Origin of the sequence: Flavobacterium sp. (genome assembly GCF_024642105.1) — a bacterium.
Taxonomy (GTDB): Bacteria; Bacteroidota; Bacteroidia; order Flavobacteriales; family Flavobacteriaceae; genus Flavobacterium.
On sequence record NZ_JAHEBT010000053.1, the window covers coordinates 115,344 to 173,014 of the forward strand.

55 protein-coding genes and 1 pseudogene (2 of these 56 cut by a window edge) are annotated in these 57,671 nt (G+C 34.7%); 31 read left to right on the forward strand and 25 right to left on the reverse strand.

Features of this window, described 5'->3' with window-relative positions; translation table 11 throughout:
• The 6 genes from Q0L65_RS08810 to guaB all read right to left on the reverse strand — a co-directional run.
• Positions 1–465: the 5' portion of a hypothetical protein gene (locus tag Q0L65_RS08810; protein WP_296685407.1), read on the reverse strand. 27 nt of this gene lie to the left of the window's left edge; 465 of the gene's 492 nt are visible here — the first part of the coding sequence; the start codon lies at positions 463–465; its stop codon lies off the left edge, out of view.
• Positions 462–1,163: a DUF3800 domain-containing protein gene (locus Q0L65_RS08815; RefSeq protein ID WP_296685409.1), complete on the reverse strand. Its 702-nt coding sequence runs from the start codon at positions 1,161–1,163 to the stop codon at positions 462–464. The genes Q0L65_RS08810 and Q0L65_RS08815 overlap by 4 nt, the downstream gene beginning before the upstream one ends.
• 17 nt (positions 1,164–1,180) lie before the next feature.
• A complete protein-coding gene (locus Q0L65_RS08820; protein ID WP_296685411.1) occupies positions 1,181–2,194 on the reverse strand; it encodes a PIN domain-containing protein in 1,014 nt (337 codons plus the stop codon).
• Positions 2,195–2,197: 3 nt separating this feature from the next.
• Complete coding sequence (locus Q0L65_RS08825) at positions 2,198–3,457, reverse strand: restriction endonuclease subunit S (RefSeq protein WP_296685414.1); 1,260 nt, start codon at positions 3,455–3,457, stop codon at positions 2,198–2,200.
• A complete protein-coding gene (locus Q0L65_RS08830; RefSeq protein ID WP_296685416.1) occupies positions 3,454–4,962 on the reverse strand; it encodes a class I SAM-dependent DNA methyltransferase in 1,509 nt (502 codons plus the stop codon). Before Q0L65_RS08830 ends, Q0L65_RS08825 begins: the two co-directional genes overlap by 4 nt.
• Positions 4,963–5,216: 254 nt before the next feature.
• Positions 5,217–6,689 carry an IMP dehydrogenase gene (gene guaB / locus Q0L65_RS08835; RefSeq protein ID WP_296685419.1) on the reverse strand — a complete coding sequence of 491 codons (1,473 nt, stop codon included), beginning with the start codon at positions 6,687–6,689 and terminating at the stop codon, positions 5,217–5,219.
• Positions 6,690–6,849: 160 nt separating this feature from the next.
• Here guaB and Q0L65_RS08840 point away from each other — a divergent pair, with 160 nt between their 5' ends.
• Positions 6,850–9,342 (forward strand): cation-translocating P-type ATPase, encoded by a 2,493-nt coding sequence (locus Q0L65_RS08840; protein WP_296685423.1) that lies wholly within the window; start codon positions 6,850–6,852, stop codon positions 9,340–9,342.
• 2 nt (positions 9,343–9,344) lie between these two features.
• On the opposite strand, the gene Q0L65_RS08845 is transcribed toward Q0L65_RS08840, so the two are convergent.
• From Q0L65_RS08845 to Q0L65_RS08860, 4 genes are read right to left on the reverse strand one after another with little or no spacing between them, the layout of a single operon-like run.
• Positions 9,345–10,736 carry a DUF5723 family protein gene (locus Q0L65_RS08845; protein ID WP_296685425.1) on the reverse strand — a complete coding sequence of 464 codons (1,392 nt, stop codon included), beginning with the start codon at positions 10,734–10,736 and terminating at the stop codon, positions 9,345–9,347.
• A complete protein-coding gene (locus tag Q0L65_RS08850) occupies positions 10,733–11,284 on the reverse strand; it encodes a hypothetical protein (RefSeq protein WP_296685428.1) in 552 nt (183 codons plus the stop codon). Before Q0L65_RS08850 ends, Q0L65_RS08845 begins: the two co-directional genes overlap by 4 nt.
• Before the next feature lie 56 nt (positions 11,285–11,340).
• Positions 11,341–12,204, reverse strand: coding sequence for a hydroxymethylglutaryl-CoA lyase (locus Q0L65_RS08855; RefSeq protein ID WP_296685430.1), 864 nt, complete (start codon positions 12,202–12,204; stop codon positions 11,341–11,343).
• A 48-nt stretch (positions 12,205–12,252) separates the two neighbouring features.
• Positions 12,253–13,272: a quinone-dependent dihydroorotate dehydrogenase gene (locus tag Q0L65_RS08860; RefSeq protein ID WP_296685433.1), complete on the reverse strand. Its 1,020-nt coding sequence runs from the start codon at positions 13,270–13,272 to the stop codon at positions 12,253–12,255.
• Between the two features lie 191 nt (positions 13,273–13,463).
• Between Q0L65_RS08860 and thrS the strand changes: the two genes are divergently transcribed.
• The 5 genes from thrS (at position 13,464) to Q0L65_RS08885 (ending at position 17,923) form a co-directional block, all read left to right on the forward strand.
• A complete protein-coding gene (thrS, locus tag Q0L65_RS08865; RefSeq protein WP_296685434.1) occupies positions 13,464–15,410 on the forward strand; it encodes a threonine--tRNA ligase in 1,947 nt (648 codons plus the stop codon).
• Positions 15,411–15,432: 22 nt separating this feature from the next.
• Positions 15,433–15,981 carry a translation initiation factor IF-3 gene (infC, locus tag Q0L65_RS08870; protein WP_255657594.1) on the forward strand — a complete coding sequence of 183 codons (549 nt, stop codon included), beginning with the start codon at positions 15,433–15,435 and terminating at the stop codon, positions 15,979–15,981.
• Between the two features lie 108 nt (positions 15,982–16,089).
• Positions 16,090–16,287, forward strand: coding sequence for a 50S ribosomal protein L35 (rpmI, locus tag Q0L65_RS08875; RefSeq protein ID WP_136151968.1), 198 nt, complete (start codon positions 16,090–16,092; stop codon positions 16,285–16,287).
• A gap of 171 nt (positions 16,288–16,458) precedes the next feature.
• On the forward strand, positions 16,459–16,803 hold the full coding sequence (rplT, locus tag Q0L65_RS08880) for a 50S ribosomal protein L20 (RefSeq protein ID WP_024982755.1): 345 nt from the start codon (positions 16,459–16,461) through the stop codon (positions 16,801–16,803).
• Positions 16,804–17,119: 316 nt separating this feature from the next.
• A complete protein-coding gene (locus tag Q0L65_RS08885; RefSeq protein ID WP_296685446.1) occupies positions 17,120–17,923 on the forward strand; it encodes an endonuclease/exonuclease/phosphatase family protein in 804 nt (267 codons plus the stop codon).
• Here Q0L65_RS08885 and Q0L65_RS08890 read toward each other — a convergent pair whose 3' ends face one another.
• The 6 genes from Q0L65_RS08890 to tgt form a co-directional block, all read right to left on the reverse strand.
• The gene (locus tag Q0L65_RS08890; RefSeq protein WP_296685449.1) at positions 17,924–19,186 is read right to left on the reverse strand and encodes an asparagine synthetase B; all 1,263 of its coding nucleotides are present in this window, start codon (positions 19,184–19,186) and stop codon (positions 17,924–17,926) included.
• 69 nt (positions 19,187–19,255) lie between these two features.
• On the reverse strand, positions 19,256–20,800 hold the full coding sequence (dnaB, locus tag Q0L65_RS08895; RefSeq protein ID WP_296685451.1) for a replicative DNA helicase: 1,545 nt from the start codon (positions 20,798–20,800) through the stop codon (positions 19,256–19,258).
• Between the two features lie 141 nt (positions 20,801–20,941).
• Positions 20,942–21,895, reverse strand: coding sequence for an acetyl-CoA carboxylase carboxyltransferase subunit alpha (locus tag Q0L65_RS08900; RefSeq protein ID WP_296685454.1), 954 nt, complete (start codon positions 21,893–21,895; stop codon positions 20,942–20,944).
• Positions 21,896–22,003: 108 nt separating this feature from the next.
• Complete coding sequence (locus Q0L65_RS08905) at positions 22,004–22,888, reverse strand: DMT family transporter (protein ID WP_296685456.1); 885 nt, start codon at positions 22,886–22,888, stop codon at positions 22,004–22,006.
• Positions 22,875–23,969, reverse strand: coding sequence for an LptF/LptG family permease (locus Q0L65_RS08910; RefSeq protein WP_296685458.1), 1,095 nt, complete (start codon positions 23,967–23,969; stop codon positions 22,875–22,877). The genes Q0L65_RS08905 and Q0L65_RS08910 overlap by 14 nt, the downstream gene beginning before the upstream one ends.
• 9 nt (positions 23,970–23,978) lie before the next feature.
• Positions 23,979–25,109, reverse strand: coding sequence for a tRNA guanosine(34) transglycosylase Tgt (tgt, locus tag Q0L65_RS08915; RefSeq protein WP_296685460.1), 1,131 nt, complete (start codon positions 25,107–25,109; stop codon positions 23,979–23,981).
• Between the two features lie 102 nt (positions 25,110–25,211).
• Here tgt and rlmD point away from each other — a divergent pair, with 102 nt between their 5' ends.
• The 3 genes from rlmD to Q0L65_RS08930 are packed head-to-tail and all read left to right on the forward strand — an operon-like array spanning position 25,212 to position 27,898.
• Positions 25,212–26,624, forward strand: a complete 1,413-nt coding sequence (gene rlmD, locus Q0L65_RS08920) for a 23S rRNA (uracil(1939)-C(5))-methyltransferase RlmD (protein WP_296685463.1) — start codon at positions 25,212–25,214, stop codon at positions 26,622–26,624.
• A gap of 4 nt (positions 26,625–26,628) precedes the next feature.
• Entirely contained in the window at positions 26,629–27,171 is a 543-nt protein-coding gene (locus Q0L65_RS08925; RefSeq protein WP_296685464.1) for a DUF6452 family protein, read from the forward strand.
• The gene (locus tag Q0L65_RS08930) at positions 27,143–27,898 is read left to right on the forward strand and encodes a DUF6048 family protein (protein ID WP_296685467.1); all 756 of its coding nucleotides are present in this window, start codon (positions 27,143–27,145) and stop codon (positions 27,896–27,898) included. Before Q0L65_RS08925 ends, Q0L65_RS08930 begins: the two co-directional genes overlap by 29 nt.
• Positions 27,899–28,137: 239 nt before the next feature.
• Here Q0L65_RS08930 and Q0L65_RS08935 read toward each other — a convergent pair whose 3' ends face one another.
• Entirely contained in the window at positions 28,138–28,371 is a 234-nt protein-coding gene (locus Q0L65_RS08935; protein ID WP_296685469.1) for a hypothetical protein, read from the reverse strand.
• Between the two features lie 4 nt (positions 28,372–28,375).
• On the reverse strand, positions 28,376–29,545 hold the full coding sequence (locus tag Q0L65_RS08940; protein WP_296685470.1) for a THUMP domain-containing protein: 1,170 nt from the start codon (positions 29,543–29,545) through the stop codon (positions 28,376–28,378).
• A 149-nt stretch (positions 29,546–29,694) separates the two neighbouring features.
• Here Q0L65_RS08940 and Q0L65_RS08945 point away from each other — a divergent pair, with 149 nt between their 5' ends.
• The 7 genes from Q0L65_RS08945 to Q0L65_RS08975 are packed head-to-tail and all read left to right on the forward strand — an operon-like array spanning position 29,695 to position 33,968.
• Positions 29,695–30,459, forward strand: coding sequence for a class I SAM-dependent methyltransferase (locus tag Q0L65_RS08945; RefSeq protein WP_296685472.1), 765 nt, complete (start codon positions 29,695–29,697; stop codon positions 30,457–30,459).
• Positions 30,459–31,127 (forward strand): ZIP family metal transporter, encoded by a 669-nt coding sequence (locus tag Q0L65_RS08950; RefSeq protein ID WP_296685473.1) that lies wholly within the window; start codon positions 30,459–30,461, stop codon positions 31,125–31,127. Before Q0L65_RS08945 ends, Q0L65_RS08950 begins: the two co-directional genes overlap by 1 nt.
• A 44-nt stretch (positions 31,128–31,171) precedes the next feature.
• Positions 31,172–31,993, forward strand: coding sequence for an N-acetylmuramic acid 6-phosphate etherase (murQ, locus tag Q0L65_RS08955; RefSeq protein ID WP_296685476.1), 822 nt, complete (start codon positions 31,172–31,174; stop codon positions 31,991–31,993).
• A 3-nt stretch (positions 31,994–31,996) separates the two neighbouring features.
• A complete protein-coding gene (locus Q0L65_RS08960) occupies positions 31,997–32,218 on the forward strand; it encodes a DUF6095 family protein (protein ID WP_296685478.1) in 222 nt (73 codons plus the stop codon).
• Positions 32,218–32,790, forward strand: coding sequence for a pentapeptide repeat-containing protein (locus Q0L65_RS08965; protein WP_296685479.1), 573 nt, complete (start codon positions 32,218–32,220; stop codon positions 32,788–32,790). Before Q0L65_RS08960 ends, Q0L65_RS08965 begins: the two co-directional genes overlap by 1 nt.
• Positions 32,791–33,177, forward strand: coding sequence for a DNA topoisomerase IV (locus Q0L65_RS08970; RefSeq protein WP_296685480.1), 387 nt, complete (start codon positions 32,791–32,793; stop codon positions 33,175–33,177).
• Between the two features lie 23 nt (positions 33,178–33,200).
• Positions 33,201–33,968 (forward strand): TerC family protein, encoded by a 768-nt coding sequence (locus tag Q0L65_RS08975; protein ID WP_296685482.1) that lies wholly within the window; start codon positions 33,201–33,203, stop codon positions 33,966–33,968.
• A gap of 89 nt (positions 33,969–34,057) precedes the next feature.
• On the opposite strand, the gene Q0L65_RS08980 is transcribed toward Q0L65_RS08975, so the two are convergent.
• The 4 genes from Q0L65_RS08980 to Q0L65_RS08995 are packed head-to-tail and all read right to left on the reverse strand — an operon-like array spanning position 34,058 to position 39,353.
• Positions 34,058–36,763 (reverse strand): DNA gyrase/topoisomerase IV subunit A, encoded by a 2,706-nt coding sequence (locus Q0L65_RS08980; RefSeq protein WP_296685484.1) that lies wholly within the window; start codon positions 36,761–36,763, stop codon positions 34,058–34,060.
• Between the two features lie 10 nt (positions 36,764–36,773).
• Positions 36,774–37,079, reverse strand: coding sequence for a nucleotidyltransferase domain-containing protein (locus tag Q0L65_RS08985; RefSeq protein ID WP_296685486.1), 306 nt, complete (start codon positions 37,077–37,079; stop codon positions 36,774–36,776).
• Positions 37,079–37,489 (reverse strand): HI0074 family nucleotidyltransferase substrate-binding subunit, encoded by a 411-nt coding sequence (locus Q0L65_RS08990; protein ID WP_296685487.1) that lies wholly within the window; start codon positions 37,487–37,489, stop codon positions 37,079–37,081. Before Q0L65_RS08990 ends, Q0L65_RS08985 begins: the two co-directional genes overlap by 1 nt.
• 10 nt (positions 37,490–37,499) lie before the next feature.
• Positions 37,500–39,353: a DNA topoisomerase IV subunit B gene (locus Q0L65_RS08995; protein ID WP_296685488.1), complete on the reverse strand. Its 1,854-nt coding sequence runs from the start codon at positions 39,351–39,353 to the stop codon at positions 37,500–37,502.
• Positions 39,354–39,677: 324 nt separating this feature from the next.
• Here Q0L65_RS08995 and Q0L65_RS09000 point away from each other — a divergent pair, with 324 nt between their 5' ends.
• On the forward strand, positions 39,678–40,337 hold the full coding sequence (locus Q0L65_RS09000) for a hypothetical protein (protein WP_296685491.1): 660 nt from the start codon (positions 39,678–39,680) through the stop codon (positions 40,335–40,337).
• A 120-nt stretch (positions 40,338–40,457) separates the two neighbouring features.
• On the opposite strand, the gene ychF is transcribed toward Q0L65_RS09000, so the two are convergent.
• Complete coding sequence (gene ychF / locus Q0L65_RS09005) at positions 40,458–41,552, reverse strand: redox-regulated ATPase YchF (protein ID WP_296685492.1); 1,095 nt, start codon at positions 41,550–41,552, stop codon at positions 40,458–40,460.
• A 222-nt stretch (positions 41,553–41,774) separates the two neighbouring features.
• Between ychF and Q0L65_RS09010 the strand changes: the two genes are divergently transcribed.
• Entirely contained in the window at positions 41,775–44,246 is a 2,472-nt protein-coding gene (locus tag Q0L65_RS09010; protein ID WP_296685493.1) for a TonB-dependent receptor, read from the forward strand.
• A 73-nt stretch (positions 44,247–44,319) separates the two neighbouring features.
• On the opposite strand, the gene Q0L65_RS09015 is transcribed toward Q0L65_RS09010, so the two are convergent.
• Positions 44,320–44,670 (reverse strand): 4Fe-4S dicluster domain-containing protein, encoded by a 351-nt coding sequence (locus Q0L65_RS09015; protein ID WP_296685496.1) that lies wholly within the window; start codon positions 44,668–44,670, stop codon positions 44,320–44,322.
• Positions 44,671–44,786: 116 nt separating this feature from the next.
• Between Q0L65_RS09015 and Q0L65_RS09020 the strand changes: the two genes are divergently transcribed.
• The 11 genes and pseudogenes from Q0L65_RS09020 (at position 44,787) to Q0L65_RS09070 (ending at position 54,233) form a co-directional block, all read left to right on the forward strand.
• Positions 44,787–45,848: an acyl-CoA reductase gene (locus Q0L65_RS09020; RefSeq protein WP_296685498.1), complete on the forward strand. Its 1,062-nt coding sequence runs from the start codon at positions 44,787–44,789 to the stop codon at positions 45,846–45,848.
• Positions 45,849–45,939: 91 nt separating this feature from the next.
• A complete protein-coding gene (gene serC / locus Q0L65_RS09025) occupies positions 45,940–47,010 on the forward strand; it encodes a 3-phosphoserine/phosphohydroxythreonine transaminase (protein ID WP_296685501.1) in 1,071 nt (356 codons plus the stop codon).
• A gap of 60 nt (positions 47,011–47,070) precedes the next feature.
• Complete coding sequence (locus Q0L65_RS09030; protein ID WP_296685502.1) at positions 47,071–48,021, forward strand: D-2-hydroxyacid dehydrogenase; 951 nt, start codon at positions 47,071–47,073, stop codon at positions 48,019–48,021.
• Positions 48,022–48,124: 103 nt separating this feature from the next.
• On the forward strand, positions 48,125–48,430 hold the full coding sequence (locus tag Q0L65_RS09035) for a DUF6787 family protein (protein ID WP_296685504.1): 306 nt from the start codon (positions 48,125–48,127) through the stop codon (positions 48,428–48,430).
• A gap of 78 nt (positions 48,431–48,508) precedes the next feature.
• Positions 48,509–49,174, forward strand: coding sequence for an ABC transporter ATP-binding protein (locus Q0L65_RS09040; RefSeq protein WP_296685505.1), 666 nt, complete (start codon positions 48,509–48,511; stop codon positions 49,172–49,174).
• 30 nt (positions 49,175–49,204) lie between these two features.
• A complete protein-coding gene (locus Q0L65_RS09045) occupies positions 49,205–49,996 on the forward strand; it encodes a TIGR02757 family protein (protein ID WP_296685507.1) in 792 nt (263 codons plus the stop codon).
• An 89-nt stretch (positions 49,997–50,085) separates the two neighbouring features.
• On the forward strand, positions 50,086–50,991 hold the full coding sequence (locus Q0L65_RS09050; protein ID WP_296685508.1) for a DNA adenine methylase: 906 nt from the start codon (positions 50,086–50,088) through the stop codon (positions 50,989–50,991).
• Position 50,992: 1 nt separating this feature from the next.
• Positions 50,993–51,772 (forward strand): DpnI domain-containing protein, encoded by a 780-nt coding sequence (locus tag Q0L65_RS09055; protein ID WP_296685511.1) that lies wholly within the window; start codon positions 50,993–50,995, stop codon positions 51,770–51,772.
• Positions 51,759–52,073, forward strand: a complete 315-nt coding sequence (locus Q0L65_RS09060) for a DpnD/PcfM family protein (protein ID WP_296685512.1) — start codon at positions 51,759–51,761, stop codon at positions 52,071–52,073. The genes Q0L65_RS09055 and Q0L65_RS09060 overlap by 14 nt, the downstream gene beginning before the upstream one ends.
• Positions 52,074–52,793: pseudogene (locus Q0L65_RS09065) on the forward strand (site-specific DNA-methyltransferase); the annotation flags it as partial.
• A gap of 93 nt (positions 52,794–52,886) precedes the next feature.
• Positions 52,887–54,233, forward strand: a complete 1,347-nt coding sequence (locus Q0L65_RS09070) for a DEAD/DEAH box helicase (protein ID WP_296685514.1) — start codon at positions 52,887–52,889, stop codon at positions 54,231–54,233.
• Positions 54,234–54,272: 39 nt separating this feature from the next.
• On the opposite strand, the gene Q0L65_RS09075 is transcribed toward Q0L65_RS09070, so the two are convergent.
• The gene (locus Q0L65_RS09075; protein ID WP_296685515.1) at positions 54,273–55,376 is read right to left on the reverse strand and encodes a lactonase family protein; all 1,104 of its coding nucleotides are present in this window, start codon (positions 55,374–55,376) and stop codon (positions 54,273–54,275) included.
• A 129-nt stretch (positions 55,377–55,505) separates the two neighbouring features.
• Here Q0L65_RS09075 and Q0L65_RS09080 point away from each other — a divergent pair, with 129 nt between their 5' ends.
• Positions 55,506–57,434 carry a BatA and WFA domain-containing protein gene (locus Q0L65_RS09080; protein ID WP_296685516.1) on the forward strand — a complete coding sequence of 643 codons (1,929 nt, stop codon included), beginning with the start codon at positions 55,506–55,508 and terminating at the stop codon, positions 57,432–57,434.
• A 142-nt stretch (positions 57,435–57,576) separates the two neighbouring features.
• Positions 57,577–57,671 carry the 5' portion of a dihydroorotase gene (locus Q0L65_RS09085; RefSeq protein WP_296685519.1) on the forward strand. Its footprint extends 1,162 nt past the window's final position, so only the first 95 of its 1,257 coding nucleotides appear in the window; the start codon lies at positions 57,577–57,579; the stop codon falls past the right edge of the window.

Below are 57,671 nucleotides of genomic sequence, written 5' to 3' on the forward strand. Positions count from 1 at the left end.
CTCCTCGTATTCTTTTAAATATTTCTGTAATCTGTGCTTATATTCTATAAAATAGGCAGTCCAAGGCAAAATAAAATCTATTCTATCATCTAAAATTACTAGATATTGTGCTTCTTCGTGAAGAATTAATATTCTGTTATTTCTTCCTCTTTTATTTCTCCATACTTTTAAACTAATACATTTCGATTTGTCTATTATTGGTTTGGGATAACCCATTCTTTCCATTCTTCTAAAATCGGGAATTCTTTCGTTTTCAATATCTCCTGAATGTGTAAAATGATAATAAGTATATTCTTTACCATCTACTATTGGGTGTGCTTTAAGTCCCAACCTTTTACCTTCAAAAATAGGTTTGTTAATTACAAAATCATTTCTGAAAATAGCATAAACTGCTTCATTGAAAGAGTGATAATCACCTCCAAATTCATTTATCTCTATTATTTCGGGTAATGTAACTAACTTCATACTTCCGAATTTTTAGGTTTCCAAATGAAAATATTGGTTTTCATTTCCTTATATAACGTTGAGTTTAATAAGCTATAACCTGACCTTTCTTGAATTCTTTTTATGACGGCTACTTTGGCGTTATTTGTATTTAAACCTCTATGTAAATATCCAATTGCTCCAATAAGTAAATCGGCTAGAGGCAATAATTCTACTTCGTGCGATTTAATTTGTTGCAGGTTTTTTATAATTTTTTTATCATAATCATAATGGCTGCTTCGCAAGACTTGTTTTAGTTTATCGACTTTTGCTTGCCCTTGTGTATCTTTTATATCTATGTAAATGTTGTACGAATTACTAGGTTCTAAAATTACTTTTATCAAATCAAAGTACATTTTATAATAGAAATCGTCGTGGGTTTGATTGAATTTTTCGTGGTCTAAGACTTCTTTATTTACCACTAAAGCTCTAAAATGCAAATCGTCATCATCAAAAAAATAATCAATTAAACTCATATAAAAATCTTGTTTGGCTGGTGAAATTTTATTCCATTTTACCTCAAAATTTTCAGATAAGCCGTGCTTAGTTTTTATTTCTCGTAACCGTTTGAAAATTTCTTTTTTCTTATCTTTTAAGCACCAAATACCACCCAAAACCATAAAACTACTGGAGTCGTTGGGTAAGTGGCAACTTTCATCACAATATATGTTATATTCCATTACTAGTTATTTTTGGTTTATTCAAATTTTTCTTTTAAAAAACTTGCTACTTCTTCATCATCAATAATCTCTTTTCTACTTTCGAATAATGGACCAAGTAATTCTTTAATTTGCGGTTTTTCAATAATCCATCTAATTTGGTTGTTCTTCCAAGATGCATTTAATATTTTTAAAATTTCCTGATTATTGAAAAACGCTGTGTATGACAATAATTTATCAACCAGATCATCGGTTTGATTGAAACTAGCAGTTATAACTAATTCATCTATCAATGAACTATATTCATTCCTAATACAAGAACTGACAATTTCGCCTGTATCGGTTTCAATTACATATTCTTGCCCTTCAAATTCAATTAATACTACTATATTGTCACTAATGTTATACCAATATTCTTTAATATTTTCTTTTGTAATAGTAAGTTCTAGTTCGGTATTAATCTTTTCAATAAAATAATCATCATAAAATTGAGATATACCGTGCTTTTTGAAATCCTCATAGGAATCAATTATAATAATATTTGGATGATTTGTTAATGCCTCTTTAAACCTAGCATCTTTTGCAAAAACAAACACATACTTATTTGGTATTTCTTGCAAATACTCCAGAATTGTGAAATAAATTAATGCGTCTTTAAAACCTTTATCTGTATTGTCTCCAGCTTCAAAAGGAGCTTTTTTAAGAATTGCTAACTCTTTTATTTGAGGTAGAACATTATGGTTTTTTAAGTCAATTGTTTCAAATGGAATTGTTTCTTCTTCAAGCAGTTTTTGAATATAATCTTCAACATCAAAAGATTTTGTATTTGCTTCATCAACACCAATTAATTTGTGAAACGGATTGGTTAAAAATTTGGTTTTATTACTTACTAAATTGCTTCTTTTTTGTCTTTTGATTTCTTGAATAACAGTGTCAGGAATAACAATGTCAGCATCTTGTGTAAAACGTTCTAATATTTCACGACCACCCAAAAAATTATTGATTTCAGGATTTCTTACTACGTTAGTATCAAAAATAACTTTATCTCTCATATCCTAAACTTTAAATTCATTTACACGGATTTCCCCAGTCATTAATCTTGGTAATAATTCATCTCTTGTTTGGGTTAGTGATTTTATAGTTATTTTATTTAATGAAATTTTGGTTGTTGTGCTATTTGCTATTTCTGAAAACTTTTTGATTAAGTTAAAGTCAGTTGGCAATAATAACTGATATTCAGGAATTGCTCTTTTTGACAAATGCAAAACTGTGGTTCCATTTGAGTATCCAACACAATGCCCTTTGAAAGCTTTATCTTTCATTAAATAATATAAAAAAGAGGAGCTTATGTCTTTGTGTAATGATATAATTTTTACCAAATCCATCGTTATGTACATTTTTATAAATCCACCGTCATCAAATATGAAAGCAGGATTACCCAAAACTTCGGCGTCTTGTGTCAAATCAGTGTGAGCGACTACAAGGTCTCCAATTTTAACTTCTTGATTATCTTTTGGGTTTCCTCTAAATGGTTTAAATCCTCTTGTTTGAAATCCACCATTTCTATCAAAACTCTTCAAGGTAACTAGTGCTTCATCACTGTACTCAACTAATTCGTTTCCTTTATATGAATATCCATTTACAGTAGCTACTAACTCATTTAATTGAAATATTCTCCAACCATCAGGCAATTCATCTCCAATTTGATATTTTCCAAACCATTCAGTAAAAATAGTTTGTGCTGTTTCTTCAAGTGTCTTGTTTTGGTCTTGTAGTAATTCTATTTTATTATCAAATGATTCAATAATTTGGGTAATTGCATTTTGTTCAACTAAAGGAGGAAGTATTATTTTTAAATTTTTAACAGCTTCTTTTGTTATTGTATTTGTCACAGAACCTAATGCAAAACTTTTTACATACTTTTCATTAACCTTTAGATAGTAATATATAAATTTTGGATTTGCTTTTTCTTTATTAATTCTGATAAGGAATAAATTCATAGCTAATGAAATAGGTCTATTTAATTTTGGCGCATAATAAATTGAACCTGCATTTGCTATTTTATTCATTATCAAATCATCATCAAAAACTTTTGATTTTGAAAGAAAGTTGTATGCTTTTTCTGTAATATATTTGTTGTTTTTTGTGAAATCATTTTGCTCGAAATTGGTAGTTCTTATCATTAAGGCAAAATCTTCCTTATCCAAAAGTTCAACATTTTCTTTGAGCTTTTTATATGCTCCGTTTGAATGGTAATCAGTAAGTAACATTATTACTTCCGATAAATCTACTGTATCCCATATTTCACTTTTCATAACGAAAAACCAATTTTAGCTAATTGAGTAGCAATTTCATTATTAAGTTCGGCTTCTTGGTCTATTTGTATTTTTAAAGTGGTGGTTAAGGCAGCCATTTTGGTTTCAAAAGAAATGCCGTCGTCTACTACCGCTTCAATACCTACATATCGACCAGGAGTTAAAACGTGGTTGTGTTTTTCTATTTCTTCTATTGTTGCACTTTTGCAAAAACCTTTTAAGTTGTGATAATTTTCGCTTTTACGCCAGTTGTGGTAGGTATCTGTTATTTTATCTATATCGTCATCGGTAAAATCTCGGTGTATACGGTCTTTCATATACCCCATTTCGCTAGCGTCTATAAATAAAACTTCTTTGCTATGGTTGGCTTTTTCTCTTCGTAAAATCCAAATACAAGCAGGTATTCCTGTATTATAAAACAATTGTTTCGGTAAGGCTACAATACATTCTACCAAATCGTTTTCTATTAAATTTTTTCGTATTTCGCCTTCGCCACTAGTATTAGAACTTAACGAACCGTTAGATAAAATAGTTGCCATAACGCCTCGTGGTGCTAAATGGTATAACATATGCATCATCCAACCGTAATTCGCGTTTCCACTTGGTGGTGTGCCGTATTTCCATCGACCGTCATCCTGCAAAATATCAACACCCCATTCACTTTGATTAAAAGGTGGGTTGGCTAGTATAAAATCTGCTTTTAAGTCTGGGTGTGCATCTTTTAAGAAAGTACCTTCGGTATTCCAAGCTACAAACTTGGAGTTGATATTGCGAATGGCAAGATTCATTTTAGACAATTTCCAAGTGGTTTGGTTGCTTTCTTGTCCGTAAACGGTAATATCTTGAATATTTCCTTGGTGTTCGGTTACAAACTTTTCACTCATCACAAACATACCACCACTACCACAAGCTGGGTCATATACTCGACCTTTGTAGGGTTCAATCATTTCTACCATCAATTTAACGATAGATTTTGGAGTGTAAAATTGTCCGCCTTTTTTGCCTTCTGCATTGGCAAACTCACCTAAAAAGTATTCATATACTCTACCAAAAAGGTCTTTGGATTTGGTGTTTTCTGCTTGTAATTCAGTGTTGGAAATTAAATCAATTAATTCTCCTAACGAGGTTTTGTCGAGATTGGCTCTACCATATACTTGTGGCAAAACATTTTTTAGTTCTTTGTTTTCCTTTTCGATGGCTTCCATAGCTTCGTCAATGGTTTGCCCAATAGTAGGCAATTTGGCATTGGCGTGAATATGACCCCAACGTGATTCTTTGGGTACAAAGAATGTATTAGCCGCCAAATATTCGTCTCTATCTTCAGGATCCGAATATTCGTCAGCTTTTAGTTTATCATACAATTCGTCAAATGATTCGGATATGTATTTTAAAAAGATTAATCCTAATACTACGTGTTTGTATTCGGCGGCATCTATATTTTTACGCAGTTTATCTGCTGATTTAAAGAGTTTTTGTTCAAAAGTTGAAGTATCGGTTTTTGCCATATTCAATTAATAGTTGTATGTATTTAAAATGCTAATATATCGAAAAAAAGTCTAAAAAAGTAAGAATTAAGTATTGAAAATTTAGTTTGATTTTTTTAACAAAACACTATACCTAAAGGCAATTTTAAACTTTAAAACAGAATTAATGCAAATTACACCAAGTAATTTCGTGGGCATTTAATTTCCAAAATAAAGAACATAAAAAAGGCTTAAGAAAATATCTTAAGCCTTTTTTATTTGAAAAACTACTTTAATTATCTTGAATAATTCGGAGCTTCTTTAGTAATCGTCACATTGTGTGGATGACTTTCTGTGATTCCACTTGAAGTGATACGAACGAAACGTCCATTTTCTTGTAAAGTTGGAATGTCTTTAGCACCACAGTATCCCATTCCGGCACGAAGACCACCAATGAATTGTAACATACTTTCGTTCAATTCTCCTTTGTAAGGCACACGACCTACAATTCCTTCTGGAACTAATTTCTTCACGTCGTCTTCCACATCTTGAAAATAACGGTCTTTTGACCCTCCTTGCATCGCTTCAACAGAACCCATTCCTCGATAGGATTTGAATTTTCTTCCTTCAAAAATGATAGTTTCTCCTGGAGACTCTTTTGTACCTGCTAAAAGTGACCCTAACATCACACAGTCAGCACCTGCAGCAATTGCTTTAGGAATATCTCCTGTGTAACGAATACCACCATCAGCAATAACTGGCACACCAGTTCCTTTGATAGCCGCAGCTACTTCTAAAACCGCTGAGAATTGAGGAAATCCAACACCTGCCACGATACGAGTAGTACAAATCGACCCCGGTCCGATACCCACTTTTACTCCATCAGCACCATTTTTAACTAAATATTGAGCTGCTTCTGGTGTAGCAATGTTTCCAACAATAACATCAATTTGAGGGAATTTAGCTTTTACTTCTTTCAACACATTCACCACGCCTTGCGTATGCCCGTGAGCCGTATCAATAATAATAGCATCTACTCCCGCTTTCACTAAAGCTTCTGCTCTTTGAACTGCATCTCCCGTAACGCCAATTGCAGCAGCAACGCGCAAACGTCCGTAAACGTCTTTATTAGCAATAGGTTTTTGAGTTAATTTAGTAATATCTCTAAAAGTGATTAATCCTACTAATTCATTTTTAGTGTTAACCACTGGTAATTTTTCAATTTTGTTTCCTTGCAAAACTACTTCTGCTTGTTCTAACGAAGTACCTTCAGCAACTGTAATTAAGTTTAGAGAAGTCATTACCTCAACAATAGGACGCGCTCCATTTTTTTCAAAACGCAAGTCACGATTAGTAACAATTCCTTTTAAGATTTTATGTTCGTCTACAATTGGGATTCCCCCAATTCCGAATTCTTTCATTGCATTTTTAGCATCCACTACAGTAGAAGTCAACGGCAAAGTAACTGGATCAATAATCATCCCAGACTCCGCACGTTTTACTTTGCGCACTTTAGCCGCTTGTTGCTCAATAGTCATATTCTTATGAAGCACTCCAATTCCGCCTTCTTGAGCCATAGCAATAGCCATTGCGCTTTCAGTAACCGTATCCATAGCAGCAGCTACGATAGGAACGTTTAATGTAATGTTTCTTGAAAATTTAGATTGAATACTTACTTCGCGGGGAAGCACATTAGAATAGTTTGGAACTAATAGAACGTCATCGTAAGTTAATCCTTCACCGATAATCTTAGAATTGTGTGCGATCATTGCAATTTGAAGTTGTGGTTAAATTGCGTGCAAATATAGATAATCTTAAGCAAAAAACCATCGTTATCTTATAATTTATGATTAAATTGCGGTAGATAGCTTATTTCAATCGATATCAGCCCACCGTCAGTTATTTAAAATGGAGTTTATTTTTTGGTAAATGGGAATACAAACAGAAATAAAAGGACTAACCAAAGCTGAAGTAGCCGAGTCAAGAATCAAAAACGGCACTAATTCGCTCGACCATCAGCATAAAAATAGCTTTTGGACTTCTGTGGTGGAAATTTGTAAAGAACCCATGTTTTTACTTCTTGCTACAGCAACTAGTATTTATTTCATTACTGGCGAACACAGCAACGGAATTTTTATGTCCATTGCCATTGTCCTTATCGCTAGTATTTCGCTTTACCAAGAATCCAAAAGCAAAAATGCGATTCAAGCCTTAGAAAAACTCACACAACCTAAAAGTAAGGTAATCCGAGAAGGCGTTTTAATTGAAATTCCAAGTGAAGAAATAGTTTTAGGCGATTATATCCAAATTGAAGAAGGTACTTTTATTCCTGCTGACGGACTTATTATCCAATCGAATGATTTCTCTGTAAACGAATCTATTTTGACTGGTGAATCTTTTTCGGTGGCCAAAAATGAAAAATCAGAAAACAAAGAAGTATACCAAGGTACTATTGTAGCAAGTGGATTAGCTATTTGTGTCGTTACAGCCATTGGCAATAAAACCCAATTAGGGAAAATCGGAAAAAGTTTAAGTACTATTGTAGAAGAGAAAACACCTTTGCAAAAACAAATTGAAAATTTTGCAAAGAAAATGTCACTAATTGGACTGGTTATTTTTGTGATCGTTTGGGGTATTAATTTTTACCATTCCCCCATATTTTTAGATAGTTTGATTAAAGCGTTGACTATTGCCATGAGTATTATTCCCGAAGAAATTCCGGTGGCATTTACCACTTTTATGGCACTTGGCGCTTGGCGCTTAATGAAAATGGGGATTATTGTAAAACATACTAAAACCGTAGAAACACTTGGAAGTGCTACCGTTATTTGCACTGACAAAACCGGAACCATTACCGAAAACAAAATGAGTTTAGCACAATGGTACACGTTTGCTTCCAACCAAATTTCAGGAATACATTCTGAAATGACTCCAGATGAAAACGAACTGCTAACCTTGGCAATGTGGGCTAGCGAACCTATTCCTTTTGATGCTATGGAAATAGCACTCCACGATGCCTACAGTAATTTAGATTTAGCAGACGAACGTGCTGATTTTAAATTGGCTTACGAATATCCTTTGAGTGGCAAGCCGCCCATGATGACTCATATTTTCGAAAATGAGAAAGGAATTCGAGTGATTGCTGCCAAAGGCGCTCCCGAAGCGATAATGGCTTATTCTAATTTATCAAATGACGAAAGCCAATACATTCAACAAGCCTTAAAAACAATGACGCAAGAAGGCTTTCGCGTTTTGGCTGTTGCCGAAGCTAAATTTTATGGAGAAGACTTTCCTGAAAAGCAACAAGATTTTTCCTTTCAATTCAAAGGTTTAGTCGCTTTTTACGACCCACCAAAAAGTAATATCAAAGCTGTTTTTGAAACTTTTTACAAAGCAGGAATTGACATTAAAATCATAACCGGCGACAATGCCGAAACCAGTACAACGATCGCCAAACAAGTAGGATTTAAAAATCATGACAAAACCTTGAGCGGAGACGAATTGATGGCAATGAATGAGGATGAACTGAAACAAAAAGTAATGGAAACTCATCTATTTACACGAATGTTTCCCGAAGCCAAACTTAAGATCATCAAAGCTTTAAAAGAAAACAACCAAATTGTAGCCATGACTGGTGACGGTGTCAATGATGGTCCAGCTTTAAAATCAGCACACATCGGAATTGCAATGGGTAAACGAGGTACTGAAATAGCCAAACAAGCTGCAAACCTTATTTTAATCGATGATGATTTTGCTAAAATGACCGAAGCCATTGCCATGGGTAGAAAAATCTATATCAATTTAAAAAAAGCGATTCAGTACATTATTTCAATTCATATTCCAATCATCTTGATTGTGTTTATTCCACTGTCTTTGGGCTGGATATATCCTAATATTTTCTCCCCTGTTCATGTCATCTTTTTAGAGCTTATTATGGGGCCAACCTGCTCTATAATTTATGAAAATGAACCTATGGAACGCAATCTTATGGAATTAAAACCACGTCCGTTATCCAATACATTTTTTAACTTCAAGGAAATTGCTATAAGTATTATACAAGGACTTGCCATTACTTTAGGATTGCTTTTGATATACCAATATAGCGTAAGAAACGGAAATTCAGAAAGCGTGACCAGAACTCTAGTTTTCATAAGTTTAATAAGTTCTAATATTTTTATGACACTTGTAAACCGCTCTTTTTATTATTCCATTTTTACTACTTTGAGATACAAAAATAACTTAGTACCACTTATTATAGGCACTACTATCCTAACCACTTCATTATTACTATTTATACCAACACTGGCAAAATTCTTTCAATTTGAAGCGGTAACTATGGTACAATTTGTTTACAGTGTCTTAGTCGCAGTTATTGCGGTGTTTTGGATTGAAGTGTACAAACTAATCCGCCGATTGCACTAAAATTATTCTTTAAAAATCACATTCAACCCCAACTGAAACGAAAGACTATTGGCTTTAGAAACATCAGTATAAGACAATAGATTATCTGCTAGTACATAAAAGTTTACAGGCCCTACTTTTGTTGACATTCCTAAACCTAGATTGGTAAAGGAAAAAGAATCTGCAGTATAGGTAGCTTTCATTTGGAATGATCTTGAAAAGTTTCTTTTGTAAAATGCCGTTAATGCATACAATGGGGATTTTGGTGTGGTCATGGCAAATAATTGTGCACCAACGGTACTTTTGTAAAAAATACTCGGATCAGTTCCTTCACAATTACAACTACCATCAACCACTCTTTCTTCTTCGAAAGAATATTGAGCAGAAGCATTGAATTTAGTAGGTCGCCAAGTAGTGTATTTTGTATGTAAAGTATCTAATACAATAGCATTTTTAAAATCTTGATAATTAGCTTGTGCTGCATTTTCATTATTAAAATGAGGAACTAAACCTTTATAATTATAAAACCCTTTATAACTATAACTTTCAACCTCTTTAGTATGACTAATATACCCTAAATCAATAACACTGGCTGTAAATTGGACATTGGACTGCGGATAATAAGTCAATCCTAAATCCAGTCCCAATCCCAAATTTCCTCCAAGTAATATTCCTTTCTTAATATCCGCTCCCGCATTGCTAGTATTATTCGCATCATTATATTGAGCAAATCCAGAAGTATTCAATTGTAAATTAGAATACACTATTTGTTCATAATACGAATCTGTAGAAGTATTGGTATAAATATACCCCGCGTTATCAACTGAACTCGCATTGAAAATGCTAGAATATATTTTGGCTCTGGCACCAACTATTAAATTATCTTGAATTTTTTTATGAATTCCTATGTGAAATACTGACAACAAATCAGCTTTCGCACTTAAGTCAGCCAAATTAAAGCGTTTCCCCATATAATTTTTATTTCCATCTATGGCTAAAGTGGCTATATCCTGAGGAACATAACTTAAAAAATCAAATTCTTGGTACAAACCAAAAGACAAATACGACCTATTATCCTCTGTTCCAATTCTAAAACCTCCACTAAACAATTCTAATTGTTGATTCAAACTCAACACATCATTATGAGTAGTTTTAGAAAGTACGCTTCTTAATTTCGTATTGAAATCGACACCATCATTGGCAAACAAATCATACGCTGAAAATCCTGTAGAACCCACATTCATAGAAATTCCTGACAAAAACGGAACACCCACATACCATTTGTATTTTACATCTGCTCCTGGATTAGTCATCAAAGATTGAGGAATGTCAGTAAAATTATACAGCAACTGTTTGTTTTGAGCAGTCAAATTGGTCACGACAAAAAGACAAAAAAGGAATACTACTTTTCTCATTGTATTACAAAATAAGCGGTTACACCTGAACGCATTTTTATGGTTCCTGTACTCGATTCTGTCAAAGCTGTTCCTGAAGCCATTCGTAGCGCCATTTCTATTCTAGCAGTATTTTTTAATGTAGTCAATCGGGTGCCTTGAAACACCTCTTTTTGAGTAATAACATTCGCTGCACCATAGTAAGCAGGTACAGCAATCGAAATAATATCTATCTGAATTCCGCTAGCATTAAATAATTTTACATCCAAAGTATAGGCTCGAGCGATAGTGTTATTGATTTCAAAATCCAAATCTACTTTAACCAAATCATTAACAAAAAACGTATTGTTAAAAATATCTACGGTAGAACGATCGATAAACTGAGGCGTTTCAACCCCATTAGTAACAAACTCATTAGCTGGAATATCAAAATACACCAAATTAGCCACATAAGCAGGTTCTAATCGTAAATTTTTAGTTTGGTTGAAGTCCAAATCGCTGGAGCAAGAAAATAAGAATAGTACACTAAAAAGTAGTACTATGAATTGGGATTTAAAAAAAAGTTTCATTTTAATGAAATTGAATTTATGTAGAATAAAACGTTGCTATAATATATTTATTGTTTTTAATGGAATTGACCGAATACTTTTGATGCTTCATTATACGCACTCTCAAAACTCATCGGACTCAAATTAGTATTGGCTTTTTGAGCGGTAAAATAAGAGAGTAATTTTTCTGTAGGCATATTTCCCGTCAAATGATTAGTGGCCATTGGGCATCCGCCAAAACCTTGAATAGCCCCGTCAAATCGGCGACAACCTGCTTGATAGGCAGCATCAATTTTTTCAAACCAAGTATCAGGAGTCGTGTGCAAATGCGCTCCAAATTCTATTGCAGGATACGTTGGAATTAAATTGGAAAACAAATACGAAATCATTTCTGGTGTCGAACTCCCAATAGTATCTGAAAGAGAAACAATTTTCACACCCATAGTAGCTAATTTCTCCGTCCACTCCCCTACAATTTCAGTATTCCAAGGATCTCCATACGGATTTCCAAACCCCATAGAAAGGTAAGCGACTACTTGTTTGTTTTTGGCATCAGCCAAATTCAAAATTTCTTGTAAACTCTCCAAAGATTGAGCAATCGTCTTGTGCGTATTTCGCATTTGAAAATTCTCCGAAATAGAAAATGGAAAACCTAAATATTGAATTTCAGGAAAATTACACGCCGATTCTGCACCTTGAGTATTCGCAATAATAGCCAGTAACTTACTTTGAGTTTGCGATAAATCCAATTGGGCTAAAACTTCGGCAGTATCTTGCATTTGGGGAATTGTTTTTGGCGAAACAAAACTCCCAAAATCTATGGTATCAAAGCCCACACGCAACAATGACTGAATATAAGTCACTTTGTTTGCAGTAGGAATAAAAGTCTTTATTCCTTGCATGGCATCACGTGGACATTCAATGATTTTTACTGTTTCCATAGAGAACCAAAGGTAGTAAAAATCAATAGTTAGAATGTAAATAAAAAATTATTTATTTCGCAAAATCGCTTTGTTAATCGCTTTGACCAAAGCTGGACCTTCATAAATAAATCCTGTATAAAGTTGAACCAAACTCGCTCCAGCTTCTAACTTTTCAATAGCATCTTCGGCAGAATGGATTCCACCCACACCAATAATCGGAAAGGATTTATTACTTTTTTCAGATAAAAATCGGATGACCTCAGTGGATCGTTTTGCCAAAGGTTTACCAGACAAACCACCTGTTTCTATTTTATTTTCAGACGCCAAACCTTCTCGAGACAGAGTGGTATTGGTCGCAATAACTCCAGCAATTTTGGTTTCATTTACAATATCGATAATGTCTAGTAATTGTTCGTCCGTTAAATCGGGTGCAATTTTCAACAAAATTGGTTTCTGCTTTGGCTTAGCTAAATTCTTATTTTGCAAGGTTTGCAACAACTCGGTTAGCGGTTCTTTATCTTGTAAAGCGCGTAAATTGGGCGTGTTTGGCGAACTCACATTCACCACAAAATAATCGACATAATCAAACAACGTCTCAAAACAAATTTCATAATCTGAAGTCGCTTCTTCATTTGGAGTTACTTTATTTTTTCCAATATTTCCTCCAATAAGTACTCCGTCATTTTTCTTCAATCGCAAGACAGCTTCTTCCACTCCTCCATTATTAAAACCCATTCGGTTAATAATCGCGCTATCTTCTCTTAAACGAAACAAGCGTTTTTTAGGATTCCCATCTTGTGCTTTTGGCGTAAGCGTACCAATTTCAATGAACCCGAAACCGAAATTAGACAACTCTTTATACAAAACAGCATTTTTGTCAAAACCAGCAGCTAAACCTACTGGATTTTTAAATTTCAATCCAAAAACTTCTGTTTCTAAACGACTATCTTTAACTTCATATAAAGCACGAAAAAGACCTGAAAAACCAGGAATTTTTGATAGTAATTTAATAATTGAAAAGGTAAAATAATGTACTTTTTCAGGGTCAAAACAGAAAAGTATCGGACGAATTAATTGCTTGTACATAGTTGTGATTTTGTGTGTTGCAAAAGTAAAGAATAGTTTTTAGTAACGAAACTTCTCGAGCCAATTTTAAAACAAGCTCCTATTTTTAAAATTATTTGCCAAAAACCGAGAAAAACCACTCACAAACCTTGCTTATATTTTGTATGTGTTTTTTCAATACCCTATATTTGCAATCCTAAAAATAATTTAAAATGATTAAGATTACTTTACCCGATGGGTCTGTGAAAGAATTTGCGGCAGGGATTACCCCAATGGACGTTGCAAAAAGCATTAGCGAAGGATTGGCTAGAAATGTAATTTCTGCCTCATTCAATGGTACTACCGTTGAAACCGTTACGCCTTTGACCACAGATGGTAGTCTTGTTCTTTTTACTTGGAATGACGAAGGAGGAAAAAAAGCCTTTTGGCACTCTACTTCACACGTCATGGCACAAGTTTTAGAGGAAATGTACCCAGGTATCAAATTGACGCTTGGACCTGCAATCTCCAATGGATTTTATTACGATGTTGATTTTGAAGATCATAAAATTACCGATGCCGATTTCAAAAAAATTGAAGACCGCGTATTGGAAATTTCAAGAGACAAACACGAATTCAAATTGCGTCCTGTTTCTAAAGCAGAAGCGCTAGAAGTATACAAAGACAATGTCTACAAAACCGAATTAATTTCCAATTTAGAAGACGGAACCATTACGTTCTGTGACCACGCTACTTTCACTGATTTATGTCGTGGTGGTCATATTCCAAATACTGGAATTATCAAGGCCATGAAAGTAATGAGTGTTGCTGGTGCGTATTGGAGAGGAGACGAAAAAAACAAACAGTTAACTCGTGTGTACGGAATCTCATTCCCAAAACAAAAAGATTTAACCGAATACCTAGAATTGTTAGAAGAGGCAAAACGTCGCGACCACAGAAAGCTAGGAAAAGAATTAGAATTATTTGCTTTTTCATCAAAAGTAGGTCAAGGTTTGCCTTTATGGTTGCCAAAAGGAGCTGCTTTGCGTGATCGTTTAGAGCAATTTTTGAAAAGAGCACAGAAAAAAGCAGGATACGAACAAGTAGTTACACCACACATTGGTCAAAAAGAATTGTACGTGACTTCTGGACATTATGCTAAATACGGTGCAGATAGTTTCCAACCCATCAATACACCAGCTGAAGGTGAAGAGTTCTTGTTAAAACCAATGAACTGTCCTCACCACTGTGAGATTTATAATGTTCGTCCTTGGTCATACAAAGATTTACCAAAACGTTATGCTGAGTTTGGAACCGTATATCGTTACGAACAAAGTGGTGAATTACACGGATTGACTCGTGTACGAGGATTTACTCAAGATGACGCCCACATTTTCTGTACACCAGAACAATTGGACGAAGAATTCAAAAAGGTAATTGATTTGGTATTGTATGTTTTTGGTTCGTTAGGATTTGAAAATTTTACAGCTCAAATTTCATTGCGTGACCAAGAAAACAGAGACAAATACATTGGTACCGATGAAAATTGGGAAAAAGCAGAAAGTGCCATTATCAATGCTGCTAGAGATAAAGGTTTAAATACCGTTGTGGAATATGGCGAAGCCGCTTTCTATGGTCCTAAACTGGATTTCATGGTAAAAGATGCTTTGGGAAGACAATGGCAATTAGGAACTATTCAAGTAGATTACAACTTGCCAGAACGTTTCGATTTGACTTACAAAGGGTCTGACGACCAATTGCATAGACCGGTTATGATTCACCGTGCGCCGTTTGGTTCAATGGAGCGTTTCATAGCCATTTTATTAGAACATACTGCGGGTAATTTCCCATTGTGGTTAATACCAGAACAAGCTATTATCTTGTCATTGAGCGAGAAATACGAAATATATGCCAAAAAAGTTTTAGATTTGCTAGAAAATCACGAAATTCGCGCCCTAATTGACAACCGAAACGAGACAATCGGAAAGAAAATTAGAGATGCAGAAATGCAAAAGACCCCTTTCATGCTGATTGTAGGTGAAGAAGAAGAAAAAAACGGTACAATTTCTATTCGACGTCACGGTCAAGAAGGAAAAGGAAATATAACGGTTACTATAGAGGAATTTGCCGCTATTGTTACTGAAGAGATCAACAAAACATTAAAAGTATTTACAGTTTAACTTAAATTTTAAAGCCATAGCAATAAGAAGCAACAGAGGTTACCAACCTCGAGTAGAAAAGAAAGATGCACACCGAATTAATAATTTTATTCGTGTACCAGAAGTACGTCTTGTAGGTGAAAATATTGAGCCTGGAGTTTTTAAAACTGCAGATGCTTTGAAATTAGCTGACGAATTTGAACTGGATTTAGTTGAAATTTCGCCAAATGCAGAACCACCCGTTTGTAAAATCATGGACTACAAAAAGTTTGTCTATGAACAAAAGAAACGTGAAAAGGTTTTAAAAGCTAAATCAACACAAGTGGTGATTAAAGAAATTCGTTTTGGTCCTCAAACTGATGAGCATGATTACGAATTCAAAAGAAAGAATGCTGAAAAATTCTTGAAAGAAGGCTCTAAATTGAAAGCTTTTGTTTTCTTTAAAGGACGTTCAATCATTTATAAAGATCAAGGTCAAATCTTATTATTACGTTTGGCTACTGACTTAGAAGAATTTGGTAAAGTAGAAGCGATGCCAGTTCTTGAAGGAAAGAGAATGATTATGTTCATTGCTCCTAAGAAAAAGAAATAGTAACTAGGCAATAGCCAATAGGCAAAAGTTCTACAACTAATGGCTAGTGGCTAGTGGCTAATCACTCAAAAATAAGTAAGTAAGATAAATTAAAAACACTAGGAAAAAATGCCTAAAATGAAAACCAAATCTAGCGCCAAGAAACGTTTTAAAGTTACTGGTTCTGGAAAGATTAAAAGAAAGCATGCTTTTAAAAGTCACATCTTGACTAAAAAATCTAAAAAACGTAAATTAGCTTTGACTCACTCAGCGTTAGTTCACCCAACAGATGAAAAAAGCATCAAACAACAATTAAGAATTATCTAATTAAGCCAATAGTAAAAAGCAAATAGCCAATAGTTTTAAAACTTTTGCCTTTTGTCTAATCACTTTTGCCTAGATTTCTTTAGGTTACAAACAATTTAATAACCTTGGAGTATGGCCTTAAGTTCTCTTGATTAAATTCGGGACGCCTGCTACAAAAAAAACAGTAAAATTATGCCAAGATCGGTAAATTCAGTTGCTAAAAGAGCAAGAAGAAAAAAAATAATGAAGCAAGCCAAAGGTTTCTTTGGTAGACGTAAAAACGTTTGGACAGTTGCTAAGAACGCGGTAGAGAAAGCAATGTGCTACGCTTACCGTGACAGAAAAGTGAATAAAAGAAATTTCCGTGCTTTATGGATTCAACGTATCAACGCTGGAGCTCGTTTAGAAGGAATGTCTTATTCTCAATTCATGGGAAAAGTTAAAGCTAACAATATCGAATTGAACCGTAAAGTTCTTGCTGATTTAGCTATGAACCACCCAGAAGCTTTCAAAGCAATACTTAATAAAGTAAAATAAACGTTTTATCAACTCAATTTAGATTACTTACTTATAGAGAAACCTCAATCGAAAGATTGGGGTTTTTTTGTTAAAAATCCATATAAAACAAATGACCGCAGATTCGTAGATTTATAAAAAATATTTAAAAATCCTTTTAATCTGTAGCAAAACAACATTTAAATTTCATCCCTACTGGACTACAAATTCTTAAACACCCTATCACCAATATTTAGCTCCTAAAGGAGCTTAGTTAGTTCCAAAATAAATTCACATAGTAACACTTTTGTGTTTTACAGCAAAAAAACTATTTTTGAAGTAACCCAAATTCTATCGTATGAAAAAACTATTTGTTCTACTATTCCTCATACTATACTCATTTGGCTTTAGCCAAGTCAAACTACTTTCATGGAATGTAGAAAATTTTGGTAAATCCAAATCCAATGCCGAAATAGCTTACATAGCAACTCTTTTAAATAAATATGATTTGGTTGCTTTGCAAGAAGTCGTAGCCGGTTATGGAGGTGCTCAAGCTGTGGCCCGTCTCGCTGACGAACTCAACAGAAAAGGGAATAAATGGGAGTATACTATAAGTGACCCTACTACAAGTACTCCTAGCAAAACTGAACGTTATGCCTTTCTTTGGAAAACGGCACAATTGAAGAAAATAGGAAAAGCTTGGCTCGAAAAAAATTACGCTTCGGTTATAGAACGTGAACCTTATTTATGCACTTTTGAATACCACAAGAAACAATTTACCGCAGTTTCCTTTCACGCCATTACTAAAAGCAAACAGCCTGAAAAAGAAATTAAATACTTTAAATTTTTCCCTTCAGCATATCCAAAATCAAATTTGATATTTATGGGCGATTTCAATTGTCCTCAATCGCATTCCGTATTTGATCCTTTACGAAAAATAGGATTTGCTTCGGCATTGGTAAACCAAAAAACTTCATTGAAACGTAGTTGCAAAAATGGTGAATGTCTTGCTTCTGAATTTGACAATATGTATTTTTCAAAATCAAAAATCAAAAAGTTGAACGCTGGAGTGGTTCTTTTTTATGAAAAATTTTCAACGCTTAAAGAGGCTCATACTATATCAGACCACTGCCCTATTTGGATGGAGTTTAGTTTGAATTGATTATGTCTTTTGCTTTTTCTTCTTGGCCGCAGGGAATAGCACATTGTTCAAAATCAATCGATAGCCTGGCGAATTGGGATGTAAATCTAAAACAGTTGGTGAATCTCCCACTTGATGTTGAAAATCCTCAGGGTCGTGACCTGAATAAAAACTGAACATACCTTTTCCTTTTTGCCCATGAAGGTAGCGTACTTCTCCGTTCAGCTCACAACTTCCTAAAACCAATATATTAGACTTGATTAGATTCGCATCAAAAGCGGTCGTTTGTCCCATAAACCCTTTCACTAATTGGGTGTGGTTTTGACACAACATACTAGGAATTGGATCCCATTTGGCCGAAAATTCCATTAACGTAAAGTAATCCTTGTCTGGTGGAATTTGTCTCTTTAAAGTCATATCAATGTCCGAAAACTCATATTGTTCTGGTCTGCGTTCCAAAGTGAAATTTTTAAATGCAAACGATTTATCGTATTTTAATTTTGATTGATAACTGGCTTCACTAGGATCTCCATCAAACATGGCTTCGCAAATATCTACTCCGTCAGCTGCCAAAGCAATATCAAAACTATCCGTGGCGGAACACATCGCAAACATAAAGCCACCACCAATAACAAAATCACGAATTTTTTTAGCTACTGCCCCTTTTTCTTGAGCTACTTTGGAAAAGCCTAATTGTTGTGCCAAGGCTTCCGCGGCTGTCTTTTGTTCTATGTACCAAGGCGCATTGCGATACGCTCCGTAAAATTTTCCGTATTGTCCTGTAAAATCTTCGTGGTGCAAATGCAACCAATCGTACAATAGCAATTGGTCTGACAGCACTTCTTGATCATAAATCGGCGTAAACGGAATCTCGGCATACGTCAATACTAAAGTTACTGCGTCGTCCCAAGGTTGTTTGCCTTTGGGAGTATAAACGGCAATTTTAGGTGCTTTTTCTAATAATACCGATTCCATATTTTGTGATGGACTCGAAATTTCATTCAAAATCGATTCTTGTTCTCCATCTGAAAGGATTTCAAAACTAACACCACGAATCTGACATTCTTTTCGAATTTCGTCAGCATCGGGCAATAAAAAAGAACCTCCTCGATAATTCAATAACCAATGCGCTTTGTAACTTTTATCCAAACACCAATATGTAATACCATACGCCTTCAAATGATTTTGCTGACTAGTTTCGTCCATTGGCAACAAAATATAAGATGCCTTTCCTGAAAAAGAAATCAGGAACAAGAATAGCGCAACTATTTTTTTGAAGGACATGGTGTTTTTATTTCAAAGATAATTGGTTTCATAAAAAAATCCGCTTAGCAGCGGATTTTAATTTACTCTCTAAAACGGAACATCACTGTCCTCGTCGTCGTCATTTAGATTACTTCCAAAAGCTTCATTAGCCGATGGCAAGTTTTTAGTAATAAACGGATTATCATCACTATTCATGCTGGATGGCAAATCGTCAAAACTACCCGAATAATCATCTAAATTGTCGAATTTACCCAAGTGACCAATGAATTTTAAACGAACATTTTCGATACTACCATTACGGTGCTTGGCAATCATTATCTCTGCTTGACCCGCAGTTGGCGAGGCTTCATCATCGTCCCATTCGTCAATTTTATAATATTCTGGACGGTATAAGAACGAAACAATATCAGCATCTTGCTCAATTGCTCCCGATTCACGTAAATCAGATAACAAAGGTCTCTTACTTGAACCACGAGTTTCCACCGCACGTGATAATTGCGAAAGTGCAATAACGGGAACATTCAATTCTTTGGCTAAAGCCTTTAAATTTCGAGAAATAGTCGAAATTTCTTGCTCTCTATTCCCGCCGCCTTTTCCGTTTCCACCAGCAGTCATCAACTGTAAATAATCTACAATGATGATTCTAATTCCGTGTTGAGAAACCAAACGTCTTGCTTTAGCTCTTAAATCGAAAATAGAAAGCGATGGTGTATCGTCAATATATAAAGGTGCTTTTTCTAGGTTTTTCACTTTGGTACTCAATTGTTCCCATTCGTGCTTTTCTAATTTTCCGGTACGCAATTTTTCCGAAGACAAACCCGTTTCCGAAGAAATCAAACGCGTAATCAATTGTACAGACGCCATCTCCAAAGAGAATAACGCAACAGGCATTCCAAAATCAATAGCCATATTACGCGCCATAGACAATACAAATGCTGTTTTCCCCATCGCGGGCCTAGCCGCAATAATAATCAAATCACTTGGTTGCCAGCCCGAAGTAATCTTATCTAATTTTTCAAAACCAGTCGCCACACCACTTAATCCTTCTTGACCGGCTATTTCTTCGATTCTTTTTTTGGCTTGTAACACTAAACTTTGAGCTGTTTCAGAACTACGTTTAATATTTCCTTGAGTTACTTCATATAATTTAGATTCAGCTCTATCTAACAAATCGAAAACATCTGTAGTTTCGTCATACGAATCTTCGATAATTTCAGATGAAATGCGGATCAAACTACGTTGAATAAATTTTTGCAAAATAATTCTAGAGTGAAACTCAATGTGTGCCGAAGAGGAAATTTTTTGCGTAAGCTGAATCAAATAGAAATCACCTCCTGCTAAGTCTAATTTTCCATTTTTCTTTAATTGAGCAGAAACCGTTAATAAGTCAATAGGTTGTGTTTCAGTAAAAAGCTGAACAATCGCTTCAAAAATATATTTGTGTGCGTCTTTATAAAAGGCATCGGCTTGTAAGATATCAATAACCTCATCTACTCCTTTTTTATCAATCATCATGGCTCCCAACACGGCTTCTTCTAAATCCAAAACCTGCGGAGGTAACTTTCCTTTTTCGAGATTAATGATAGTCGCTTTATCTACTTTAACTGGCGCTATATTTCTAAAATTTTCCATGTAGCGAAAATAAGAAAAATTAAAAAAAAGTACGCAACGACTTATTACAAAAAAATGTTGATAACTAACTATTTTTTGTTTATAAGTCAAAAAAAATCCGAAACTACAAGGCTTCGGATTTAGTACTGATTTGTAAGATAATTAGTCTTTAAAATGCCCCATAGCAAGGTATTTCTCGTATCGTTGGGCTAACAATTCTTCTGTTGATAAGTCTTTCAACTCATTGTATCCTTTCATAATGTATTGTTCCACCGTTTTAAAAGTACTTTCGCGATCGAAATGCGCACCTCCTAATGGTTCAGGAATAATATCATCAATTAATTTTTGCTTTTTCATGTCAGAAGAAGTCAGTTTCAAAGCTTCAGCAGCTTGTTCTTTGTATTCCCAACTTTTCCAAAGGATAGACGAACATGACTCTGGTGAGATAACAGAATACCAAGTATTCTCTAACATATACACTCTGTCTCCAACACCAATTCCTAAAGCGCCACCTGAAGCTCCTTCTCCTACAATAATAGTAATTACAGGAACTTTCAAACGAACCATTTCGAAGATATTCCTAGCAATGGCTTCTCCTTGTCCGCGTTCTTCGGCTTCTAAACCTGGGTAAGCTCCAGGAGTATCCACTAAAGTTACCACAGGAATACCAAACTTCTCTGCCATTTTCATTAAGCGCAAAGCTTTTCTATACCCTTCTGGATTTGCCATACCGAAGTTTCGGTATTGACGGGTTTTAGTATTGTATCCTTTTTGTTGGCCAATAATCATAAACGATTGACCCGCAATTTTTCCTAAACCACCCACCATCGCTTTATCGTCTTTAAAACCACGATCTCCATGTAATTCTAAAAAAGTATCACCACAAAGTGCGTTGATATGGTCTAACGTATACGGTCTATTAGGATGTCTTGACAATTGAACACGTTGCCAAGCCGTTAGGTTTTTGTATATATTGCGTTTAGTTTCTTCTAACTTTTTATTGATTTGTTTGCACGTATTGGTTACATCAACATCTGATTCTTTACCAATAACAACACATTTTTCTAACTGATCTTCTAATTCTTTGATAGGAAGTTCAAAATCTAAATATTCCATAGGAGTTAGTGTTATTTATTTTTCTGAATAGAACTGCAAATATAAAATTTAAAATCGTTTGACAGTCTTTATTTTCTATTTAAGTGTAAAAAAACACCTTGTTTTTAGTTATTCTTTGCCTTTATAATAGTGTTTTATTACCCCATTCAAAATTACCGTAATTACAATAATTAAAGCACCTATATAAAATTCAGTACTCATTTTTTCTTTTCCACCAATGATAAAATAAGCCAAAATAATTCCATAAACAGGCTCTAAATTAGTCGTTAACATGACTGTATAAGGGGTTAATTTTCGCATTACTCGAACCGAAGACGTAAAGGCATAAGCCGTACAAATGGATGCCAAAATAAATAATAGAACCCAGTTATTAAGAGTAAGGACGAAAAAGTCTATGCTGAATTTACCTTGAAAGATAAAGTAAATAGAGATAAAGAAGAAACCCGAAAGGAATTCATAAAACGTAATTACAGACGGATCGTGTTTTGCTATTAATTTTCCGTTCAACAAGGTAAATATAACTCCCAAAATTATAGAAGCTAACGCAAAAAATACTCCGTTGATATACCCCCTTTCTACTTGTAGTATCAAAGACAAACCTGCAATAATAATCAACCCAAAAAACACTTCGTACCACAGTACTTTTCGTCCGTAAAAAATAGGTTCCAATAAAGAGGCAAAAAAAGCGCCTAATGAAAATACGGAAAGGGTAATGGAAACGTTGGAAATGTGAATGGCTTGAAAAAAGAAAATCCAGTGCAAGGCAATCAACAATCCAACAAATACCAATTGAAGCAATCCGCGCATTGGAATGTGGAATGATTTTTTCTTGGCCACTAAAAACAACCCTAAAAAACCACTTGCAAACAGCATTCGATACCAAACTAAATCATCCGCAGGTAATGTAATTAAAGCTCCTAAAATGGCTGTAAATCCCCAAATAAAAACAATTAAATGAAGATTAAGGTAGCTTTTTAAATTATCGTTTTGCATTTCGTAATAAGTAATAAGCTAAAATTCCGAAAAGTACGTTAGGTAACCAAACCGCAACTAAAGGAGACATACTTGATTTTTCGGCTAAGACACCAAAAATTTTATCAAAAAATACAAATGAAAACGCCACTGCAATTCCGATAGCTAAATTCATTCCCATTCCGCCTCTACGCTTCATTGCTGAGACAGAAACAGCTATAATGGTAAGAATAAAGGCCGAAATTGGAATACTAAACTTTTTATAGAAAACTACTAAATAGACATTGATATTGGAAGACCCCCTTTTCTTCTCTTTGTTTATAAAATCATTCAACTTACCTAAAGAAAGTGTTTCGGCAATATAAACCACAGGAGCCAAATCTTCCAAATCAAAAGCAAACTTCATTTTCTTCTCTGTTGCTTTTTCGATTTTATCACCTAAAGGTCCAACTGTTCTTTTAGTATAATCAAATAAAGTATAATTTTTCTCTTTTGGATTCCACTGAATTCTAGAAGCCGTAATTTTATAGTCTAACTTCTCATAGTTACATTTTTCCAGAGAAAAATTATAAGCCATTTTGGTTTCGGTATTGAAACTGTTAACATAGATGAATTCAGTATCACTAATTTGTCGATACACATCTGTATTATCCCCTTGCATGAGTTGTTGTCCTCCTGTTCTCAGATAGGTATATCTAAAATTATTAAATCCTTCACTAGCTACTGGAACCAAGTAAAATCCCATCAATAGTACTACCACCGAAATAATGGAAGCACCAATCAAATAAGGCCTCATGAATCTAGTAAATGAAATTCCCGAACTCAGGATAGCAATAATTTCTGTGTTGTTAGCCAACTTTGAGGTAAACCAAATCACCGATAAAAACAAAAATATCGGAAACAGCATATTGGCAAAATAGATCGTAAAATGAAAATAATACAATAAGATCTTATCTAATGGAACCTGATTTTTAATCATCATATTCACTTTCTCCGATACGTCAACAATAATTCCAATAGGAACAAACAACAATAGCATCACCGAAAAAGTGGCTAAATATCGCTTTAAGATGTATTTATCTATTATTGTTAATTTGTTCATGACAAAAGATTATAATCGTTGGCTCATGTTTTTGACCATCATTTCTTTCCAAGGTCTGAAATCTCCTGCTAAGATATGTTTTCTGGCTTCACGAACCAACCACATATAAAAACCAAGATTATGAATGGTGGCAATTTGTTTTCCAAGGTATTCATTGGCAGCAAAAAGGTGACGTAAATACGATTTCGAATATTCAGTATCTACAAACGTAATTCCCATTTCGTCTATTGGAGAAAAGTCAGCTTCCCATTTTTTATTTTTGATATTGATGGTTCCATTGGCTGTAAACAACATTCCGTTTCTTGCGTTACGGGTTGGCATTACACAATCAAACATATCAATTCCCAAAGCAATATTTTCTAAAATATTAATAGGCGTTCCCACTCCCATCAAATAACGCGGTTTGTCTTCGGGCAAAATTTCGCAAACTACATCGGTCATTGCATACATTTCTTCGGCTGGTTCTCCAACAGAAAGTCCGCCAATGGCATTTCCTTGCTGACCCGAATTAGCAATATATTCGGCTGATTGTCTTCTTAAATCTTTATACGTACTTCCTTGAACTATTGGGAAAAAAGTTTGTTCATAGCCGTATTTGAAAGGCAATTTATCCAAATGATTGATACAACGATCTAACCAACGGTGCGTCATGTGCATCGAACGTTTAGCATAGTTATAATCACAAGGATAAGGCGTACATTCGTCAAAAGCCATAATAATATCGGCACCAATGGTACGCTGAATCTCCATTACATTTTCAGGTGTAAAAAAGTGGTACGAACCGTCAATATGCGATTTGAACTTTACTCCTTCTTCTTTAATTTTCCGGTTAGAAGAAAGAGAATACACCTGATAACCTCCAGAATCAGTTAAAATATTACGATCCCAATTCATGAATTGGTGCAATCCTCCCGCTTTTTCTAAAATTTCGGTCTGCGGACGCAAATACAAATGATAGGTATTCCCCAAAATAATATCCGGATTGATATCATCTTTCAATTCTCTTTGGTGTACTCCTTTTACAGAAGCCACTGTCCCAACAGGCATAAAAATAGGGGTTTCAATCACACCGTGATCAGTAGTAATACTTCCAGCTCTCGCTTTCGATTGTGGATCTTTTTGTAATAAATCAAACTTCATATAGGCATTTTTCAGTCGGCAAAGATAGGCTAATTTGAATCCTTTTTAAAAAATTTTCCCAAATTGAATTTATAAAACCATTCAAACACTTATTTTTGCGCTATGGCAAGAAAAAATACAGACAAAGTTGTCTTTCATCAAATAAAAGTCCTTGATGCTGGTGCAAAAGGCGTATCGGTAGCAAAAGCGCCCGACGGAAAAGTAATTTTTATCCCTAATGTAGTTCCTGGAGACGTCGTGGATGTGCAAACATTCAAGAAACGCAAGGCGTTTTATGAAGGAAAAGCAGTCAAGTTTCACGAACTTTCGGAACATCGAATTGAACCTATTTGCGAACATTTTGGTGTTTGTGGCGGTTGTAAATGGCAAAATATGAAATACAGCCAACAATTGTTTTACAAACAAAATGAGGTAAAAAACCATTTGCAACGCATTGGAAAAATTGAACTTCCTGAATTTGAACCGATTTTAGGTTCAGAAAAACAATTCTTTTACAGAAACAAAATGGAATTTTCGTTCTCCAATAGCCGTTGGTTAACCGAAAAAGAAATCGAAAGTACTGAAGATTTAGGCAATAGAAATGCATTAGGATTTCATATCCCGAAAATGTGGGACAAAATCTTGGACATTAATAAATGTCATTTGCAAGAAGATCCATCTAATGCTATTCGTAATGAAATTAGGGCTTTCGCCAATGAAAATGGATTGACTTTTTTCAATCCGAGAGCGCACGAAGGCTTGCTACGTACGTTAATGTTGCGAACTGCTTCGACTGGAGAAATTATGGTATTGATTCAGTTTTTTGAAGATGACAAAGCCAATAGAGAATTGATTTTAGATCACATCTACGAAAAATTCCCTCAAATTACTTCACTTCAATTTGTCGTAAATAACAAGGCAAACGATACTTTATACGATACCAACATTCAACTATACAAAGGCCGAGATTACATTTTAGAAGAAATGGAAGGTTTGAAATTTAGCATTAATGCCAAATCTTTTTATCAAACTAATTCCGATCAAGCCTACGAATTATACAAAATAACCCGAGATTTTGCAGGACTTACAGGAAATGAAACGGTATATGATTTATATACTGGAACAGGAACTATAGCGCAATTTGTGTCTAAAAGAGCTAAAAAAGTAATTGGTGTAGAAAGCGTTCCTGAAGCGATTAGCGATGCTAAAGCCAATGCCAAACGCAATGAAATTACCAATTGTGAATTCTTTGTGGGAGACATGAAAGTAGTCTTCAACGAAAGTTTTATCGCGCAACACGGTAAACCAGATGTAATTATCACTGACCCTCCAAGAGACGGAATGCACAAAGATGTAATTGAACAAATTCTGAAAATTGAGCCTCAAAAAGTGGTGTATGTAAGTTGTAACTCGGCTACACAAGCACGTGACTTGGCGCTAATGGATGAAAAATACAAAGTAACTCGTGTGCGACCTGTAGATATGTTTCCGCAAACGCATCATGTTGAAAATGTTGTACTTTTGGAGAAACGATAATCAAATGAAAAAAGGAATCCTTCTATTAGTTGTCTTCGTATCTGTCTTTTTCTCTAGTTGTGAAAAAGACGATATTTGCGATGCGAATACTGCCACTACTCCGCGACTAGTACTTACCTTTTATGACATCAATAACCCTAGTGTTGTAAAGACGGTAACCAAGTTAAAAGTTATAGGAGAAGGAATGACAGAAGGAATTGTTTTTAGTCCTACAGCAACAGGCGATTTAAAATATGTAACTAGTGGAAGTACCATTTCTATCCCTTTAAAAGTGGATCAAGATGTAACTACTTACAATCTAGTTTTCAATTCGGGCAATACTAATCCTGCTTTGGTTTTTACCGATAAAATCCAAATTAATTATACTCGAACCAATGTGTTTGTTTCAAGAGCCTGCGGTTATAAAACTATTTTTAAATTACAAGCTACAAATCCGATTGTGCACTCGGCAGTTCCAGCAACCACTGACAAATGGATGCAATACATTTCAGTAGAAAAATCAAACATAGAAAATGAAAATGAAACACATCTTAAAATATTTTTCTAGTCTTTGTTTTTTGCTGATGCTAAGCTTGACACAAGCACAGGAAAAAGCCACTGTAAAATCAAATCTGGAGACAGTAGCTCAAGAACAAGCTGAAGATAGTATTCCGGTAAAAAAAGACCGTTACGGACTTCGCGTAGGCGTAGATTTGTTCAAATTAACTCGTGGTTTTTATGATAAAAATTACCAAGGAATTGAACTTACGGGTGATTTTAGATGGAATAAAAAATACTTTTTAGCCGCCGAACTCGGAAACGAAAACAAAACCACCGAAGACGACCGATTAACCACAAATAGTAAAGGTTCGTACTTGAAAGCTGGATTTGACTACAATATGTATGAAAATTGGCTGGACATGGAAAATATTATATCGGTAGGTTTGCGCTATGGTTTCAGCACCTTCAGTGAAGAATTGAATAGCTACAAAATCTACAATGCCCATCCGTATTGGGGAGAACTACCCGCCATTCCTGCTAGTGAAAAATTCAACGGACTAAGCGCAAGTTGGCTAGAAGTTGTCACTGGAATGAAAGCCAAAATGTTCAACAATGTTTTTGTTGGATTTAGCGTGCAATTAAAAACTTTGATTACCAACAAGAAACCTGACGGGTTTGATAATCTTTATATTCCTGGATTCAACAGAACGTACAATGGTAGTTTTGGAATTGGGTTTAACTACAGCGTTACTTATTTTATTCCGTTGTATAAAAAGAAAGTGATTGTCAAATAAACTAAATTATACTCCGTTAGGAGTTAAATCGCGGTAGTTCAAATACGAGATCAAAAAAAGTCCCGTAGGGACGAAATCAGTTTTTGATTTGATTTAATATAAATAACATCCCTAAAGGGATTTTTTTCATTTTGCTTTTAATTTTACCTAAATTAAATCCCTAACGGACAAATAAAAAACACAAAACACGGAGGAAATCCAAAAACAATCTGTAATAAACCTTTGGTGGAAACCAAAGATTACAATTCTTTAATCCCTTTAATAAAAAGCCAAGACATGAATAATTTTTCACCTTCTCTGGTTTTCACTGCTTGGAATTTTGGCGAAAGAATGGTGCCTACTACAAAAGCTGTAAACGGAATAAACAAACCTGTCAAGTTTGTGTAAGTAAAAATCAAATAGCGAAAAGAAATAAACAAGATAGCAAAACTACCCAACTGATATAAAAAGGCTCTTAATTGTAATTTAGTCATCGTTTTAATTTTTATCTGTTACTTGAAATTTAGTTCGTTTGCTTCCTTCGTACATTTCGTATTTTACTATTCGGGCTTCCAAACTCGCATTAAACAATTTAATTTTGCGAGAGGGTTTCAATCCTACAAACTTCAAGGCTTCTAAATTGGCAGTAATAAACCAAGCGTTGGTTCCAGGATAGCTCTTTTTCAACGTATCTCCAATATTTTTATAAAACTCTTCCATATGAATGTCCAATCGTTCATCATACGGCGGATTGAAAACTAGATGTAATTTTCCTTGCGAGTTCTTTTCAGTATCAAAAAAGTTCTCTTCGGCGATACTCACATAATCTTCCAAGTTGGCATTTCGAATATTGTCTTTGGCTTTACTCACCGCACTTGGCGCCTTATCGTATCCTTTTATGGTGTAATGAAATTCTTTTACTTTTTTCATTAAACTGTTCACAATTTGGTCAAACAAATCATTGTCCCAGTCGTTCCATTTTTCGAATGCAAATTCTTTACGGTTGATATTGGCTGGAATATTACACGCAATCATAGCGGCTTCTGCCAAAAAAGTTCCGGATCCACACATGGGGTCTAAGAAATCGCTTTGTCCTTCCCAACCCGAAAGCAATAAAATTCCTGCTGCCAAAACCTCGTTAATAGGTGCAATATTCGTTGCCGTTCTATAACCACGTTGGTGCAATGAATTCCCAGAAGTATCTAAAGCTACTGACACTTGGTCTTTGCCAATGTGAATGTTGATTCGCAAATCAGGGAAAACTTTATCGATACTTGGACGTTGTCCCGTTCTTTCTCTGAATTGATCTACAATCGCATCCTTACATTTTTGAGAAACAAATTCAGAATGGTTAAAATGATCTGAATGTACCGTAGCATCAATCACAAAAGTCTGATTGGCATTCAAATACTTCGACCAATTAATTCCCGAAATTCCTTTGTACAGGGCATTTTCATTATTGGCTCTAAAAGTATAAATCGGTTTTAAAATTTTCAAAGCCGTTCGTAATGATAAATTGGCTTTGTACATAAACCCTTTATCGCCTTTAAAACTGACCATTCGAACTCCTTGCTCTACATTTTGTGCTCCTAAAGCTTGTAATTCTTTGGCTAATATCTCTTCAAAACCAAAAAAGGTTTTGGCAATCATTTTAAAATTTTCTTCCATTTTTTCTATTCTATTCCACTGCTTTCGTTTTGTTTTTGTTGCAGCAGTACGTAAAAACACCATTTATTGAATTTTGAATCCAAATAATAGGGTTATTTTGTGCAAAAATACACTAAATTTGTGGACTTGAATTAATTGAAAAAGAATAAATGTCTGAAGATGCTAAACCAGCTGTAATAGCTACTCAAAAGCCCACTAAAAACTGGTTTGCTTCCTGGTTTGATACGCCGTATTACCATATTTTATACAAGGAACGCAATTACCGTGAAGCACAAATTTTCATGGACAATTTGACCCATTATCTTAATCTTCCCGAAAAAGCCAAAGTATTGGACTTAGCCTGTGGAAAAGGGCGTCATGCTATTTATTTAAACCAATTGGGTTTTGACGTTATTGGTGCTGATTTGTCAGAAAACAGTATTGCCGAAGCCAGTAAAAACAGTAATAGCAGTTTGCACTTTCAAGTGCATGATATGCGTGAAAAAATGGAAGATCAATTTGATGCCATTTTTAATTTATTCACCAGTTTTGGCTACTTTGAAAATGATGCCGACAACTTGAAAACGCTTATTGCAATCAAAGAAAGCTTGACCGAACATGGTTTTGCTGTTATTGATTTCATGAACGTGAATCAAGTAATCGCTAATTTAGTTCCAGAAGAAACCAAAACTGTAGAAGGTATTGATTTCCATATCCAACGCTATGTGAAAGACGGTCATATTTACAAAGAAATTGACTTTGAAGATCAAGGTGAATCTTTTCACTTTACCGAAAAAGTACAAGCGTTGACTTTGCAAGATTTTCAAGCTATGATGGAAGAAGCAGGTATCTATTTATTGGATATCTTTGGGGATTATAAATTGAAGAAATTCCATAAAACCGAAAGCGAACGATTAATCATGATTTTTAAATAATGAATTATCTTTTACCCTTACTTTCTGTATTGATAGGTTACATTTTTGCTTTGGTTTTCCAACCAAAAGACAAAGCGAAACTCAAATTGCTTTTGGCATTCAGCGGTTCTTTTTTGTTATCGTTGACCGTGATTCATTTATTGCCAGAAATTTACGAAAGTAAGAACGGCCGTATCGGATTATTCATTATGGTGGGGATTTTGTTCCAAATTATCTTAGAATATTTTTCGCAAGGCGCCGAACACGGTCACGTACACGGTCATTCAAAAATGAATCATATTCCATGGTTATTGTTTATCAGTCTTTGTATTCACGCCCTAGCCGAAGGATTTCCTGTGGGACATCATCACGATTTGGCTTTGGGAATTGCCATTCACCACTTACCTATTGCGATCATTTTAACGACTTTCTTTATCAATGCTAATTTGGATAAAAAAGCCATTTTTCTATTCATGATTACCTTTGCAATCATGACGCCATTAGGAACTATTCTTTCCGATTATTTGCCATTATTGAATGCCTACTATACCGAAATCACCGCCATCGTTATTGGGATTTTATTTCATATTTCATCCACGATCATTTTTGAAAGTAGCGAAGGCCACAAGTTCAATATCGCCAAAATATCGATGATTGTATTGGGATTTGCATTAGCCTATTTTATCTAATTTTTATATTTTAAAGTAAATAGCCCCACATAAAAACAAAAGAAATGACTTTTACTAAAACTACAGAACAATCTTCAAAATACGAACATTTAGAAAAAATGTCGGTACAAGAATTATTGTTCAACATCAATCAAGAAGACCAAACGGTACCATTGGCTGTAGCCAAAGCATTGCCTTCTATTGAAGCATTAGTAGCTCAAATTGTGGCTAAAATGAAATTAGGAGGCCGATTGTTTTATATTGGTGCCGGTACTTCGGGACGTTTGGGAATTGTAGATGCCTCTGAATGTCCGCCTACGTTTGGCGTTCCTTTTGATTTAGTTAACGGAATCATAGCCGGTGGCGATAAAGCCATTCGTCGTGCAGTTGAAAATGCCGAAGACAATGCCACACAAGCTTGGATTGATTTACAAGAATTCGACATCAACTCGAATGATGTAGTAGTCGGAATTGCAGCTTCGGGAACAACTCCTTATGTTATTGGCGGTTTACAAGCCTGCAACGAAAACAACATCATCACAGGAAGTATTTCTTGCAATGCTGGAAGTCCGCTGTCGCAAACGGCTCAATATCCAATTGAAGTAATTGTTGGGCCAGAATTTGTTACTGGAAGTTCCCGTATGAAAGCAGGAACAGCACAAAAATTAGTATTGAATATGATTTCTACAGCTACTATGATTCAGCTAGGGAAAGTCAAAGGAAATAAAATGGTCGACATGCAATTGAGCAATGCTAAATTAGTGGATCGTGGTGTGAAGATGATTATGAGCGAAATTCCTGTTTCGTATGAAGAAGGAAGTCAACTATTGAATCAACTAGGTAGCGTGCGAAAAGCGGTTGATTTTTATAATTCGCAAAAACACTAAATCATGGCCACCAACAAAGACCTTTTGGCGAAAGCCCTTAAATATGTATCAGGTGCTTTGCCTTTGCTTTTTATAGGTCCTGCTGTCATTCATAATGCGTTTATGAATCAAAAAAATAATTGGCATTATTTGGTTTTAGCCATTGGAATTGGCTTATGTATTTTTGGGGTATATTGTCTATATGTCGGATTAAAAACGATTATGAAAAGTTTATTCAACGACTAATGGAAAACCTCATCAACATCCAAAAAACCTTTGAAAAAGTAGTTGTTCTCAACGGCCGAATCAATCATCGAGAATTTGAAGATTGTATTTTCAAAAACTGTGATTTTTCCAATTCCGATTTAAGTAACAATACCTTTATGGATTGCGAATTCATTGACTGTAATCTATCAATGGTTCATTTTACAGGAACTAGTTTAAAAACGGTTCACTTCAAAAATTGCAAATTATTAGGCATCCATTTTAATACCTGTACTGATTTTTTATTTCAAGTGAGTTTTCAAGATTGTGTTTTGGATTATGCTTCGTTTGCCAATAAAAAAATGCCTAAAACGAATTTCTCGACTTGTTCTATGAAAGAAACGACCTTTATAGGTACTCAGTTAAACAATGCCATTTTTGACAATTGTAATCTAGACAATGCTATTTTTAATGATAGTCAGTTAGCGGGTGCTGATTTCAGAACTGCTTATAATTACAAAATTGATCCCGAATTCAACCCGATGAAAAAAGCTAAATTTTCAGCTCAAGGCATTGTAGGACTTTTGGATAAATACGATATAAAAATAGATTAAATGAAAAACACAATTGCTTTACTTTGTTTGCTATCTCTAGCCTCTTGCTACAATACCGAACACAATTGCAAAGATTTTAAAACGGGAAAATTCAAATTTGAACACGAAATAGAGGGTGTCAAAAAAACTACTTTTTTTGAACGCAATGATAGTATTGAAGTTGAAACTTTTGAAGGTAAAACAGATACTGCAACCGTGCGTTGGATTAGCGACTGCGAATATGTATTGCGCAAAAAACATCCCAAAAACAATCAAGAAAAAAATGCTATTAGCATGAAGATTTTGACCACCTCAAAAAATTCCTATACCTTTGAATTCGGAATGGTTGGAATTGAAACCAAACAACGTGGTACCGTTACTAAAATTGGAGAAATCAACACTAAATAAATATCAACACTTAACTCAATAAAATGGAAGTATTTTTAAATCCAGACGCTTGGATTGCGCTTTTAACCTTAACGTTTTTAGAAATTGTATTAGGAATCGACAACATCATTTTTATTTCTATTGCAACAGGTAAATTACCTGCCGAAAAACGCAAAAGAGCTACTAAAATAGGAATGTTTTTAGCCATGTTCATGCGTATTGCCCTTTTGTTTGGAATCAATTTATTAATCCAAATGAAAGAACCATGGTTCCATATCGATTTCAGTTGGTTCTCTGCAGGAATAACGGGTCAAAGTGTTATTTTACTATTGGGTGGTTTATTTTTAATTTACAAAAGCACCAATGAAATCCGTGAAAAAGTAGATGAAAGAGGCGAAGAAGAAAAAGAAATTAAAGAGGCAGCTACTAAATCCTTTCAAAATGTGATTCTACAAATTATTATGATTGATTTGGTGTTCTCATTTGATAGTATATTAACTGCAGTGGGTATGACCAATGGTGTCGAAGGTGCTTTGTATATAATGATTACTGCCGTAGTCATATCTGTATTCATTATGATGCAATTTGCAGTACCTGTAGGGACTTTTGTAAACAAACATCCTTCTATTCAAATTTTAGGTTTAGCGTTCTTAATCCTAATTGGAATGATGCTTCTTACAGAAAGTGCGCACTTATCTGACGCTTTAATCTTCGGGAATCATGTAACACCACTTCCTAAAGGCTATTTGTATTTCGCCATTACTTTTTCTTTGGTAGTAGAGATGATCAATATGAAAATCAAGAAAAAATAATTTTCCCATTAGCTGTCAAACTGAACTTGTTTCAGTTTCTCTTACGCAAGTAAGATTTTGAAACAAGTTCAAAATGACAAGTTAGAAGTTTATTCTAAACTTAAAGTAATTTGTCCGTCATCATCGGTATCAGTCGGAATGTCCTCCAACTCCCCTTCTTCAGTAGCGGTTTCTTCAATTTCTTCTTCTGGTTCTTCGTAAGGCAATGACTCTAATAGATTCACTTGTTTCAGTTTATCAGTAGTCAATTGATTTCCAATTGCCTTAATTCCTTTTACCGCTATGAATTGTTCCAAATCAATCGTCTGATTCTCCTTTTGGACACCTTTCACTTTGGTAAAAACAATTTCTGCCATTGGACGCCAATCGGTTGAAACAATTTCTAATTGTGATTTCTCATGTTCTGTAATAAAAAGTTCTTCTTTATTCTCATTTTCCACCAAGAAACGTTTTACAAAATAGCGTTCTTTTTCTCCGTCATAATAAATGGTAGAAATAGGTTTCTTCGGATTCCATTTTTCTAATACAATCATGTCTTCGTCAAAATGGGTCGTCAATTCTGGAATTATCGTTTTCAGCTTACCAGTTTGATTGATAATCAACAAACGATCATTTGGTTTGAATTCGCCTAACAATTCGCCACGACCATCTACATTCAATCGTTGCACCGTATCGTCAAACCACACTTTTCTTGGACGCAAAGTGGAAATTCCTTTTTCTTTCAACTCAATTTTCTTGATTGGGTATTTAGAAACGGTATTTCCTCTCGAGGCTCTTCCTTTGATGGCAATATCAGAAAAATCGACATCCCATTTCAACTTTTTAACACTACCTACTTGGCGTAATAAAATGGTCACTACTTCTGCTTCCCCATTTGGATTAGCTGAAAAATACAAGACCATGGAACCTGGTTTTTCTTGTGTTAAATCATAAAATTTATCACGAGTAACTCCCGAAACATTAAAACGCTTGATAAAAGTAGAGCCGTTTTTCCCATCTCGATACATCATATTGTAAATGGTACGTTTGTCGTTTTTGTCAAACACCGCAATATGAATAATATCTTTGCCAATGAATTTCTTTTCGTCGACTTTAGTAATCATCATTTTTCCATCTCGAAGGAAAACAATTACATCATCAATATCCGAGCAATCGGCAACATATTCGTCTTTCTTAAGTCCAGTTCCTAAGAACCCTTCTTCTCTATTGACATATAATTTTGTGTTACGTAAAACCACTTTAGTCGCTTCAATCGTATCAAAACTACGCAACTCGGTTTGACGTTCACGTCCTTTACCGTATTTGTCTTTTAATTTTTGGAAAAAGTCAATCGTAAAATCGATAATGTTATCCAGATGGTGTTTTACTTCTTCCATTTCGGCTTCCAACTTCGCAATAGCATCATCGGCTTTATCCGAGTCAAAACGCGTAATACGAATCATTGGAATTTGCGTTAATTTTTGCAAATCATCATCATTAATTTCGCGAACCAATGATTTGGTAAACGGTTTGAATCTGTCGTACATATAAGTATACAATGATTCTTTATCCGAATACAACTTGAAATCAATGTACATTTCTTCTCGAATGAAGATTTTTTCCAAAGTAGAAAAATGCCATTTGTTTTCCAATTCGTCCAATTGGATTTCCAATTCACGTTTCAACAAATCCACCGTGCGATGGGTGGAAATTTTCAACATTTCGGAAACACCAATGAATAATGGTTTATTGTCTTCGATAACACAACCTAAAGGCGCTACCGAAGTTTCACAAGCAGTAAATGCGTATAATGCATCTATCATTTTATCTGGCGAAACTCCTGGCGGTAGATGAATCAAAATTTCTACCTCAGCAGCTGTGTTGTCTTCAATTTTCTTGATTTTGATTTTCCCTTTTTCATTAGCTTTCAAAATACTATCAATCAAAGTTGATGTATTGGTTGAAAACGGAATTTGAGTAATCACTAACGTTTGTTTGTCCAATTGAGCAATTTTGGCACGAACACGAACACGTCCGCCGCGTAAACCATCATTGTAATTAGAAACATCGGCAATTCCCGCCGTTGGAAAATCAGGATATAAGGTAAATGATTTGCCCTTCAATACTTTGATAGAGCAATCGATTAATTCATTGAAATTATGAGGTAAAATTTTGGTCGAAAGACCCACCGCAATTCCCTCAGCACCTTGTGCTAACAATAAAGGAAACTTAACCGGAAGATTGATAGGCTCGGCTCTACGACCATCATACGACATTCCCCATTGCGTAATTTTAGGCGAATATAAAATATCGTGTCCTAACTTACTGATTCGGGCTTCGATATAACGAGAAGCTGCGGCACTATCTCCCGTGAGAATGTTACCCCAGTTTCCTTGCATATCGATAATCAAATCTTTTTGACCAATTTGCACCATGGCATCTCCGATACTCGCATCTCCGTGTGGGTGATACTGCATCGTGTGTCCTACGATATTCGCTACTTTATTGTAACGACCATCATCCAACTCTTTCATAGAGTGCATGATACGACGTTGCACGGGCTTAAAACCATCTTCAATAGCCGGTACAGCTCGCTCCAAAATTACATACGAAGCATAGTCCAAAAACCAATCTTTGTACATTCCGGTTACTTTCGTAATCGTGTCTTCGGGGTTTTCATTATTTTCATAAAAATGATTCCCACCAAAAGCAACGATGTCGTCAAAGCCTTCTTCGTTTTCGTTTGCCGTTACATCCAAAGAATCGTTATTCTCGTCTTCGTTTGGAATGATGTTATCTTCTTCTTCGTCTTTCATTTATGCTGAATTATTTTTCAGTTTTCTCGTAAAATAGTTTTCCTACTCGATTAATATGCTCTTTTAAACTTTCAGATTGCAAGTCATTATATATGGATATATCAAACAAATAAGGAATATAACTTTCTTCAAATTCGTTTTTTAATTGAATCAATTCATCGTATTGAATAGTTCCTAAAAGAGTAAAATCAATATCCGAACCTTCCCGATAATTCCCTTTGGCTCTTGAACCATAGATAATTACCTTTTCAATACTTTCATGTTTTTGAAGTATTGAAATAATTTCTTTATATGAATTGGGATACAATCCGAACATTATAAAAAGGTTTTCATTTTAGTTTCAAATTCTACAAAAATGGGTAAATATTGATTAAAAACGATTTCAAGTATTAGTAAAATTTCTTTTTCATCATATATGTGAGAAGTTTTATTTCTGCTTTCAATAGTTCTTAACCATTCTTCGCCATTTAAAATTAAACCCACATTAAGAGCTTCCCGCACAACCGTTTTACTTCCAAAAAGGTCTGTTTTTCCTTGAGACTCTAAAAAATCTTTCATTACTTTCCACGACAATTCTTGAGTAACCTCAAAAGCCTGAACAGCACCTTGAAGTTCTAGTTCAGTAAAACTTCTTTCTTTTCGTAACTCATTAGCATTTTTCAATTGCCTCAAAGCTCCTATAAAATGTTCAAACCGTTGCTTCCAGCGAATATCTTGATCTTCCATATATCTGATTTTATTTCTCCACCACGTCTAATTCCACCTTCAAATTATTGATGATGAACGTTTGACGGTCGGGTGTGTTTTTACCCATATAAAACTCCAATAATGTTTCTATTGAGGTGGCTTTATCCAACATTACAGGATCCAAACGAATATCGGCACCAATAAAATGCTTGAACTCGTCTGGCGAAATCTCCCCTAATCCTTTGAATCGGGTAATTTCTGGTTTTGGTTTTAATTTTTCAATAGCGTTTACACGCTCTTCTTCGCTGTAACAATAAATGGTTTCTTTCTTGTTTCGCACACGGAATAAAGGCGTTTGCAAAATATACAAATGACCGTCTTTGATTAACTCTGGGAAAAATTGCAAGAAAAACGTAATCAACAACAAGCGAATGTGCATTCCATCGACATCGGCATCAGTAGCGATTACAATGTTGTTGTAACGCAGGTCTTCCATGGATTCTTCAATATCCAAAGCCGCTTGAAGCAAATTAAATTCTTCGTTTTCGTACACGATTTTCTTGGTCATTCCGTACGAATTCAAAGGCTTACCACGCAAACTAAAAACTGCTTGCGTATTCACATCACGCGATTTGGTAATGGAACCCGAAGCCGAATCCCCCTCCGTAATAAACAAGGTACTTTCTAAATAACGTGGGTTTTTAATGTCGGGCAAATGCACACGACAATCACGTAGTTTTTTATTGTGTAAACTCGATTTTTTAGCACGGTCTTTGGCTAATTTTCGAATACCAGATAGCTCTTTACGCTCTCTTTCGGCTTGTAGAATCTTACGCAACAACAAATCGGCAACTTCTGGATTTTTGTGTAAGAAGTTGTCTAATTTGGTCGTAATAAAATCGTGGACAAAAGTTCGCACGGTTGGCCCATTCGGACCAATATCTGTAGACCCTAATTTAGTTTTCGTTTGACTTTCAAAAACAGGCTCTTCCACTTTGATGGACACTGCCGAAACAATAGATTTTCGGATATCAGAAGCCTCAAAACCTTTGTTGTAATATTCACGAATGGTTTTTACGACTGCTTCTCTAAAGGCATTCAAATGCGTACCTCCTTGAGTGGTATTTTGTCCGTTGACAAACGAGTGGTACTCTTCTGAATACTGCGATTTACTGTGCGTTAACGCAATGTCAATATCTTCTCCAATCAAATGAATAATAGGATATACTGAATCTTCTTCGGTAATGGTTTCTTCTAACAAATCTTTCAATCCGTTATCCGAATAGTATTTTTCGCCGTTATAGTAAATGGTCAATCCGGTGTTGAGGTAACAATAGTTCTTCAACATTTTTACCACATACTCGTTACGGTATTTGTAATTTTTAAAAATCTGCTCGTCGGCAATGAAGGCCACTTTCGTTCCTTTACGTTTGGTAGATTCTTGTACTTCTTCTTCCAAAACCAAATTACCTGCCGAGAATTCAGCCGCTTTTTGTTGGTTATCACGAACGGATTCGACACGGAAATAATTCGACAAGGCATTCACCGCTTTGGTACCTACCCCGTTCAAACCTACTGATTTCTTAAAGGCTTTGGAATCGTACTTTCCTCCTGTGTTCATTTTGGAAACTACATCTACCACTTTACCCAACGGGATTCCACGACCGTAATCGCGTACGGTTACCATTTTGTCTTTGATAGTTACCTCAATAGTTTTTCCAGCACCCATAACAAACTCATCGATGCAGTTGTCAAGTACTTCCTTGAGTAAGATGTAAATACCATCGTCTGGCGAAGAACCGTCACCCAGTTTTCCAATGTACATACCAGGACGCATACGAATGTGTTCCTTCCAGTCGAGCGAACGAATATTGTCTTCGTTGTATTGATTTTGTTCGGACATTTTAAAAAGTATCGATTTGGTGCTAATGTAAGCTAATTTGGCACAATTTAAAACAAGCCCAAGTCAAAGTTATTAAGAATGATATTGACAATAAAAGTACGATTGACGAGCTGCGATTTACGAAGTGGAGCAATGGAAAAATTAAAAGTAATTCTATATATTTGAATCTACCTATTTTTACTATTATTAAATTTTATAATTCCGAAATAGAATAGATAAATAAAACTATTATCTAAGTAATGAAAAAATTACAAATTACAATAGCCTTGATAAGCATTATCGGATTAATAAGTATTATTCCAATAACAATTACAATTTTTACTTATGGGTACTAATCTAGTTTACCTATGGTTATATCCGATTTTTTTACTATCTACGCTTTTAATTTTAGGAAAAGTAAAAGCGGGATATTTATTAACATTTATAACATCTTTAACTTATTCTACTTTATTAACCAATGAAGTAGGAAAATATTTGATATTTAATTTTCGTGAAAATATTTTATTTTGGATTTTACTTTTCCCATTCTTGACATTCTTGACCTTAACTCCTTTGACAATTATTTTTTTGACAATTAATTCAAAATACGGAAAGTTAATTAAACTTATCTCAATTTTATTAGCTATTAGTTTTTTTATATTCCCAATTGCTGAAAGGTTTAACAAAGACTATTCAGATGATATTTTCATCAATGCCAAAATTGATAAACTAGGAAAAATCATATTTTATTGTAATCCACATTTTGGAGATTCAAGAACATTTATTGTTACAACCCGTTCAAAAAAAATTGAAAAACAGATAAAGCAATATGGTGAATATTATCAAGGTAGTTACTTTTTACATAACACATCAATTATTAAAAACTTTCACTTTAGTGAATTGCAGAGCATTACATTAACAAAAATAGGCGTTCACGAAATTTCACCACAACTAACTTGGACAACTAAGGAAATAGAAGGCAATATTAAATTTTTACAACCATAAAAATGCTAAACTCAAATCAGATCTATTTCTAAACAATTAGTTATAAAAATAAAAAAAACCGCTAAATTACTTTAGCGGTTTTGATTGCTTCGTTCCTCGCAATAACTTTATTCGTAATAACTACACGTTAAATCTAAAGTGCATTACGTCTCCATCTTTGACTACGTATTCTTTTCCTTCCACCTTGAATTTACCTGCTTCCTTACATTTTGCTTCAGAACCATAGTGGATAAAATCTTCGTATGAAATTACTTCGGCGCGAATGAATCCTTTTTCAAAATCAGTATGGATAACTCCCGCTGCTTGTGGCGCAGTAGCTCCAATATTAATGGTCCAAGCACGAACTTCTTTCACACCTGCTGTAAAATACGTTTGTTGTTTTAATAATTTGTAAGCCGCACGAATCAAAACAGAAGCGCCTGGCTCAGTCAATCCCATATCTTCTAAGAATACTTGACGCTCTTCGTAACTTTCTAATTCATTAATATCAGCCTCGGCACCTACCGAAAGAATAATCACTTCGGCATCTTCGTCTTTTACCAATTCACGAACTTGATCTACATATTTATTTCCGTTTACCGCTGAATTTTCATCCACATTACAAACATACAATACGGGTTTATTGGTAATCAATTGGAAACTTTCCATCAATTCTTCCTCATCCTGATTGGCAGGCACGACAGTACGTGCTGATTTAGCTTGTAATAACGCTTCGCGAATTCTGTTTAACAACGACTGCTCTGCTTGTGCTTCTTTATTTCCTGTTTTAGCGGCACGATTTACTTTTTCCAAACGTTTTTCAACTGTTTCTAAATCTTTCAACTGCAACTCGATATCAATCGTTTCTTTGTCACGAATAGGATTTACATTCCCATCTACATGAACAATATTATCATTATCAAAACAACGCAACACGTGAATAATCGCATTACATTCTCTAATATTTCCTAAGAACTGATTTCCTAAACCTTCTCCTTTACTTGCTCCTTTTACCAATCCCGCAATATCTACGATATCAACCGTTGCCATTTGCACACGTTCTGGTTTCACTAGCTCTTCTAGCTTTGCCATTCTTGAATCGGGTACATTTACTACCCCAATATTAGGCTCAATAGTACAAAACGGAAAGTTAGCACTTTGCGCTTTGGCATTAGACAAACAATTAAACAACGTTGATTTCCCTACATTTGGTAATCCTACAATTCCTGCTTTCATGATAATTTTATTTTCGAATAGTGGCCAATAACCACAAAATTTTGCAATTACTTTAATAAAGTGTGCAAATATAGAATTAAAAAAAGGTTCGTTAAACAAAAACATCAAATTCTTGCATTCTTTGTAAAATTCGCATCAAAAAAGGAATTTCACTTACTATTTTTCAAAAAATTAGTATCTTGCACCCGATTTAAACCAAATAAAAACCAAACCAAATTAGTTATGAAAAAGTACAGCTTACTTTTATTGTTATTCAATTTGACTTGTCTTTTTGCTCAAGAAAACACCAATTCTAAAGCACAAGAATTAAAAGAAGTTCAAATTGTAGGTTCTAGAAATACGAAACGAACAGTAGTGAATTCTGCTGTACCCATTGACGTTATTAACGTTAAAGATGTAACCACACAAAGTGGTAAATTAGAAATCAACGAATTATTACAATACGTTGCGCCTTCATTTAATGCCAATAAACAATCGGGATCTGATGGAGCCGATCACGTTGATCCAGCTTCTTTAAGAGGAATGGGGCCTGACCAAACTTTAGTTTTAATTAACGGTAAAAGAAGACACCAATCGTCTTTAATCAATTTATTTGGAACAAAAGGTCGTGGAAACACTGGAACCGATTTGAACTCTATTCCTGCATCTGCCATCAAAAGAATTGAAATTTTGAGAGATGGAGCAGCAGCACAATACGGTTCGGATGCTATTGCAGGTGTTATTAATATTGTATTAAATGACAATATTAACCAAGTAACTGGAGCTGTAACTTACGGAGCTTACAATACAAACGCTCAAGGTGAGTTTGATCCAGGAACTGCAAACATTAAAAACAACTTTTTAGACGAAAAAAGCTTCGGAAACACATTAGGTCAAAAAAGAAATTTTGACGGTCAATCCATCAAAGTTGCTGCTAACTACGGAGTAGCAGTGGGTAAAAAAGGAGGAATTGCTAACTTCACTGCTGAATACTTAAACAAAGAGAAGACATTACGTCCAGGATTTGACTTCAGAAAAGGTTTTGGTGAAGCTGCTATTCAAGGACTTAATCTCTTTGGTAATTTAGTGGTACCTATTTCCGACAAAACAGAATTCTATGCATTTGGAGGAAGAAACTTCAGAGATACTGACGCTTATGCTTTTACAAGAAATGGAGGAGAAAGAGTCGTGGAGTCTATTTATCCAGGAGGATTTACTCCACGAATTACTTCGGAGATTGTGGATAATTCTATCGCAGCTGGTATTAGAACTAAATATGCATCTGGATGGAAAATGGATTTAAGCAATACCTTTGGGAAAAACCTTTTTCATTATTACATTAAAGGAACTATTAACGCTTCTTTGGTTGGAAACTCGCCAACTGAATTTAATGCGGGTGGACATAGTTTAAGCCAAAACACCACCAACTTGGATTTTTCTAAAAACTATGATTCAGTTTTAAACGGAATGAACTTAGCCTTTGGAGCTGAATTCAGAACCGAACAATTTAGCATTTTTGCTGGAGAAGAAGGATCTTATGCTACTTACGATACTACAGGAAGACCAATCACTAATCCTGCTACACAATCAGCACCTATAGATCCTATTTCAGGAGAGTTCCGTCCAGGAGGCTCTCAAGGATTCCCTGGATATAGCCCTGCCAACGAAGTAAAGAAAAATCGCAACAATGTATCATTCTATACTGATGCTGAGTTCGATGTAACTAAAAATTTATTAGTAAGCACTGCGGTTCGTTTTGAAAATTACAGCGACTTTGGCAGTACACTAAATGGTAAACTTGCCGCTCGTTTGAAAGCGACAGACAATATCAATTTTAGAGGTTCATTAAGTACTGGATTTAGAGCACCTTCATTAGCTCAGGTATACTATAATTTACGTTTTACCAATTTTAGTTCAGGAGGAGCAACTGAAGTTATTTTATCTTCAAACGATAGTCCTGTAACTCAAGCTTTTGGAATTAACAAATTAAACGAAGAAAAAGCTGTTAATGGATCTTTGGGAGTGACTGCTAGTTTTGGCGCATTTACAGCAACTGTTGACGGCTATTTTATTAACGTAAAAGACCGTATCGTTTTAACAGGATACTTTGATGCTTCTGCATTGAATCTTGGTGTTTCTGCCGCACAATTCTTTACAAATGGAGTGAATACAAAAACAGCTGGAGTAGATGTTGTATTGGCTTGGAAAAAGAAATTCGGAGACAATAGTTTCGGAGCAACATTAGTAGGAAACATTAATCATATGACTATTGGAGATGTAAAAAACGGAACTTTAGATAAAGAAACATTCTTTGGAGAGAGAGAAAAAGCATTTTTATTAGCATCGGCACCTGCCAATAAATTCGGACTTAATATTAATTACGATAGAAAATGGTTTAATGCAGGTTTAGCTTTTACTCGTTTTAGCAAAGTGGAACTATTAGACTACCAAATGTATGAAGACGTAGCTGATTATGGAAGTTTTGCCAATCAAATTAAAGCTGCAACGGATACCTATAATGCGAAAATTGTAACTGATTTAACTTTAGGTTTTAAATTGAACAAATCATCTAAATTAAGTATTGGAGCTAACAATTTATTCAATATTTATCCTGACCAACAAGATGACTGGGTTGAAGCAGGTGGATACTGGGATGCTGTTCAAATGGGATTCAGCGGAGCGTATTACTATGCTAGATTAGGATTTACATTCTAAATTTAACTCCTTAGAAACAAAAAAATCCTGAGCAATTGCTCAGGATTTTTTTTATAATAAAGTTTTAAAAAAATTATTCGTTGTGTAAGAACGCTTGTCTGTTCAACAAGGTTTCTTCAGACTCTACGTGATTCTCATCAGGAATACAACAATCTACAGGACAAACAGCCGCACATTGTGGTTCATCATGAAAACCTTTACATTCCGTACATTTCCCAGGAACAATGTAATATACATCATCCGAAATTGGCGTTTGAGCCGCATCTGAATCTACCTCGGTACCATCAGGCAAAATTACCTTACCTGTTAGTTTTGTCCCGTCTTTATATCTCCAGTCATCAGCTCCTTCGTAAATTGCAGTATTTGGACATTCTGGTTCACAAGCCCCACAATTGATACATTCATCTGTAATTATAATTGCCATAATTTCTAGTCTTAAAGTTTGAAAGTCTAAAGTCTTGAGTTACCTTTTTGACTTTCGGCTTATTTATGCTTATTTTTGTGCAAAATTACAATCAAAACCATTCATAAACAAACATTATGGACTTAGAAACAAAAAAAAATGTTTTTGTTACATTAGGACGCTTTTTAAATCAGTTCGCAGAAGACAATTCTACTAAAGATTCTAGCGTTCCTCAAAATGATTTGTTTTTTGATAATTTTAAACAATTAATTCAATTATCTCAATCCCATAACGGCTGGTACACTCCAGAGCAAGTCTATTTCTCGATACAATCTTGGGCAAAAGCCTTAACGTCAGCAAATTTAAATCAATGGACATCGTCTTATGATTTCACAACAACCGAGCCTAAAACCATTGCGTTAATTTTGGCCGGAAATATTCCGCTAGTTGGATTTCATGATTTTATTTCTGTTTTAATGGCTGGACATAATGTAGTAGTAAAGACATCATCAAACGACCAACACTTATTGCCTTTTTTGGCAAAATACCTTATCGCTATTGAACCTGATTTGGCCAACAAAATCACTTTTGTTGAGGGGAAATTAGAAACCTTTGATGCCGTTATTGCCACAGGAAGCAACAACACAGCGCGTTATTTCGAATATTATTTTAAAGATAAGCCTTCTATCATTCGAAAAAACAGAAATTCAGTTGCCGTTTTAAATGGAGAAGAAACCAAAGAACAACTCATCGCTTTAGGCGAGGATATTTTCCGTTATTTTGGACTAGGTTGTCGTAATGTTTCCAAACTTTTTGTTCCAAAAGGCTATTCATTTGACGCGTTTTTTGAAGCTATTTTTGAATACCAAGATGTGATTCATTATGAAAAATATGCTAATAATTACGACTATAATAAAGCGGTTTTTTTAATGAGCAATTACAAGTTATTAGACAACGGATTTTTAACTTTAAAAGAAGATTCAAGCCACGCCTCTCCTATTTCTAGCGTGTTTTATGAATACTACGACACCCTTGCGGAGGTAGAGAAAAGATTCGAAACAGAAGCCGATACCATTCAGTGTATTGTGAGTGACAATTTAGTCAAAAACAGCATCCCTTTCGGACAGACACAACGCCCTCAATTATGGGATTACGCAGATAATGTCGATACTATTTCGTTTTCGTTAACAATAAAGTAAAAAATTGTTTAAATATTTCTGATTATTTAACGGTTTTTAAAGTATGATTACCGAAATTTGCATTTTTAAATTTTGGAACAAACTACTACTAATGAAAAAACACAACTACAGCGCAGGACCTTGTATCTTACCACAAGAAGTTTTTGAAAAATCAGCACAAGCCATTTTGGATTTCAATAATTCAGGTTTATCTATTTTGGAAATATCGCACAGAAGCAAAGATTTCGTTGCGGTAATGGATGAAGCTAGAGCATTAGTTCTTGAATTATTAGGTTTAGAAGGTAAAGGATACCAAGCACTTTTCCTTGCCGGAGGAGCTAGTTTAGAGTTCTTAATGGTTCCGTATAACTTGATGAAAGAAAACGGAAAAGCAGCGTATTTGGATTCTGGAACTTGGGCATCTGCCGCAATTAAAGAAGCAAAATATTTTGGAGAAACTGTTGTTGTAGCTTCATCAAAAGAACAAAATTACAATAATGTACCTAAAGGATATACCATTCCTGCTGACGCAGATTATTTCCACTGTACAAGTAACAATACTATTTTTGGAACTCAAATGAAAGAAATTCCAACTACTAACATTCCTGTAGTTTGCGATATGAGTTCTGATATTTTTTCACGTCAATTGGACTTTTCTAAATTTGACATTATCTACGCTGGAGCTCAAAAAAATATGGGACCTGCCGGAACAACTTTAGTAGTTATCAAAGAAGAAATCTTAGGTAAAAACGGAAGAGAAATTCCAAGTATGTTAGATTATGCAAAACACATTAAAGCAGAAAGTATGTACAATACACCACCTGTTTTCCCAGTGTATGCTTCTTTACTAACCTTACAATGGTTGAAAAAACTAGGCGGAATTGCTGCAATAGAAAAAATCAACAATGCTAAAGCGGAATTGCTTTACAACGAAATTGATAGAAACCCATTATTCAAAGGAGCAGCAGTGGTAGAAGATCGTTCTAACATGAATGCTACTTTCTTATTGAACAACCCAGAACACGCACCAATTTTTGATGCTATGTGGAAAGAAGCTGGAATCTCTGGATTGCCAGGTCACCGTTCAGTAGGAGGTTACAGAGCGTCTATGTACAATGCTATGCCAATTGAAAGCGTACAAGTATTGGTTGACGTAATGCAAGCTTTGGAAAAAGCAGTTTAAAAATTAAATAAATTAATATGAGGATGAGATTGTTCCGTTCCTCGCAATGACATAAAAAAAATGAAAGTATTAGCAAATGACGGAATTTCTAAAAGTGGAATTCAAGCATTAGAAAAAGGTGGATTTGAAGTGATTACTACTAAAGTAGCACAAGAACAAGTAGCTAACTTTATTAACGAAAATAATGTAAGCGTTATTTTAGTTCGTAGTGCAACTAAAGTTCGTAAAGACATTATCGATGCTTGTCCTGGTATCAAAATCATCGGTCGTGGTGGTGTTGGAATGGATAACATTGATGTTGAATATGCTAAAAGCAAAGGAATCAATGTAATCAATACACCTGCTTCTTCTTCAGAATCAGTTGCTGAGTTGGTTTTTGGTCACTTATTTAATGGGGTTCGTTTTTTACACGACTCCAACAGAAATATGCCTTTAGAAGGTGATGCTAACTTTGAAGGATTGAAAAAAGCATACGCTAACGGAACTGAATTAAGAGGTAAAACTTTAGGAATTGTAGGAATTGGACGTATTGGTCAAGCTACTGCAAAAATGGCGCTTGGTTTAGGGATGAAAGTAATTGCTGCGGATAGTTTTATTGATAAAGTAGATGTAAAAGTAGAATTCTTTGACGGACAATCAGTAACTACAACTATTGTATCACAATCATTAGAATCGTTATTCAAAGAAGCTGACTTCATTTCGTTACACGTTCCTGCTCAAAACGGATACATCATCTCAAAAGCGGAATTGGCTATTATGAAAGATGGTGTAGGTATTGTAAACTGTGCTCGTGGTGGGGTAATTGACGAAATTGCTTTAATCGAAGCATTAGACAGCGGAAAAGTTGGTTTTGCTGGATTAGACGTTTTTGAAAGCGAACCAAAACCAGAAATCAAAATCCTTATGCACCCAAAAATCTCTTTGACTCCTCACATTGGAGCTGCTACAGGAGAAGCACAAGATAGAATTGGAACAGAATTAGCGCAACAAATCATCAGTATTTTAGGTTAATTTTTTCAAATAATACACAAAAAGGATGTCTCAAAAAGACATCCTTTTTTTATACTTTACTTTATGCAAAAATCATAACTTTGTAACGCTTTAGATAATCCTAATGGAAAAATTAAAACAGCGTTGGGGTATTCAATCCAATTTCCAACTGACTATTATTTTTATCGTTTTTGCAATCACGGGTTCAGCCTCAGCAATGGCTTCGAAACCTGTATGTGTGTGGCTAGGAATTACTAAAGATGATTTCGGATTTTTCTTCACTCCTATTCGACTACTTTTGATATTCCCATTGTACCAAGTACTTTTAGTTAGCATTGGCTTTCTTTTTGGTCAATTTACCTTTTTCTGGCAATTTGAAAAGAAACTCTTGCGCCAAATTGGTTTGGGATTCTTGTTCAAAGAAAAATAAATCGAACCTAAATTCTTTACCCAAATTTTTCATTTGGATAACCAAAAATCTTTGTTTCTTTGTAAAAACAAGTTCCAAATGATACAAGCGAAAAACCTACATAAATTTTACGACCAATTAGAAGTGCTAAAAGGAGTGGATTTGCACATTCAAAAAGGAGAAATCGTTGCTGTTGTAGGAGCTTCTGGAGCAGGAAAAACAACTTTGTTACAACTACTCGGCACATTAGACAAACCTTCAATACAAGAGGGAACAGAATTATTCATCAATGGCGAAAATGTGTTGACAATGAATGATAAAACCTTATCCCAATTCAGAAACTTAAATCTGGGGTTTATCTTTCAATTTCACCAATTACTTCCTGAATTTACGGCTTTAGAAAATGTATGCATTCCGGCTTTTATTGCCAATAAAAACAAACAAGAAACTGAAAAAGAAGCGAAACGCCTCTTAGAGTATTTAGGTCTTTCAGAACGAATGGATCACAAACCCAATGCCCTTTCGGGAGGTGAACAACAACGTGTAGCAGTAGCTCGTGCTTTAATCAATAAACCAGACGTTATTTTTGCCGATGAGCCTTCTGGAAACCTCGATACCCATTCAGCAGAGAATTTACACCAATTGTTTTTTCAATTGCGTGACGAATTCGGGCAAACTTTTGTGATTGTAACGCACAACGAAGAACTAGCTAATATGGCGGACAGAAAATTAATCATGGTAGACGGACAAATTAGCAATCCCTAATTGCGAAACACAATTTAATGTCTTTCCACTATGACTCATTCTGAACTACAATCTTTTCTAGACGAAAAAGTTATCCAATACAATACCCGAGATTTTATCGATAGCGACCCTGTTCAAATTCCGCATTTATTTTCTCAAAAAGAAGATATTGAAATAGCTGGATTTTTAGCAGCAACCATTGCTTGGGGCAATCGAAAGATGATTATCAAAAATGCACATCGGATGATGGAATTGATGGGTAACGCCCCTTATGACTTTGTTCTTTCACATCAAGAAAAAGATTTAAAAGACTTAGCATCGTTTGTACACCGCACGTTCAATGGGCAGGATTTTATTGTTTTTGTCAAAGGTTTACAACACATTTATAAAAACCACAACGGACTCGAAGCTGTTTTTGCTCAAAACCAAGAACCGTTGTCTATGCAAAAAAGCATTCATGAATTCAAGAAACTCTTTTTTGACACGAGCGACAGCGAACTGGCGAAGCAAATTCCACATGCAACACGAGCACAAAAACACATTTCAGATCCATTGAATAATTCGGCAGCCAAACGAATCAATATGTATTTACGCTGGATGGTGCGCCAAGACAACAAAGGAGTCGATTTAGGTATTTGGAAAAGCATCTCAGCTGCAGCACTCTCTTGTCCACTCGATGTACATTCGGGTAATGTGGCACGAAAATTAGGCTTACTTCACCGCAAACAAAACGATGCTAAAGCATTAGCCGAACTCGATACTCAATTGCGAATTCTAGACCCGAATGACCCTGTCAAATATGATTTTGCACTATTTGGTTTGGGTGTGTTTGAAGGGTTTTGAATACAAATAATAAAACAAATGAATTGTTAACAATATTTTTAATGACTATCTAAATTTAGTAAGTTTGAGAAATTAAATCATATCCTTATATGCAAGCCAAACCTTTCTTAAAATGGGCGGGTGGTAAAACCCAGTTGATTACAGACATACAAAAAGCATTACCTAAAGAGTTTATTTCTCAAAAATTTACTTATGTAGAACCGTTTGTAGGAAGTGGTGCGGTTTTATTTTGGATATTGAATAATTTTCCAAATGTAGAAAAAGCCGTAATAAATGACATTAATTCCGACTTAACAAATACTTACAAAGTAATTGCCTCAAAAACCAAAAACTTGATTTCTGTATTAGAACAATTTCAAAGGGAATTTCATTCACTAGATTTATTAGAAGAAAAAAAGAAAGAATATTTTTACGCCAAACGTGAGTTGTTTAACACCCGAAGTACAGATAAAGTAACACAAGCGGCTTTATTCATATTCTTAAATCGTACCTGTTTCAATGGTTTATTTCGTGTGAATAAAAATAATGGTTTTAATGTGCCAATGGGAAGTTATAAAAAACCGACTATTTGTGATAAAGAAAATCTTTTAGCCGTTAGTGAGGCATTGCAACGAGTTGAAATACTGACTGGCGATTACCAAGAAACTCTAAAACATGCAGAAAGACCTGCTTTGTTTTATTTTGATCCTCCTTATAAACCTTTAAGCAATACCTCTAGTTTTAACTCCTATGCTAAAGATGAGTTTAACGATGAAGAGCAAATACGTTTGCGTGATTTTTGCAAAACATTAGATACTTTAGACCATAAATGGATACTGAGTAATTCTGATGTAAAAGGAAAAGACACAAACGATAATTTCTTTGACGATTTGTATAATGAATTTAATAAAGGCGTTACCCTATCAGGTCGGGCTTTACGTTTCAATCTTTTGTTTTTTAAAGAAAAAAACAAAAGGATTTACACTGCAATCCCTAACGCTAAATTAGCTGCATAGTATGAATTTAAATTTCAATATAGACCTTGCCGAAGGCTATAAAAGTAATTCTCAAATTGCAAGAATACTAACAGAAAATTGGGTTAAGGAGAATTCATATTGCCCTTGTTGTGGTGAAAATCCTTTAAATGAATTTGAGAACAATAGGCCTGTTGCTGACTTTTATTGCAAAAAGTGTAATGAAGAATTTGAATTAAAAAGTAAAAGCGGCAAATTTTCAAATACAATTAATGACGGAGCCTATTCAACAATGATAGAAAGAATAAATTCTAACCAAAACCCTAACTTTTTCTTTTTAACATATTCTAAGAAAATGTCAGTTGAGAACTTCTTAATTATACCTAAGCAGTTTTTTACAACTGAAATAATAATTAAAAGAAAACCTCTTTCAGATACTGCTAAAAGAGCTGGATGGATAGGATGTAATATTGACTTGTCTAATGTTGCTGAAGCAGGAAAAGTTTTTTTGATTAAAGATTCAAAATTAATTGATAAAGAAATTGTAGAAAACTCATTCAAAAAGACTTTATTTTTAAGACAAAAGAGCAATGAGAGTAAGGGATGGATATTAGATATAATGAATTGCATAGATTCAATTAATAATGAAAAGTTCACATTAGATGATGTTTATAAATTTGAAGAAAAACTAAAGTTAAAATATCCCAATAATAATTTCATTAAGGATAAAATAAGACAGCAATTACAGTTTTTAAGAGATAAAGGAATTATTGAATTTTCAGGTCGAGGTAATTATAAAAAAATATCTTATGGGAACATTTAAAATAGAAGTTCAAGAATTCTTGGCAAGAGTTATTGAAATTGATGCAAAAAACGTTCAAGATGCTTTTGCAAAAGTTCAAAAGCAATATAAAAATGAGAAAATCGTATTAGATTATAATGATTTTGTTGATGTTAATTTTATTGATATCAATGGTCAAAGTAAAGAAGACGAAAAAAATATGTTAATAAAAGATATTATTGAATATATATATGTTGATGAGCAAAAACATTTTGAAGAATCAAATAATCCTGAAAATCATATTTTTAATAAACTTAAAAAACTAAAATTGCTAATTGATTAAATTGTTTCTGTTAATAAAGGTACATGGGACAAATCAGAAGGATTTGATTTTATCAATGACTTTAATCGTACTTGGCTAAAATTAGTTAGGGATAAATTAAAAGATAATGGTACTATCTGGATAAGTGGTACCTATCATAACATTTTCTCAATCGGTCAATTATTACAAGAATTGGATTTTAAAATCTTGAATGTCATCACTTGGGAAAAGAACAATCCACCACCTAATTTTTCTTGTCGCTTCTTTACGCATTCTGCCGAGTTAATTATTTGGGCAAGAAAAAAAGAAAAGGTGCCGCATTATTACAACTATGAGTTAATGAAACAACTCAACAGTAACAAACAAATGAAAGACGTTTGGAAATTACCTGCTATTGCTAAATGGGAAAAGTCGTGTGGCAAACACCCCACGCAAAAACCTTTGTCTATTTTGACACGTATTATTTTAGCATCAACAAAACCAGGAGCATGGATATTAGACCCATTTGCAGGAAGTTCTACAACTAGTATTGCAGCTAATTTAACTAACAGAAGATTTTTGGGTATTGATATGGAAACCGAGTTTTTAGAAATCAGTAAAAAAAGAAAACTAGAAATTGAAAATGAAGCTACATCTAATCGCTACAAGCAAAAGATAAATGGTTTCAATGCTACAAATGAGCTAAAACTATTTTTAGAATCTGAATTTTTTGAATCGTATAGCAATGAACTCCCATTTTAAAACACTCTATAATAGTTAACTTCGTAAATCATCCTAAAACATAAAATATTAAAATCCCCCTTTTTAATGTACCTTTGCACAAAATAGCAATTTATGAGCACTTTTGAGCAATTCAATCTCCCTAAATCCGTACAAAAAGCCATTGACGAATTAGGCTTTACTACGCCTACTCCAATTCAGGAAAAATCGTTTTCTGTGATTATGTCAGGTCGTGATATGATGGGAATTGCACAAACGGGAACAGGTAAAACCTTTGCTTATCTATTGCCGTTGTTAAAACTATACAAGTTTACCAATACCAACACACCAAAAATTGTGATTTTGGTACCTACCCGAGAATTAGTCGTTCAAGTGGTGGAAGAAGTCGAGAAATTGACCAAATACATGTCGGTTAATACCCTCGGAATTTACGGAGGTGTCAACATCAATACTCAGAAAAAAGCCGTTTACGAAGGTGTTGATATTTTAGTAGGAACGCCTGGTAGAACTATGGATTTAGCATTGGATGCCGTAGTTCGTTTTGACGAAACTCAAAAATTAGTCATTGACGAATTTGACGAAATGCTCAATCTTGGTTTCAGACCTCAATTAACTGCCTTGCTAGCGATGATGAAAACCAAACGTCAAAACATCTTATTTTCAGCCACGATGACTGAGGAAGTAGATGCCGTTTTGAATGACTTTTTTGATTACCCAGAAGAAGTGACATTATCTGCCTCAGGAACACCTTTAGAAAAAATTACACAAATCACTTACCAAGTTCCAAATTTCAATACCAAAGTCAATTTGCTGAAACATTTATTGACTACAGATGAAACGATGAACCGTGTTTTGGTTTTTGTAAACAATAAAAAAATATCGGATCTACTTTTTGAAAGTATTGAAGAAGCGTTTGAAGGACAGTTTGGAGTAATTCACTCCAACAAGTCACAAAACTACCGTTTGAATACGATGGCAGAGTTTCAAGAAGGCAATTTACGCGGATTAATTACGACTGATATTATGGCGAGAGGTTTGGATATTTCCAATATTACGCACGTCATCAACTTCGAAATGCCAGAACTACCTGAATTGTACATGCACCGTATTGGACGTACCGGTCGCGCGGATTCCGAAGGAACTTCTATTAGTTTTGTAGCACCTCGCGAAGAGGAATCATTCATAGAAGTTGAAGTATTAATGAATACTGAACTGGAAATCACTCCTTTCCCGGAAGAAGTTGAAGTTTCAACCAAATTAATTGGCCCTGAAAAAGACCGCCAACCGGTGAAATTTTTAATGAAAAAAGTCAAATTAGAAGGAGAAGGTGCTTTTCATGAAAAAGCCAAAAAGAATACCAAAATCAACCTAGGTGGACCTTCTAAAACCAAGAAGAAAACACACGGTTCTGTCAATAGAAACATGCTCAAAACCAGAGCACAGAAAAAGAAGAAAAAATAATAGTATCTTATTTACTCTTTTCGTAAATCGTATCTACTATTATTTTCCAAATACCAAGCAGACTGGCGAGCATAATTCAAGTCTTTTTCCTGTATCGGTAATAGCTCCTGAAACGGCATCTCTTTTAAAAACAACAATATCATTTGAGTATTGATGGGCTACTAAAAGAAACTTCCCTGTTGGGTCAATAGCAAAATTACGAGGTCCTTTCCCTAAAGAAGAAACCACTGATTGTGGAACTAACTGACCGTTTTTTAAGATTTTGAAAACAGAAATGGTATTGGCTTCTCCTCTATTCGAAGCGTACAAAAATTTTCCATCAGGTGAAATATGAATATCGGCTCCTGTAAAATTACCTTTAAAGTCTTTCGCTAAAATAGTGGTCTCTTGGATTATATTCAATTTCCCATTGGCAAAATTAAAAACCGACAAAGCGCCATTTAATTCTTGCAGCACATACACCCTTTTTCCGTCTTTGCTAAAAGTCAAATGACGTGGCCCACTTCCTGCTTGTAATGAAATGGCACTTTTCAATTTCAAGACTTCAGTAGCTGCATAAGGATGGTATTCGTACAAATAAACCGTATCCGTTCCTAAATCAGTACTTAGCACGTATTTTTTATCTGGCGAAAAATACACTATGTGTACGTGTGCGCTTTCTTGGCGAGGGTGAATTCCTTTTCCTTTGTGCTGTACCACTTGTTTAATGGCAGACAAACTACCATTCGATTTTTTGCCAAAAACAGCAATATTTCCTCCCGAATAATTGGCTACAATCACATTCGTATCATCATTGATAATATAACATGGGTCAGCACCTTGTGCCTTTTGCTGATTCAAATTAGTTAATTTCCCACTAGCCGCATCAAATTGAAACGAGCTTATCGTACTTTCAACTCCATTTTCATTAACCGAATAAACTCTTTTTTGGTCTTTAGAAAGTGACAAATAGCTTGGATTAATCACTTTTTCAGTCGCATTTTTGAATACAAAATCACCCGTATTGGTATCAAAATCGTACACATAAATTCCTTTACTGTCACAACTTTTAGTATAAGTACCTATTAATAAAGGTAGTTTTTTGGTTTGGGCTTGTGCCAGAGAAATAAGAACTACTAAAAGAAGTGTGATACTGTTTTTCATTTTAAATACAATTGAAAAGCTAAAGTACACAATAATTGAAACTAATATAGATTAAATAGTAGTATTTCAAACGGCTAACTAATTTCAAATTTGTAATTTTGAATCCTACGCTATTTAAATCAAAAGCCGATGCAATTCAAACATCCCGAGATTCTGTACTTTCTTTTTCTTTTGGCAGTACCTATTTTGGTTCATTTGTTTCAATTGCGCCGTTTTAAAACAGCCTATTTTACCAATGTTCGCTTTCTAAAAGCACTCACCATTCAAAGCAGAAAAAGTTCACAAATCAAAAAATGGTTATTGCTAGCCACCCGATTATTGCTTCTAACCGCTTTGGTTTTGGCTTTTGCCCAACCTTTTTTAGCTACCAAAGAAAAGTCGAACTCGCAAAAGGAGTTGTATATCATCCTTGACAATTCGTACAGCATGCAGGCCAAAGGCAAGAAAGGCGAATTACTACAACGCGCTATTCAAGAACTATTAGAAACGACGCCCGAGACCATTCATTTTTCTTTGTTGACCAATACCGAAGCTTTTTGGAACACCGATATAAAGTCCATCCAAAAAGAACTTCAAAATCTACAATACAGCGCAACACCTTTCGAATTAGATCCAATTTTAAATCAAATACAAGCTCATCCGTCATTGTATCAAAAAGAAATTGTAGTCATCTCTGATGCTATCGGTTTAGAATCAAAACAGCTTACAACAATAGCTAAAACGGATGCTATTTCATTTATTATTCCAAAAGCAGAACAGCAAAACAATGTATCCATCGATAGCGTCTTCATTCGTCAGACATTAGACAATTTTTACGAAATTGGCATCCAAGTCAGCAATTATGGAGAAAATAACCAACCCATTTCAATGGGACTATACAACCAAAACAAGTTGGTTGCCAAGACAATGGTTTCCTTAAAAAAGCAAAAACAAGTCATTCCATTTACTATTCCTAAAAAAGCATTTCATGGCTCTGTTTCTCTTGTTGATAACGGATTGACTTTTGACAATACCTATTATTTTAGCATTGGCGAAAGCCAAAAAACCAAAGTAATAAGCATTGGAGAAGTTGCAAAAAGTTCGTTTTTATCCCGAATTTACACCAACGATGAATTTGAATACCAAAACAGCACGTTGGCGCAATTGGATTATAACCTTATAGAAAACCAAGACGCCATCGTTTTGAACGAAGTTGAAGAGATTCCACAAGCGCTACAAACCACTTTACACTCATTTGTTGAAAAAGGAGGCAATCTCATTCTGATTCCTTCGGCAAAGTCATCGATTTCTAACCTCAATTCTCTGGTTCAAAAGACAGGAAATACAGTATTTAAATCGGCCAATACTACCGAAAAATTGATTACCAAAATCCATTTCAATCATCCTATTTTCAGGAACGTTTTTGAAAATCAAATTTCGAATTTTCAGTACCCAAAAACCAAAACATCCTTTACTATTACAAGCACTAGTCCTGCTGTTTTATCGTATCAAGATGAAAGTCCATTTTTAGTTTCTTCCAATACAGGAGCGGGTAATGTGTCTATTTTTTCTGCTGCATTGAATATGGAAAATTCCAATTTCCAACAATCGCCTCTGATTGTACCAGTATTGTACCAATTGTCACAAAGCCAAGAAAAAAATGGTGTTACTGCACGAACAATTGGCAATACCGATTCGTATTTTGTCACAACCAATTTAGACAAAGAAGGGGTCTTAACCGTTAAAAACGAAACGGAACAATTCATTCCAATGCAACAAATTTTGAATGCCAAAGTCAAAATGGAGTTTGGAGAACATCCAAAACAAGCTGGAAATTTTGCAGTTTTCAATACCAAAAAATGGATTCAAAATATCAGTTTTAATTATAACCGAAGCGAAAGTGACTTATTTCAAAACAACGAAAAACTACTTTCTAACACGAATCAGATAGACTCTATGGCAACTGTCTTCGAACGCATTCAAAGCGAAAACAACGATAGCCAAATATGGAAATGGTTTCTTATATTTGCACTGTTATTACTGGTAACAGAAATGGCTATTATTCGATTCATGAAGTAAAATAGAATACAAATTATAATTTTTCAATCAAATAAAAATTAAAAATTTATACTAAATAATTACTTTCAATAAAATTCAGTAAAACACTGGTTTAGAATTTAATAAATACACGATTTTACACATTACAAAATCAAGAAAAAACATGAAAACAATCATCCGAAGCGCAAAAATTATCGACTCTAAAAGTCCTTTTCACAACAAGACCGTAGATATATTAATTGCTGATGGTTGGATCAC

Bases quoted from the DNA above. Each gene is read 5' to 3' on its own strand.
- Q0L65_RS08815 (WP_296685409.1), bottom strand. From the start codon at position 1,163: ATGGAATATAACATATATTGTGATGAAAGTTGCCACTTACCCAACGAC.
- Q0L65_RS08820 (WP_296685411.1), bottom strand. From the start codon at position 2,194: ATGAGAGATAAAGTTATTTTTGATACTAACGTAGTAAGAAATCCTGAA.
- Q0L65_RS08825 (WP_296685414.1), bottom strand. From the start codon at position 3,457: ATGAAAAGTGAAATATGGGATACAGTAGATTTATCGGAAGTAATAATG.
- Q0L65_RS08830 (WP_296685416.1), bottom strand. From the start codon at position 4,962: ATGGCAAAAACCGATACTTCAACTTTTGAACAAAAACTCTTTAAATCA.
- guaB (WP_296685419.1), bottom strand. From the start codon at position 6,689: ATGATCGCACACAATTCTAAGATTATCGGTGAAGGATTAACTTACGAT.
- Q0L65_RS08840 (WP_296685423.1), top strand. From the start codon at position 6,850: ATGGGAATACAAACAGAAATAAAAGGACTAACCAAAGCTGAAGTAGCC.
- Q0L65_RS08845 (WP_296685425.1), bottom strand. From the start codon at position 10,736: ATGAGAAAAGTAGTATTCCTTTTTTGTCTTTTTGTCGTGACCAATTTG.
- Q0L65_RS08850 (WP_296685428.1), bottom strand. From the start codon at position 11,284: ATGAAACTTTTTTTTAAATCCCAATTCATAGTACTACTTTTTAGTGTA.
- Q0L65_RS08855 (WP_296685430.1), bottom strand. From the start codon at position 12,204: ATGGAAACAGTAAAAATCATTGAATGTCCACGTGATGCCATGCAAGGA.
- Q0L65_RS08860 (WP_296685433.1), bottom strand. From the start codon at position 13,272: ATGTACAAGCAATTAATTCGTCCGATACTTTTCTGTTTTGACCCTGAA.
- thrS (WP_296685434.1), top strand. From the start codon at position 13,464: ATGATTAAGATTACTTTACCCGATGGGTCTGTGAAAGAATTTGCGGCA.
- rpmI (WP_136151968.1), top strand. From the start codon at position 16,090: ATGCCTAAAATGAAAACCAAATCTAGCGCCAAGAAACGTTTTAAAGTT.
- rplT (WP_024982755.1), top strand. From the start codon at position 16,459: ATGCCAAGATCGGTAAATTCAGTTGCTAAAAGAGCAAGAAGAAAAAAA.
- Q0L65_RS08885 (WP_296685446.1), top strand. From the start codon at position 17,120: ATGAAAAAACTATTTGTTCTACTATTCCTCATACTATACTCATTTGGC.
- Q0L65_RS08890 (WP_296685449.1), bottom strand. From the start codon at position 19,186: ATGTCCTTCAAAAAAATAGTTGCGCTATTCTTGTTCCTGATTTCTTTT.
- dnaB (WP_296685451.1), bottom strand. From the start codon at position 20,800: ATGGAAAATTTTAGAAATATAGCGCCAGTTAAAGTAGATAAAGCGACT.
- Q0L65_RS08900 (WP_296685454.1), bottom strand. From the start codon at position 21,895: ATGGAATATTTAGATTTTGAACTTCCTATCAAAGAATTAGAAGATCAG.
- Q0L65_RS08905 (WP_296685456.1), bottom strand. From the start codon at position 22,888: ATGCAAAACGATAATTTAAAAAGCTACCTTAATCTTCATTTAATTGTT.
- Q0L65_RS08910 (WP_296685458.1), bottom strand. From the start codon at position 23,969: ATGAACAAATTAACAATAATAGATAAATACATCTTAAAGCGATATTTA.
- tgt (WP_296685460.1), bottom strand. From the start codon at position 25,109: ATGAAGTTTGATTTATTACAAAAAGATCCACAATCGAAAGCGAGAGCT.
- rlmD (WP_296685463.1), top strand. From the start codon at position 25,212: ATGGCAAGAAAAAATACAGACAAAGTTGTCTTTCATCAAATAAAAGTC.
- Q0L65_RS08925 (WP_296685464.1), top strand. From the start codon at position 26,629: ATGAAAAAAGGAATCCTTCTATTAGTTGTCTTCGTATCTGTCTTTTTC.
- Q0L65_RS08930 (WP_296685467.1), top strand. From the start codon at position 27,143: ATGAAACACATCTTAAAATATTTTTCTAGTCTTTGTTTTTTGCTGATG.
- Q0L65_RS08935 (WP_296685469.1), bottom strand. From the start codon at position 28,371: ATGACTAAATTACAATTAAGAGCCTTTTTATATCAGTTGGGTAGTTTT.
- Q0L65_RS08940 (WP_296685470.1), bottom strand. From the start codon at position 29,545: ATGGAAGAAAATTTTAAAATGATTGCCAAAACCTTTTTTGGTTTTGAA.
- Q0L65_RS08945 (WP_296685472.1), top strand. From the start codon at position 29,695: ATGTCTGAAGATGCTAAACCAGCTGTAATAGCTACTCAAAAGCCCACT.
- Q0L65_RS08950 (WP_296685473.1), top strand. From the start codon at position 30,459: ATGAATTATCTTTTACCCTTACTTTCTGTATTGATAGGTTACATTTTT.
- murQ (WP_296685476.1), top strand. From the start codon at position 31,172: ATGACTTTTACTAAAACTACAGAACAATCTTCAAAATACGAACATTTA.
- Q0L65_RS08960 (WP_296685478.1), top strand. From the start codon at position 31,997: ATGGCCACCAACAAAGACCTTTTGGCGAAAGCCCTTAAATATGTATCA.
- Q0L65_RS08965 (WP_296685479.1), top strand. From the start codon at position 32,218: ATGGAAAACCTCATCAACATCCAAAAAACCTTTGAAAAAGTAGTTGTT.
- Q0L65_RS08970 (WP_296685480.1), top strand. From the start codon at position 32,791: ATGAAAAACACAATTGCTTTACTTTGTTTGCTATCTCTAGCCTCTTGC.
- Q0L65_RS08975 (WP_296685482.1), top strand. From the start codon at position 33,201: ATGGAAGTATTTTTAAATCCAGACGCTTGGATTGCGCTTTTAACCTTA.
- Q0L65_RS08980 (WP_296685484.1), bottom strand. From the start codon at position 36,763: ATGAAAGACGAAGAAGAAGATAACATCATTCCAAACGAAGACGAGAAT.
- Q0L65_RS08985 (WP_296685486.1), bottom strand. From the start codon at position 37,079: ATGTTCGGATTGTATCCCAATTCATATAAAGAAATTATTTCAATACTT.
- Q0L65_RS08990 (WP_296685487.1), bottom strand. From the start codon at position 37,489: ATGGAAGATCAAGATATTCGCTGGAAGCAACGGTTTGAACATTTTATA.
- Q0L65_RS08995 (WP_296685488.1), bottom strand. From the start codon at position 39,353: ATGTCCGAACAAAATCAATACAACGAAGACAATATTCGTTCGCTCGAC.
- Q0L65_RS09000 (WP_296685491.1), top strand. From the start codon at position 39,678: ATGGGTACTAATCTAGTTTACCTATGGTTATATCCGATTTTTTTACTA.
- ychF (WP_296685492.1), bottom strand. From the start codon at position 41,552: ATGAAAGCAGGAATTGTAGGATTACCAAATGTAGGGAAATCAACGTTG.
- Q0L65_RS09010 (WP_296685493.1), top strand. From the start codon at position 41,775: ATGAAAAAGTACAGCTTACTTTTATTGTTATTCAATTTGACTTGTCTT.
- Q0L65_RS09015 (WP_296685496.1), bottom strand. From the start codon at position 44,670: ATGGCAATTATAATTACAGATGAATGTATCAATTGTGGGGCTTGTGAA.
- Q0L65_RS09020 (WP_296685498.1), top strand. From the start codon at position 44,787: ATGGACTTAGAAACAAAAAAAAATGTTTTTGTTACATTAGGACGCTTT.
- serC (WP_296685501.1), top strand. From the start codon at position 45,940: ATGAAAAAACACAACTACAGCGCAGGACCTTGTATCTTACCACAAGAA.
- Q0L65_RS09030 (WP_296685502.1), top strand. From the start codon at position 47,071: ATGAAAGTATTAGCAAATGACGGAATTTCTAAAAGTGGAATTCAAGCA.
- Q0L65_RS09035 (WP_296685504.1), top strand. From the start codon at position 48,125: ATGGAAAAATTAAAACAGCGTTGGGGTATTCAATCCAATTTCCAACTG.
- Q0L65_RS09040 (WP_296685505.1), top strand. From the start codon at position 48,509: ATGATACAAGCGAAAAACCTACATAAATTTTACGACCAATTAGAAGTG.
- Q0L65_RS09045 (WP_296685507.1), top strand. From the start codon at position 49,205: ATGACTCATTCTGAACTACAATCTTTTCTAGACGAAAAAGTTATCCAA.
- Q0L65_RS09050 (WP_296685508.1), top strand. From the start codon at position 50,086: ATGCAAGCCAAACCTTTCTTAAAATGGGCGGGTGGTAAAACCCAGTTG.
- Q0L65_RS09055 (WP_296685511.1), top strand. From the start codon at position 50,993: ATGAATTTAAATTTCAATATAGACCTTGCCGAAGGCTATAAAAGTAAT.
- Q0L65_RS09060 (WP_296685512.1), top strand. From the start codon at position 51,759: ATGGGAACATTTAAAATAGAAGTTCAAGAATTCTTGGCAAGAGTTATT.
- Q0L65_RS09070 (WP_296685514.1), top strand. From the start codon at position 52,887: ATGAGCACTTTTGAGCAATTCAATCTCCCTAAATCCGTACAAAAAGCC.
- Q0L65_RS09075 (WP_296685515.1), bottom strand. From the start codon at position 55,376: ATGAAAAACAGTATCACACTTCTTTTAGTAGTTCTTATTTCTCTGGCA.
- Q0L65_RS09080 (WP_296685516.1), top strand. From the start codon at position 55,506: ATGCAATTCAAACATCCCGAGATTCTGTACTTTCTTTTTCTTTTGGCA.